Source organism: Pseudomonas sp. PICF6 (assembly GCF_009831705.1).
Taxonomy (GTDB): domain Bacteria; phylum Pseudomonadota; class Gammaproteobacteria; order Pseudomonadales; family Pseudomonadaceae; genus Aquipseudomonas; species Aquipseudomonas rhizophila.
The window spans coordinates 1-52,962 of sequence record NZ_WUUD01000010.1 but is presented as its reverse complement, the minus strand read 5'-3'; the positions used below and the strand labels follow the sequence as shown (position 1 = coordinate 52,962).

Below are 52,962 nucleotides of genomic sequence, written 5' to 3'. Positions count from 1 at the left end.
CGCGAATCGCTTCGTCATCCATGTCGAACGGATGCAATTCGCAGTACACGCCGATTTCACGCACGCGGCGGGCGATCAGCTGGGTGTACTGGGAACCGAAGTCGAGGATCAGGATGCGGTGAGCGTGAATGTCGAGGGCCATGACTCATTCTCATGTAGTGAATCAGAAACAACTCGGGGCTGAATGAACAGCCCCGGTGATTAACGTTTTGCTGAAGGCCTTAACCTACGCGGTAGTTCGGCGCTTCCTTGGTGATCTGTACGTCGTGGACATGGGACTCGGCCATGCCGGCGCCGGTGATGCGCACGAACTCCGGCTTAGTGCGCATCTCTTCGATGTTGGCGCTGCCGGTGTAGCCCATGGAAGAACGCAGGCCGCCCATCAGTTGATGGATGATGGCGCTCAGGGTGCCTTTGTACGGCACACGACCTTCGATGCCTTCGGGCACCAGCTTCTCGGCGCCCGCGGAGGAGTCCTGGAAGTAACGGTCGGAGGAGCCCTGGGCCTGGGACATGGCACCCAGCGAGCCCATGCCGCGGTAAGCCTTGTAGCTGCGGCCCTGGAACAGTTCGATCTCGCCTGGCGCTTCTTCAGTACCGGCAAACATCGAACCCATCATCACGCAGGAGGCCCCGGCGACGATGGCCTTGGACAGGTCACCTGAGAAGCGGATGCCGCCGTCGGCGATCAACGGTACGCCAGTGCCTTCAAGGGCTGCGGCGACGTTGGCGATGGCGCTGATTTGCGGCACGCCGACACCGGCAACGATGCGGGTGGTGCAGATCGAGCCTGGGCCGATACCGACCTTGACCGCATCGGCGCCAGCTTCGGCCAGGGCCTTGGCGGCAGCGCCGGTGGCGATGTTGCCGCCGATCACCTGCACTTCAGGGAAGTTCTGCTTGACCCAGCGAACGCGGTCGATCACGCCTTTGGAGTGACCGTGGGCGGTGTCGACCACCACCACGTCGACGCCGGCATTGACCAGGGCCGCGACGCGGTCGCCAGTGTCCTTGCCGGTGCCGACTGCAGCGCCTACGCGCAGACGACCCTGGTCGTCCTTGCTGGCCAGCGGATAAGCCTTGGCTTTTTCGATGTCATTGACGGTCATCATGCCCTTGAGGGCGAACTTGTCGTCGACGATCAGCACGCGCTCGATGCGGTGCTTGTGCAGCAACTCGCGAACTTCGTCCTTGCCGATGCCTTCCTTGACCGTGACCAGACGCTCTTTAGGCGTCATCACCTGACGGACGGTGGCGTCCAGGCGGTTCTCGAAACGCACGTCGCGGGAGGTGACGATGCCGACCAGGTCGCCATCGTGCAGCACCGGAACGCCGGAGATGTTGTGCATGCGGGTCAGTTCGAACAGATCACGAACCGTGGCGTCAGCCTCGATGGTGATCGGGTCCTTGACCACGCCAGCCTCGAACCGCTTGACCTTGCGCACTTCGGCGGCCTGCTGTTCGATGGTCATGTTCTTGTGGATGATACCGATACCGCCTTCCTGGGCCATGGCAATGGCCAGACGGGCTTCGGTCACGGTGTCCATGGCGGCGGAAACCAACGGGATATTCAGTTCGATGCCACGGGTAAGACGGGTTTTGAGACTGACTTCGTTAGGCAGTACCTCGGAATAACCGGGCACTAGGAGAATGTCGTCGAAGGTCAGAGCTTCTTGGCTGATACGCAGCATCGCGGGGGCTCCCGAGCGGGAAAATGGAAGCGCGCCATTATATACATGCACCCCCTCTGGCTCAATGTAAAACTCTGTCTATTATTGCCGGGGTGATTGAAGGGGCTAAACACTGCCCGATTGCTACACATTCCCTTGTGGGAGCGAGCCTGCTCGCGATAGCGGTGTATCGGTCAACACCGTGCCAACTGACCCGACGCCAATCGCGAGCAGGCTCGCTCCCACAGGAGGGGGGAATCGCTCTCTTACAACTCCACCTTCACCCAACTCACCGGCTGATCCAGCCAGTCGGCGAACTCGTCGATAAAGTCCTGCTTGAACCCCGCCTCGAGCCAGTTGTTGAAGATAAACCCCAAATTGGAAAAGCCACACGGTTGCAGGAACAGAAACCCGTTGATGTCATCTTCATGCCCACACTCTGGGCAGGTGAAGTTGTCGGTGCGGGCCGGCATCCAGTCTTCCAGGCTTTCGAACAGCGCCTCGCCGATTTCCTTGCGGCATTCAGCGCAGCCCGCTTCCTCGAGAAAGCCTTTGGCCGGGGTATAGATGCAGCGCTTGGTGATGATTTCCAGGCCATTGACCGGTTCGCCAAACGGCAAGGCCTCAGGGTGCATGACCACCTCGCGGGCGCCGGGGGCGATGGCGTGGGCCATGCGATTGCCGGTACGCCCGCAGGTGGTCAGTTGTTCTTCGACGATATTCTTGCGCACCAGCCAGCGCACAACCGCCCGGGCCCGAGGCTCGTGGACCGGCAAGGAGGAAATTTTCGGGACGATGATGCTTTGCGAATTCATGGGACATCCTGCGGCGAATCTACGGGTGGCGACGAGCAAGCCCGCGCCCACCTTGAACCTATGGGCAATGGTGCATTGTACCGCGCCAATTCCCGGAAGGTTTTTCGGTGAACATGGAGATTGAGCAGCGAATGCCCTTATCATGCTGCCCATGATTAAAGATCCCTTTGCCCGACTGGGCCTGGACCGCGAGGTCCTGACTGTCAGCCAGCTCAACGGCCGTGCGCGGGTGCTGCTTGAAGACGTGTTCAGCAACATCTGGGTCGAGGGCGAAATTTCCAACCTTGCCCGCCCCGCCTCCGGCCATGTGTATTTCACCCTCAAGGACAGCGGCGCCCAGGTGCGTTGCGCACTGTTCCGGCAAAATGCCGCGCGGGTGCGTCAAGCCCTCAAAGACGGACTGGCGGTGAAAGTACGCGGCAAGGTCTCACTGTTCGAGGGCCGCGGCGACTATCAGCTGATTCTCGACACCGTGGAACCGGCCGGCGATGGCGCCCTGCGCCTGGCCTTCGATGCGCTCAAGGAAAAGCTCAGCGCCGAAGGCCTGTTCAGCGCCGAGCGCAAGGTGCCGCTGCCGGCCCATCCGCAACGCATCGGCATCATCAGTTCGCCCACCGGCGCGGTGATCCGCGACATCATCAGCGTGTTCCGCCGCCGTGCGCCGCAGATTTCCCTGACGCTGATCCCCACCGCCGTACAGGGCCGCGAAGCCACCGCGCAAATCGTCCGTGCGCTGAAACTGGCGGATGCCCGGGGGTTCGATGCGCTGATCCTGGCCCGAGGCGGCGGCTCGCTGGAAGACTTGTGGTGCTTCAACGAAGAAGCCGTGGCCCGGGCGGTGGACGCCTGCGTCACGCCGATCGTCAGCGCCGTCGGCCATGAAACCGACGTATCCATCAGCGATTTCGTCGCTGACGTGCGCGCCCCGACCCCGTCCGCCGCTGCCGAACTGCTGGCCCCCGATGCCGGCGACCTGGTGCGCCGGGTCGAAAGCCTGCACCGGCGGCTGGTGATGCGCATGCGCGACCGCCTGATGCGCGATCAACTGCGCCTCGAAGGGCTGACCCGACGCCTGCGCCACCCCGGTGAGCGCCTACGCCAGCAAGCCCAGCGCCTCGACGACCTGGACATGCGCATGCGCCGGGCCTTCGAGCGCAGCCTCAATACCCGCCGCGAACGCCTGATCCGCCTGGAAACCCGCCTGGCCGCGCAACATCCGGGGCGGCACCTGGCACTGCTGCGCCAACGCCTGGACAGCCTCGCCGCGCGCCTGCCCCGGGCCATGCGCGAGGGCCTGAAGGCGCGACGCCTGCAACTGCAAAACCAGATGCAGACGCTGCACATCGTCAGCCCCCTGGCGACCCTCGGCCGCGGCTACAGTATTTTGCTCGACGAACGCGGCCAGGCGATCCGCAACGCCGCGCAGACCCAAACCGGCCAGCGCCTGACCGCGCGGCTCGGTGAAGGCGAACTGCTGGTGCGGGTCGAAGACAATCACCTGACGCCGGTCACCCTTTCTCTATTGGATTGATTCATGCCGCGATATCTCGCCCCATTGCTCTTGCTGTGCCTGACCTTCAACGCCAACGCCGACAGTTACATCACCCGCCTGCTGAACAAACCGGTGCCCGGCGGCGTGGCCGTGGTGGACCTGGGCAGCGCGGCCCAGGCGCCAAAAGCCAGTTACCAGGGCAAACCGGTGCTGGTGGTCAAGGAAAAGGACAACTGGCTGGCGATTGTCGGCATCCCGCTGACGGTCAAGCCCGGCACCCAGCAGATCAGCAGCGGCGGCAGCACCCAGCCGTTCGTGGTCGGCTATAAAAAGTACCCCGAGCAACACATCACCCTGAAGAACAAGCGCCAGGTCAATCCGAACCCGGCGGACCTCAAACGCATCAACGCCGAACTGGCCGTGCAACTGAAGGCCTATCGCAGCTTCAGCCCGAACATCCCCAGCAACCTGCTGCTGGACAAGCCGGTCAATGGTCCGATGTCGAGCAAGTTCGGCGTGCGGCGCTTCTTCAACGGCGAAGAACGCAACCCCCACGCCGGCCTGGACTTCGCCGTGCCCGCCGGCACACCCATCAAGACTCCGGCCGCTGGCAAGGTGATCCTCACCGGCAATTACTTCTTCAATGGCAACACCGTGTTTGTCGATCACGGCCAGGGTTTCATCAGCATGTTCTGCCACATGTCGAAGATCGACGTGAAGGTCGGCCAGCAGCTCAAGCGCGGCACGGTCGTCGGCAAAGTCGGCTCCACGGGCCGGGCAACTGGCCCGCACATGCACTGGAATATCAGCCTGAACGATGCGCGGGTGGATCCGGCGATTTTTATGGGGGCATTCCAGCCCTGAGTTTTTGCGGTGAAGCTGCCGGCCTGACCGCGAGCAGGCTCGTTCCCACATTTGGATCTCTTGTGAACACAACATTTGTGACCAACAGAAAATCCCTGTGGGAGCGAGCCTGCTCGCGATGACGGCAGCCACATCACCACCATCCAGCGAATTGCCAAGCTCAAAACATCGACGCAATTTCCAAGATGAACACTTCGAACCTGCGCGATTAAATCTCGCAAACCTGCCTAAAAACAGAACTTATCTCAATTTTTCCCGACTGCTTGCGATCCGCCCTCCGCGCGGTTAGGGTTGAAGGCATGAAAACCTCTCACACCCTCATTCAGCTTCGCCAGCACCGCAGCCTGTGCCTCGTCAGCGCACGACTGCCGGGCTGAATCGCGGCACCTCGTTCCGGCTGTAAAGCCACCCCGTTCGAACCACCGGCAGGCCGCCTTTTCCCGGCCACGACAATAAAAGGATTCTGCGATGAGCATGCTCAAAGACCCGTCTTCCAAGTACCGCGCCTTCCCGACCATCAACCTGCCGGATCGCACCTGGCCGTCGAAGACCATCACCGCCGCGCCGATCTGGTGCAGCTCCGACCTGCGTGACGGCAATCAGTCGCTGATCGAGCCGATGGACGCCGCCAAGAAGCTGCGTTTCTGGAAAACCCTGGTCGCTGTGGGCGTGAAGGAAATCGAAGCGTCGTTCCCGGCGGCTTCGCAGACCGACTTCGACTTCGTGCGTACCCTCATCGAAGAAGGCCACATCCCGGACGACACCACCATCCAGGTGCTGACCCAGGCCCGTGAAGACCTGATCGCCCGCACGTTCGAATCCCTGCGCGGCGCGAAAAAAGCCATCGTCCACCTGTACAACGCCACCAGCCCTTCGTTCCGCCGCATCGTGTTCAACCAGGACAAGGAAGGCGTGAAGGAAATCGCGGTGAACGCGGCCAAGCTGTTCGTCAAATACGCCGCCCAGCAGCCAGAAACCCAGTGGCAGTTCGAATACTCGCCAGAAACCTTCAGCGCCACCGAGCTGGAATTCGCCAAGGAAGTCTGCGACGCAGTGATCGAGGTCTGGAACCCGACGCCTGAGCGCAAGGTCATCCTCAACCTGCCGGCCACCGTGGAAGTCGCGACTCCGAACGTCTACGCCGACCAGATCGAGTGGTTCGGTCGCAACATCACCCGTCGCGACAGCGTGCTCATCAGCCTGCACACCCATAACGACCGTGGCACCGGCGTAGCCGCCACCGAACTGGGCCTGATGGCCGGCGCCGACCGTGTCGAAGGCTGCCTGTTCGGCAACGGCGAACGCACCGGTAACGTCGACCTGGTGACCGTCGCGCTGAACCTCTACACCCAGGGCATCAACCCTGAGCTGGATTTCTCCGACATCGACGGCGTGCGCAAAGTGGTCGAAGAGTGCAACCAGATCCCGGTGCACCCGCGTCATCCGTACGTGGGCGACCTGGTTCACACCGCGTTCTCCGGCTCGCACCAGGATGCCATTCGCAAAGGTTTTGCCCAGCAGAAACCGGACACCCTGTGGGAAGTGCCGTACCTGCCGATCGACCCGGCCGACATCGGCCGCAGCTACGAGGCGGTGATTCGCGTCAACAGCCAGTCGGGCAAAGGCGGCATCGCCTACCTGCTGGAGCAGGAGTACGGCATCAGCCTGCCGCGTCGCATGCAGATCGAGTTCAGCCAGGTGGTACAGCGCGAAACCGATCGCCTGGGCCTGGAAATGACCGCCCAGCAGATCCATGCCCTGCTCCACAGCGAATACCTGCAAGCCAACACCCCGTACGCGCTGGTCAGCCATCGTCTGCAGGAAGAAAACGGCAACAGCGCCGTGGAAGTCGAAGTGGCCAGCAAGGGCCAGGGCGAAACCAACCTGCACTGGCGCGGCAAGGGCAACGGCGCGCTGGAAGCGCTGGTGGCCGGACTGCCGATTCCGGTGGAGATCATGGACTACAACGAACACGCCATCGGCGCCGGCACCAACGCCAAGGCTGCGGCGTACATCGAGCTGCGGGTCAACGGTGAGCGCGCGGTCCACGGCGTGGGTATCGACGAAAACATCACCACCGCCAGCTTCAAGGCCCTGTTCAGCGCGCTGAACCGCTCCCTGAGCCAGCCGGAAGCCAAAGCGGCCTGATGGTTTAGCTGAAATGCAAAAAGGCCCTGGGGTGTGAACCCTGGGGCCTTTTTGTTTGGCTGATGACTTGGGTGACTGTTCCGGCCTCATCGCGAGCAGGCTCGCTCCCACAGGGAATCTGAGGTGGGCACAGGATTTTGAACCCGCTGAAGATCAGTGTGGGAGCGAGCTTGCTCGCGATGGCGGCCTGTCAGGCAATACAAGTCTCAGGCATGGGTATCAATCGAAATAGTCATCGCCTGCAGCAAAGCGGCCTGCAAGGTCTGCAATGTGGCCTGGGTCGCCATGATCTGAGTCTGGATCGCCATGGCTTCCTGGGCTTTCTGCGCCTGGTTGGCCTGGCTTTTCTGCACGCGAGCCAACTGGGCTTGCTGCTCGGCCAGCAGCTTTTCAGTTTGCTCTATCTGTTTTTTCAGCTGCTCGATGACATCGCCGCTGCCGCTGGCTGGAGCACCGCCGATGTTCGCGCCACTGGTGTCAACTTTCAACTGGCGGTCTTTGTCTTCGCTGGCGTCAGTCGATACCGCAGGGCTGACTGCTGCTTCGTCTTCCGCACCCTTGATGGAAACCTTGGGTGCAGAGAGAGGGTATGGATTTACCGTGATTGCGCTGATGCTGGTCATAAGGGACTTCTCCTTGGCTGCCCCGGTTATCGGCAAACACCAGCGCTTCTGAAGGGCTGAAACGTTTCAATCAGATGAATTCAAAACGATCGGCATCCAGGTTCGCCGGAAAGCGAGTGCGATATGCCGCCAGCTCCGCCGCACTCAGACACACAGTGAATACCCCGTCGGCCTCACCGGTGCTGAGCAGGGTTTCGCCCTGAAAGTCCAGCACCTGACTGTCACCGGTGTAGGCGAAGCCCTTGCCGTCGTGGCCGATGCGGTTTACCGCGGCCACGTAGCACAGGTTCTCGATTGCTCGGGCCGGCAGCAAGCGGTTCCAGTGCTGGCGCCGCGCGCCGGGCCAGTTGGCGGTGTACAGCAACAGGTCGGTGTCCTCGGCGTCGCGGCTCCACACCGGGAAACGCAGGTCATAGCAAATCAGCGGGCGGATCCGCCAGCCGTTGAGTTCGAACAGCACCTGGCGCTCGCCCGGCGTGTAGTGATTGTGCTCACCGGCCATGCGGAACAGATGACGCTTGTCGTAATGCAGCACTTCGCCGTCCGGTCGTGCCCAGAGCAGACGATTGCGATGGCTGCCGTCGGCGGCCTGGATAATCACACTGCCGGTGATCACCGCTCCGAGCTTCGCAGCCTGAGCCTGGAGCCACTTGTGCGAAGGACCGTTTTCCGGCTCAGCCAGGGTCTCGGACTCCATGGAAAAACCCGTGGTGAACATTTCCGGCAGGATAATCAGGTCCGCCCCGCGCGCCTGCGCAAGCAAGCCCTCGAAATGTTCCAGATTGGCCTGGCGATCATGCCAGGCCAGGGTGGTCTGGATCAGCGCAACATTGAGATTGGGCAAGGTACTCAGATCACGCATAGTTTTTCCGCCGCTTCGCGCAGCGTCTCCTCGCGTTTGGCAAAGCACAGGCGCACCAGGCGCTGGCCTTCGGGTGGGTTCTGGTAGAACACCGAGACAGGGATCGTCGCCACGCCGTGCTCACGGGTCATCCAGACTGCCATGTCGACGTCATGGAGGTCCGGGCGGATCTGCGAGTAATCCACCAGTTGGAAATAGGTGCCGGGTACTCGCTTGAAACTGAAGCGCGAGGGGGCCAGTAAATCGCAGAACAGGTCACGCTTGGCCTGGTAGAAGTCCGGCAGTTCTTCGACGTGCTCCGGGTGATTGGCCATGTAGTCAGCCAGGGCGTACTGCAACGGCGTCACGCCGCAGAAGCTGACGTATTGATGCACCTTGCGCAGTTCCGCCGTCAGGGCCGGTGGCGCCACCACATAGCCGGTTTTCCAGCCGGTGACGTGGTAGGTCTTACCGAAGGAACTGACCACAAAGGCCCGTTGGTACAGTTCTTCATGGGCCAGGACACTGGCGTGGGCGACGCCGTCGAACACCAGGTGTTCGTAGACCTCGTCACTGATCAGGTAAATGTCGCGGTCGCGAATCAGCGTCGCCAACTGGTCGAGTTCGGCGCGGCTGATCAGCGCTCCACTGGGATTGTGCGGCGTGTTGAGAATGATCATGCGCGTACGCGGGCTCAAAGCTTCACCGAGCTTCTGGAAATCGATGGCGAAATCTTCCAGGCCCAATTGCACATGCACGCAACGGCCACCGGCCAACTCGACGGCGGGTTCATAGCTGTCGTAGCAAGGGTCGAACACGATCACTTCGTCGCCGCTGTGAACCACTGCCGCGATGGCGCAGAAAATCGCCTGGGTCGCACCGGGGGTCACGGTCACTTCCTGGTCGGCATCGACGGTGACGCCATAGCTGCGGGCGATCTTCGCCGCGATCTGCTGGCGCAGCGCCGGCAAACCGGTCATGGGCGAGTATTGGTTATGCCCTTGGGCGACATGCCGGCCGACTGCATCGCGCAGGGCCTGCGGACCATCGAAATCGGGAAACCCCTGGGACAGATTGAGCGCGCCGGTCTGCGCGGCGAGCTGGGACATCTGGGTGAAGATAGTGATGCCGACATTCGGCAACTTGCTGGTGATCATTGGGGGTTCCCTGCGTCTACACCCGGCTCTGGTGCGGCGCGGGAGAGGTCGAGGATAGCCCAATCGCCGGGCATGAAAAAGGGTGCCACCAAGGGCACCCTTCTTACGCTGACACAACTCGCTCCCACAGTGGAACTGCGGTGACTATCGATCAGCGTTTATCACGACGCTTCTTGTCAGCCTTCTTATGGTGCGACATCAAGCGGCGCTTCTTGTTGACCTGACGGTCGGTGAGCGTGTTCTTGTTGCCTTCGTACGGGTTCTCGCCGCCCTTGAACTCGATGCGGATCGGCGTGCCGACCAGCTTCAGGACGCGGCGATAAGTGTTTTCCAGATACCGGACGTACGACTTGGGCACCTTCTCGATCTGGTTACCGTGAATCACGATGATCGGCGGGTTGGCGCCACCCAGGTGAGCGTAACGCAGCTTGATCCGGCGGTTGTTGACCATCGGTGGCGCGTGCTCGCCGACGGCGTCTTCCAGGATCTGGGTCAGACGGTTGGTCGGCCAGCGGGTGACCGCCGACTTGAACGAGTTCTGCACCGACGCGTAGAGGTTGCCCACGCCCGTACCGTGCAAGGCCGAAATGAAGTGGATGTCGGCGAAGTCAACGAAGAACAGGCGACGCTGCAGTTCGATCTTGACGAAATCCCGTTCGCTAGGCGTCATGCCGTCCCACTTGTTGATCGCGATGACCAACGCACGGCCGGCTTCCAGGGCGAAGCCCAGCAGGTTCAGGTCGTGATCGACCACGCCTTCGCGGGCGTCCATCACGAAGATCACCACGTTGGCGTCTTTGATCGCCTGCAGGGTTTTGACCACGGAGAATTTTTCGACTTCTTCGTGGATCTTGCCGCGCTTGCGCACACCGGCAGTGTCGATCAGCGTGTACTTCTCTTCGTTACGCTCAAACGGGATGTAGATACTGTCGCGGGTGGTGCCGGGCTGGTCGTACACGATGACCCGGTCTTCGCCGAGCATGCGGTTGACCAATGTCGACTTGCCGACGTTCGGGCGGCCGATGATGGCGATCTTGATCCCGTCTTTTTCGCTAGGGCCAGGAATGCGCTTGGCTTCCTCGCCTTCGGCAACGATTTCTTCTTCACCGTCTTCCGGTTCGTCTTCGTCGTCTTTGGGGAAATCAGCCAGGGCGATTTCCAGCATCTGGGTGATGCCACGACCGTGGGCGCCGGCGATCGGGATCGCCTGGCCCATGCCCAACGGCGCGAATTCGGCGCGGGCCATGTCCGGGTCGATGTTGTCGACCTTGTTGGCCACCACGTAGGAACGCTTGTTACGTTTGCGCAGATGCTCGGCGATCATCTGGTCGGCGGCGGTAAAACCGGCCTTGGCGTCTACCAGGAACAGCACCACATCCGCTTCTTCGATGGCGAGCAGCGACTGCTCGGCCATTTTTTCGTCCATGCCGTGTTCATCACCGGAGATGCCACCGGTGTCGACCAGAATATAGGTACGCCCTTGCCACTTGGCCTCACCGTATTGGCGATCACGGGTCAGACCGGACAAGTCGCCGACAATGGCGTCGCGAGTCCTGGTCAGGCGGTTGAACAAGGTGGACTTGCCGACGTTCGGTCGGCCCACCAGGGCGATTACGGGAACCATGCGGCTCTCCACTTCGTTATTTCAGAAAATACAAAAGCCGCTGCGAGGCAGCGGCTGGTGCTCGGGGGCCATCCTGTGGGAGCGAGCCTGCTCGCGAAAGCGTTGGATCAGTCGACATCCATGCCACTGGACCACCGCATTCGCGAGCAGGCTCGCGCCCACAAAAATGAAGCCGCTTGGGATTAACCCAAGCATAGTCTTACTTGATGGTCAGGGCTTCCAGTTTGCCGCTGTTGCCATACACATAAATCATGTTGCCCACCACCAGCGGACGGGCACGCAGGCCGTCGCTGTCGATGCGCTCACGGCCGACGAAGCGACCGTCCACCTGGCTGAGCAGGTGCAGGTAACCTTCCAGGTCACCGACTGCAACGTAGCTGGAGAACACTTCCGGGGCCGACAGTTGACGACGGGCCAGGGAGTCGTTGCTCCACAATGCGGTGGTGGAACGCTCGTCGACGCCTTCAACCGTGCCCGAGGACAGGCTCACGTAGACGCTGCCCAAACCCTCGGCGACGCCGGCGTAGCTGGACGCATCGCGCTGCCACAGCGGGCGACCGCTTTCCAGGTCCAGCGCCGCAACGCGTCCCTGGTAGCTGGCAACGTACAGCGTACTGCCAGACAACAGCAGGCCGCCGTCGATGTCGACCACGCGCTCCAGTTCCGAACGGCCCTGTGGGATGGCCACGCGCTGTTCCCAGACCGGCACGCCGTTGGAAATATCCAGGGCCACCACTTTACCGGTCGACAACCCGGCCACCGCGAGGCGGTTGGTGACGATCGGCGCACTGGTGCCGCGCAGGGTCAGTACCGCCGGGGTGCTGTCGTACAACCAGCGCTGCTCGCCAGTGGCGGCATCCAGACCGATCAGGCTGTCATCCTGGGTCTGTACCACGACCACGTCACCGATGGAGCGACTCCATTGCTTCTGCAGCACGACTTCTTCTTTGAAGTCGGTCAGTTCGGCCGGTGGCAGTTCTTTCTTGCTGTTGCTGCTGCAACCCGCGGCCAGAATGGCCAGAGCCAGCAATGCTGCATGTTTCCAACGGATCACGTCACGCATCCCCTTTGGCCAGGTCGTCCAGCTTGATTTGCAGGCCACCGACCGCGGCTTCATCCGACAGCGCAGCCTTGGCTTTTTGGTAGGCCGCATGGGCCTCATCAGCACGACCAAGCTGTACCAGCAGGTCGCCCTTGAGTTCTTCGCGGGTCGCCAGGAACGCCTTGTCGGCATCACCGTCGAGCAGCTTCAACGCATCTTCGGCCTTGTTCTGCGCCGCCAGCACCTGCGCCAGGCGCTGACGCGCCACTTCGCCCAGGGTCGGGTTGACCGGCTTGTCGACAATGGCCTTCAGCTCGGTGGCGGCGTCGTCCAGCTTGCCGGTGTCTACCGCGACCTTGGCCACGAACAGACGGCCATATTGCGCGTAGGCCGTGCCGCCGAATTCGTTGTCGAGCTTGCCGGCCAACTCCGCCACGCGGGCAGCGTCAGGCTTGCCGTCCGGGGTCAGGGTGGTTTCCAGCAACTGCTGATAGAGCATCGAAGCGCCTTGCGCCTGGTTGCTCTGGTATTTCTGCCAGGCCTGCCAGCCGAACACGATGACCAGCGCCAACAGGCCGCCAGTGACCAGCGGCTTGCCGTTGCGCGTCCACCAGTCCTTCAAATCCGCCAGCTGTTCATCTTCGGTACTCGACACCCCAATACTCCTTAATCGCTAAATCGGCTGTTTGACAGCTTCAACCCTGCACGACGCAGGTGGCCAGGTGTGCGGCAAGCGCATCCCAGGCAATGCTTTGTTGTTCGCCCTGGCCACGCAGGGGTTTGAAACCTACCACTTGCTGGGCCAATTCGTCGTCACCAAGAATCAGTGCATACAACGCACCGCTCTTGTCGGCCTTCTTGAACTGGCTCTTGAAGCTGCCGCCGCCGGCGTTGATCTGCAGGCGCAGGTTGGGCAACTGGTCGCGGACCCGCTCGCTCAGCGCCAGGGCCGCCAGTTCGGCTGCTTCGCCGAAGGCGCACAGGTAAACGTCGACCTGACGGGCGATTTCCTGCGGGATCTTGTCCAGCGTCTCAAGCATCAACACCAGACGTTCGATGCCCATGGCAAAACCCACGCCCGAGGTCGGCTTTCCGCCCATCTGTTCCACCAGCCCGTCGTAACGGCCGCCGGCACACACAGTTCCCTGGGCGCCCAACTTGTCGGTGACCCATTCAAAGACGGTCTTGCTGTAGTAATCCAGCCCGCGGACCAGCTTCGGGTTGATGACATAGGGAATACCGACGGCATCCAGACGCGCCTTCAGCCCCTCGAAGTGCGCACGGGATTCATCGTCGAGGTAGTCAGCCATTTTCGGCGCATCGACCAGGATCGCCTGCGTGTCGGCGTTCTTGGTATCCAACACCCGCAGCGGATTGGTCTTGAGGCGGCGCTGACTGTCTTCGTCCAGCTTGTCCAGGTGAGCGGACAGGAACTCCACCAGCGCTTCGCGGTAGCGCCCACGGGACTCGCTGGTGCCCAGGCTGTTGAGTTCGAGCTTGACCGCATCACGAATGCCCAGCTCGCCCCACAGGCGCCAGGTCAATACGATCAGCTCGGCGTCGATGTCCGGACCGTCGAGGTTGAATACCTCCAGGCCTATCTGGTGGAACTGGCGATAACGACCTTTCTGTGGACGCTCGTGGCGAAACATCGGGCCGATGTACCAGAGTTTCTGCACCTGGCCACCACCGGTAATGCCGTGCTCGAGCACTGCACGCACGCACGCCGCCGTACCTTCGGGGCGCAGGGTCAGCGAATCGCCGTTGCGGTCTTCAAAGGTGTACATCTCTTTTTCGACGATGTCGGTCACTTCGCCGATGGAACGCTTGAACAGTTCGGTGAACTCGACGATCGGCATGCGGATCTGCCGGTAACCGTAGTTATCCAGCAAACGCGCCACGGTGCCCTCGAAATAGCGCCACAGGGGCGTCTGCTCGGGCAGGATGTCGTTCATGCCACGAATGGCTTGCAGGGACTTGCTCACAGGTAATCCTTAAATTCGTTCGACTCAACCACGCGCGATTACAGCAGCGTCGGCTTCGACCTTTTCGGCCGCTTTCTGGCGGATCAGCCGTTCCAGTTCATCCACCAGATTGTCATTCGTCAGTTTCTGCGACGGCTTGCCGTCGATGTAAATCAGGTTCGGTGTACCGCCGGTGAGGCCGATATGGGCCTCCTTGGCTTCACCCGGCCCGTTGACCACGCAACCAATCACCGCGACATCCAGCGGCACCAGCAGGTCTTCCAGGCGCCCTTCCAGCTCGTTCATGGTCTTGACCACATCGAAGTTCTGCCGCGAGCAGCTTGGGCAGGCGATGAAGTTGATGCCACGCGAACGCAGGTGCAGGGACTTGAGAATGTCGTAGCCGACTTTCACTTCCTCCACCGGATCGGCCGCCAACGAGATGCGGATGGTATCGCCAATTCCTTCGGCGAGCAGCATACCGAGGCCGACGGCGGATTTCACCGTGCCCGAACGCAACCCACCGGCCTCGGTGATGCCCAGGTGCAGCGGCTGGACGATTTCCTTGGCCAGCAAGCGATAGGCTTCGACGGCCATGAACACGTCGGAAGCCTTCACGCTGACCTTGAAGTCCTGGAAGTTCAGGCGCTCCAGGTGCTCGACATGGCGCAGGGCCGACTCCACCAGTGCAGCCGGGGTCGGTTCGCCGTATTTCTTTTGCAGGTCTTTTTCCAGGGAACCGGCGTTGACGCCGATGCGGATCGGAATACCACGGTCGCGGGCGGCATCCACCACCGCACGCACGCGGTCTTCGCGACCGATGTTGCCCGGGTTGATGCGCAGGCAGTCCACACCCAGCTCGGCCACGCGCAGGGCGATGCGGTAGTCGAAGTGAATGTCGGCCACCAGCGGCACTTTGACCAACTGCTTGATTTTGCCGAACGCCTCGGCGGCGTCCATGTCCGGCACGGAAACCCGCACGATGTCGACACCGGCGGCTTCCAGTCGGTTGATCTGCGCAACGGTGGCGGCCACGTCGTTGGTGTCGCTGTTGGTCATGCTTTGCACAGCGATGGGCGCATCGCCGCCAACAGGAACGTTGCCGACCCAGATCTTTCGCGATTCGCGACGTTTGATTGGAGATTCGCCGTGCATGACTTATTGACCCAACTTCAGGCGAGCGGTCTCGCCACTGGTGAACGGAGCCACGTCGACCGGTTGGCCGTTGTAGCTGACCTGCGCGCCACGGGCATAACCCAGGCGCACGGCAAACGGCGGCGTGCCGTTGACGGAAGTGCTGTCGCCCTTGCGCTTGAGGCCACTGAACAGCACCTTGCCGGTGCCATCGGTGATCTGCGTCCAGCAGTCGGCGGTAAATTGAATCTGTACCTGGCCTTGACCGGCTGCGGGAGCGACGGGCGCTACCGCAGTGGTGGAGGCTGTCGGAGTTGCTGGCGCTGCGGCTGGCGCAGCCGGAGTCTCGACGACAGGGGCTGGTGTGCTCGGTACAGCTGGCGCTTGAGTAGCCGGCGCATTGGCGGTCGGGGCTGGCGTGGCGGGTGCAGCAGGCGCGTCTGCCGGAGCGGCCGGCACACTCGGTTCAGCACCGACGGCCGGATCTGCGCCATCCTGCCCCTGAGGCAACACCAGGTTGGTCTCCCCTGCGCTCTGGCCTTCCACCACAGCCTGATCTTCCGGCTCATCCAGCGGATGTATGCGGGTGGTGCCGTCGGCGCCTTCGACCTCGACATGCTCAGGGTTCATGGCGATGGGATCCTTGGCGCGCAAGGCGGCCTGGTCCTGCCACCAGAGGAAACCGCCACCAATCACCGCGATCAACAGCAACAAACTGACGATTCGCAAAATGGTGTGGGAAACGCGAACCGGCTCTTCGATGCGGCCCAGGCTGTGCACGCTGCTGCCCTGGGCGTCGGAACCGGTGTATTGATCGAATTGCTGGACCAGTTCGGTCTGGTCCATGCCGAGCAATTTGGCGTAGGCACGGATGTAGCCCCGAGCGAAAGTATGCCCAGGCAATTTATCGAACGCGCCGGCTTCCAGGTTGCCCAGGGAAGCCACGGTGAGATTGAGCTTGAGGGCCACCTCTGCCAGCGACCAACCATTGCTTTCGCGAGCTTGGCGCAGGGTCTCACCGGGATTTACGCGAGTCGCTGCTACAACTTCAGGATGCGCCGCTTTCATCATTGCTCCGACAGGTATTGCTGATATTCCGGCGTACCGGGATAGAGTCTTTTTAGTTGCAGGCCAAAACTGGCGGCCTTGTCACGATCTTCGAACACATGGGCCAGCCGAACACCGAGCAATAGACTACGTGCATTTTGCTCGCTCAGCAGGCTAAAACGTTCGTAATAATCGCGCGCGGGCACATAATGCCTGTCTTCGTAAGACAACTCAGCCATTTCCAGCAATGCCCGTGGCTGCTGGCGGTTGAGCCGCAGCGCTTTTTCAAGCTGCTGGCGAGCCAGATCACGCTGGCCGAGTTTCGAGGCCGTCATGCCCAGGTTTTCAAACACCCGCGAACGCTCGGGGTAAAGGGTATCGGCGGTCGCCTGCTCGAAGCGCTCGTAGGCCTCTTTGTAACGCTTCTGCTCGAAAAGGAAGCTGCCGTAGTTGTTCAGGATCCGCGCATCCTGCGGCACGGCGGAGAGCGCCTTGCGAAAATGCGCGTCGGCCAGTTCAGGTTCCATCTCGGCCTGGAATACCAACGCCAGGGCCGCGTTGGCATCAGCATCTGAATCGTCCAGCTCCAGGGCTTTCTTGAGCGGCACCTTGGCCCGCTCGGTCATGCCCTGTTGCAGATAGCCTATGCCCAATTGCACATAGGCTTCACGCGCCTCGTCGCGCCCCTTGCTGGTTTTCATGGGGTTGTAGTCACCCGACAGAACACAGCCGGTGCAAAGACCGGCCAACAGCAACAGCAGCGCGAAGCGCAGGGACATAGAGTTCCTCTCTTAGTGACTGTTCGCAGCGTTTTGCGCAACATCGTCGGCGGCGTTCAACTCACGCACGGCAATGTAGCGTTCACTGCGACGGGTGCGATCCAGCACCTGTCCTACCAATTGGCCACACGCGGCATCGATGTCTTCGCCGCGGGTGGTACGCACGGTGACGTTGAAGCCCGCGTGATGAAGCTGGTCCTGGAAGCGACGAATCGCGTTGTTGCTCGGACGCTCGTAACCGGAATGCGGGAACGGGTTGAACGGGATCAGGTTGATCTTGCAAGGGATGTTCTTGAGCAGCTCGATCATCTCGACCGCGTGTTCAACCTTGTCGTTCACGTCCTTGAGCAGCGTGTACTCGATGGTCAGCACGCGTTTTTCGCCCAGGGACGACATGTAGCGCTGACACGATTCCAGCAGCATCTTAAGCGGATATTTCTTGTTGATCGGCACCAATTGGTTACGCAATGCGTCATTGGGTGCGTGCAGCGACAACGCCAGGGAGACGTCGATGTGCTTGGCCAGCTCATCGATCATCGGCACCACGCCGGAGGTGGACAGGGTCACTCGGCGCTTGGAGATGCCATAACCCAGATCATCCATCATCAGGTGCATGGCAGCGATGACGTTGTCGAAGTTCAGCAGCGGCTCACCCATGCCCATCATCACCACGTTGGTGATGGCACGGTCGACGGTCGCCGGGACGCTGCCAAAGGATTTGTTGGCAATCCACACCTGGCCGATCACTTCGGCGGCGGTGAGGTTGCTATTGAAGCCTTGCTTGCCGGTGGAGCAGAAACTGCAATCCAGGGCACAGCCTGCCTGGGACGAAACGCACAAGGTGCCGCGTTTGCCCTGGGGAATGTAGACGGTCTCGACGCAGCTGCCGGACGCCACGCGCACCACCCACTTACGGGTGCCGTCGCTGGAGATGTCCTCGCTGACCACTTCCGGACCGCGAATTTCAGCAACGGCCTTGAGCTTTTCGCGCAGGGCCTTGCTGACATTCGTCATGGCGTCGAAGTCGTCGACGCCAAAGTGGTGAATCCATTTCATCACCTGGCCGGCACGGAAACGCTTCTCCCCGATCGAGTCGAAGAATTTCTCCATTTCCGGCTGGGTCAGGCCCAACAGGTTGGTTTTGCCGTTCGATGTAGTCATGGATTCACCTTCACTCAAAAGCCTGGGCTTAGCGAGTGGTTACTTCAGTAGCGGAGAAAAAGTAAGCGATTTCGCGAGCAGCAGCGGCTTCGGAGTCCGAACCGTGAACGGCGTTGGCGTCGATCGACTCAGCGAAGTCAGCACGGATGGTGCCGGCAGCAGCTTCTTTAGGGTTGGTGGCGCCCATCAGCTCACGGTTGCGAGCAATGGCGTTTTCGCCTTCCAGCACCTGAACGACAACCGGACCGGAAGTCATGAAGGCAACCAGCTCACCGAAGAAGCCGCGCTCGCTGTGCTCAGCGTAGAAGCCTTCAGCTTCGGCTTTGGACAGTTGCTTCATTTTCGAAGCTACAACGCGCAGGCCAGCGTCTTCGAAGCGGGTAACGATCTTGCCGATCACGTTTTTAGCAACGGCGTCAGGCTTGATGATGGAGAAAGTACGTTGAACAGCCATGGTGTAACTCCAGAAACGGTAATTTGCGAAAAATTAAACCCGCGAATTATACGCGGGTTCAGGGGTATTGCCTAACCTGCCAGGTGGATCAGTCGATTTCTTCGATCCAGAGCTGTTGGACGGCCTCCAACACCTTCTCGCCACAACGGCCAGAGGTATTGTCGAAATCGGGAAGCTCCATGATCCAGCGCTGCAGATCGACAAAATTCACAGTCAGCGGATTCACGTCCGGCTTGGCTTCGGCCAGTTCTTCTGCGATGCGTTGTACATCATTCCAACCATAGCTCATGACAGTGTCACCATCAGTGCGGCGCTTCGGCCGCATGGTTAAGCGAATATTTCGGAATTTCGACGGTCAGGTCTTCGGTGCCGACAATGGCTTGGCAGCCCAGACGCGATTGGGCTTCCAGGCCCCAGGCCTTATCGAGGAAATCTTCCTCCAACTCATCCGCTTCTTCCAGCGAATCGAAACCCTCACGAATAATGCAATGGCAAGTCGTGCACGCACAGACGCCGCCACAGGCACTTTCCATCTCGATATGGTGCTCATGCGCCAGCTCGAGAATGGAAATTCCGGGCTCACACTCCACGACCATGCCCTCGGGACAGAACTTCTCGTGGGGCAGAAAAATCACCTGCGGCATCAGTTATTCCTCAATTTCATTCAGGTTGCGCCCCGCCAGGGCGGCTTTGACCGTCGAGTCCAGGCGGCGGGCAGCAAAGGCATCGGTGACTTGCGACAGACGCTTGGTCTGCTGCTCGATGGCATAACCATCGGTGCCTTTGATCAATTCAGACAATTCCTGCATTTGCAGCTCGATCACCATGCGTTCCTCGGCGTCCAGCAGACGGTCACCATCGGCCTCAAGAGCGGCCTGCACGGCTTCGACCAGACGCTGGCCGTCGACCTGCTGCTCGCGCAATACCCGGGCGACCTTGTCGTCGCTGGCATGCTGGAACGAATCCTTGAGCATTTTGGCGATTTCGCCGTCGGTCAGACCGTAGGACGGCTTGACCTGGATGCTCGCCTCGACGCCCGAACCCAACTCGCGGGCGGAAACATTGAGCAAACCGTCGGCGTCGACCTGGAAGGTCACGCGGATCTTCGCCGCACCGGCCACCATCGCCGGGATGCCGCGCAATTCGAAGCGGGCCAGGGAACGGCAGTCGCTGATCAGTTCACGCTCGCCTTGCAGCACATGAATCATCATGGCCGACTGGCCGTCTTTGTAAGTGGTGAAGTCCTGGGCGCGAGCAACGGGGATGGTGGTGTTGCGCGGAATCACCTTCTCCATCAGGCCGCCCATGGTTTCCAGCCCCAGGGACAATGGAATCACGTCGAGCAACAGCAGCTCGCCGCCGTCGCGCTTGTTGCCAGCCAAGGTATCGGCCTGGATCGCGGCGCCGATGGCAACCACCTGGTCCGGGTCGATTTCAGTCAGCGGCTGGCGGCCAAAGGCCTCGGCAACGGCTTCGCGAACCCGAGGCACACGGGTCGAACCACCGACCATGACCACGGCCTTGACGTCTTCGAGCTCCACGCCGGAATCACGCACGGCGCGGCGGCAAGCCTTGAGGCTGCGAGCAACCATGGGCTCGATCAGCGCATCAAAGGCCTCACGGCTCAGTGCAGCCTTCCAGTCGCCGTACGCCACTTCGACACTTGCAGCGTCGGTCAGGGCTTCCTTGGCGGCGCAGGCCGTTTGCAGCAGGTGACGTTGCGCGCCCGGATCAAGGTCGGCGGACAGGCCCGCTTGCTCGATGATCCAGCCGGCGATGGCGTGATCGAAGTCATCGCCGCCCAGGGCGCTGTCGCCGCCGGTGGCCAGGACTTCGAATACACCGCCGGTCAGGCGCAGAATGGAGATATCAAAGGTGCCGCCGCCCAAGTCATAGATCGCGACCAGGCCTTCGGCGTGCTGGTCCAGACCGTAGGCCACCGCAGCGGCGGTCGGCTCGTTGAGCAGGCGCAGCACGTTCAGACCGGCCAGCTTGGCCGCGTCCTTGGTGGCTTGACGCTGGGCGTCGTCGAAATAGGCCGGGACAGTGATGACCGCACCGACCAATTCGCCGCCCAATGCCGCTTCGGCGCGCTGGCGCAGCACCTTGAGAATGTCAGCGGAAACTTCCACCGGGCTTTTCGGGCCCTGCACCGTTTCAATGAACGGCATGTGGGATTCGCCGTCGACGAAACGGTACGGCAGCTGATCACCCAATTGCTTGACGTCGGACAGACCACGCCCCATCAGGCGCTTGACCGACACAATGGTATTGAACGGATCGGTCGCGGCGGCCAGCTTGGCTGACTCGCCCACTTCCACATGATCGGCGTGATAGCGCACGGCGGACGGCAGGATCACTTGCCCCTGCTCATCGGCCAGCGGTTCGGAAAGACCGCTGCGCAACGCAGCGACCAGGGAATTGGTAGTACCCAAGTCAATTCCCACAGCCAGGCGACGCTGGTGCGGTTGTGGACTTTGGCCGGGTTCGGCGATCTGCAGTAGGGCCATCGTAATCAGGACTTATCTGTAATCAGGCGTGCGACCGGAGCGGCACTGGGTTAATCGTCGAGGCGCTCTTCGAGCTGGCGCACTTCGTAGGTGAGCTTGTCGAGGAACTGCATGCGCCGCATCAGGCGTTCGGCCTGTTCGCGTTGCGCGGCATCGTCCCAACAGGCTGCGAAGCTTTCATTCAAGGTGTGCTGGGCGTCCTTCAAGCGGCGCTTGAACACCGCGACACCGGCCAGATCGGCGCTGTCCTGCAGATCTTCGAGTTCTTCGCGCCACTGCATCTGCTGCAACAGAAACTCGGGATCATGCACGGTGACTTCCAGAGGCAACTCATGACCACTGATGGCCAGCAGATAACGCGCGCGCTTGGCCGGGTTCTTGAGCGTCTGGTAAGCGTCGTTGAGGTTCGCCGACTGTTCCAGCGCGCGCCGCTGCTCTGCCTCCGAGGCATCAGCGAAGCGGTCGGGATGGACACCGCGGGCCAGTTCCAGATAACGAGCGGACAACTGCTCGAGATCCAGGGAAAAGCCCGGCTGCAACTGGAACAAAGCAAAATGACAAGGAGTACCCACAAGCCGCCTCAGATGTTGAAGCTTTCGCCGCAGCCACATTCACCGCGCACGTTGGGGTTGTTGAACTTGAAGCCTTCGTTCAACCCTTCCTTGACGAAATCCAGCTCAGTGCCGTCCAGGTACGTCAGGCTTTTCGGGTCGATGATCACTTTCTGACCATGACTCTCGAACACCTGATCGTCTTCGCCCACTTCGTCGACGAATTCGAGCACGTAGGCAAGACCAGAGCAGCCCGTGGTGCGAACACCCAGGCGGATACCCTCGCCCTTGCCGCGCCCCTCAAGAGAGCGCTGCACATGCTTAGCTGCCGCTTCTGTCATCTGGATAGCCATGAAAACTCCTTACCTGTGCGCGGATCAGATCAAGCCTTTCTTCTGCTTGTAATCGCGAACGGCAGCCTTGATGGCGTCCTCGGCGAGTACCGAGCAGTGGATCTTCACTGGCGGCAGGGCCAGTTCTTCGGCCAGCTGAGTGTTCTTGATGGTTTCAGCCTCATCAAGGGTCTTGCCCTTCATCCACTCGGTGGCCAGGGAGCTGGACGCAATGGCCGAACCGCAGCCGTAGGTCTTGAACTTGGCGTCTTCGATGATGCCTTGCTCGTTGACCTTGATCTGCAGACGCATGACGTCGCCGCACGCTGGGGCGCCGACCATGCCGGTGCCAACATCAGGATCCTGCGCGTCCATCTTGCCGACGTTGCGCGGGTTTTCGTAGTGGTCGATGACCTTTTCGCTATATGCCATTTGCTTCAATCCTCATCAGTGAGCCGCTCTGGTGGCGACTTCTTCAGTGCGCCGCCCACTCGATTTTCGAGATGTCGACGCCGTCTTTGTACATGTCCCACAGCGGCGAAAGAGCACGCAGCTTGGTAACGGCCTCGCAGACTTTCTGCGCGGCGTAATCGATTTCTTCTTCGGTGGTGAAGCGGCCGAAGGTGAAGCGGATCGAGCTGTGGGCCAGTTCGTCGTTGCGGCCCAGGGCGCGCAATACGTACGAAGGCTCGAGGGACGCCGAGGTGCATGCCGAACCGGACGACACGGCCAGATCCTTGAGCGCCATGATCAGCGACTCGCCTTCAACGTAGTTGAAGCTCAGGTTCAGGTTGTGCGGTACGCGGGCGATCATGCTGCCGTTGACGTAAAGCTCCTCGAGGTGCTCGACCTGCTTGAAGAAGCGGTCGCTCAGGGCCTTGATGCGTACGTTCTCGGCCGCCATGTCTTCCTTGGCCACACGGAAGGCTTCGCCCATGCCGACGATCTGGTGGGTCGCCAGGGTGCCGGAACGCATGCCACGCTCGTGACCGCCGCCGTGCATGGTCGCTTCGAGGCGAACACGCGGCTTGCGGCTCACGTACAGCGCGCCGATGCCTTTAGGGCCGTAGGTCTTGTGGGCAGAGAACGACATCAGGTCGACTTTGAGCTTCGACAGGTCGATGTTGACCTTGCCGGTGGACTGCGCGCCGTCGACGTGGAACAGGACGCCCTTGGAGCGGGTCAGCTCGCCGATGGCCTCGATGTCGTTGACGGTGCCGATTTCGTTGTTCACATGCATGATCGAAACCAGGATGGTGTCGTCGCGCAGTGCGGCTTCCACCATGGCCGGGGTGATGATGCCGTCTTCACCTGGCTCGATGTAGGTGACTTCGAAGCCTTCACGCTCCAGTTGGCGCATGGTGTCCAGGACAGCCTTGTGCTCGATCTTGGAGGTGATCAGGTGCTTGCCCTTGGTGTGATAGAAGTGCGCGACACCCTTGATTGCCAGGTTGTCGGACTCAGTAGCACCAGAGGTCCAGACGATTTCACGCGGGTCGGCATTGACCAGGTCAGCGACCTGGCGGCGGGCGTTTTCGACCGACTCTTCGGCTTTCCAGCCGAACACGTGGGAGCGGGACGCCGGGTTACCGAAGTTTCCGTCGACCAGCAGGCATTCACTCATCTTTTGCGCGACACGCGGATCAACCGGGGTGGTCGCAGAGTAATCAAGGTAAATCGGCAATTTCATGGACTTTCTCCTAAATCAGGCTGGCTGGCGTTCCGCTTGCTCTGCGGCGGTCATTCGACGGCGGACGCTTCAATCTTGTCCAGGTGCGGCGTCTTGCCATTGCAACGACGCTGGTCCTGACGCTGGGCTACTTCCTGCACCTCACGACGAGTTACAAGGTCAGCCAAGCTGATACCGCTAAGAAATTCGTGGATCTGCAGGCTCAGGTCGCACCACAAGTGGTGGGTCAGGCAAGTATCGCCGCCATGGCAGTCGCCAAGGCCCTGGCATTTGGTCGCATCGACCGATTCGTTCACCGCGTCGATCACCTGGGCAACCTGGATGCCCTGCATGTCGCGTGACAGCTGATAACCACCGCCGGGGCCGCGCACACTGGAAACCAGGTTACTGCGGCGCAGCTTGGCGAACAGCTGTTCAAGGTAAGACAGGGAAATGCCCTGGCGCTCGGAGATATCGGCCAGGGACACCGGCCCGTGCTGCGCATGCAATGCCAAATCCAGCATCGCGGTCACGGCGTATCGGCCTTTTGTAGTCAGTCGCATGGACAATTACCACGGAGTTCGGAATGGGGCGAGTATGCAATTCCCGAGTATTTAAGTCAAGTATAAGACCTAGTGCTTTACTCAGGTTTACCCGCAAAAGAGCGCGCGCATCATAGCAAAGGCTGGCCAGTGGCGACCAGTGATACCGCGTTAACGTTCATCGCGAGCAGGCTCGCTCCCACAGGAGGTCTTGGGTGGCTGCACGATTTGTGTACACCACAGATCCAATGTGGGAGCGAGCCTGCTCGCGAAGGGGCCTACAGGATTTCAGCCCGCCTGACTCTGATCCTTATCCTTCACACACGCAAAATCTTCCTCGCGCAGTTCAGGCAGGTCCTTGGCGCAGTAATTACTGCCCAGGTCCTTCAGGGCGCCGCACATGCCCTCCAGGCGCCCATCGACGGCCTGCAGGTGATCGAGCAGTTGATTGATGGCACGGGCGACCGGGTCGGGCATGTCTTCGCCAACACCGTAGGCATCGAAGCCGATCTTCTCGGCCATGGCCTTGCGGCGGGCGTCCTGTTCGTCATCGGTCTTGACGATGATCCGCCCCGGAATGCCCACCACGGTTGCTCCGGCCGGCACAGCCTTGGTCACCACCGCATTGGAGCCGACTTTCGCCCCCGCACCCACTGTGAACGGCCCGAGCACCTTGGCACCGGCACCGACCACCACGCCGTCTTCCAGCGTCGGGTGGCGCTTGCCTTTGTTCCAGCTGGTGCCGCCGAGGGTCACGCCCTGGTAGAGCGTCACGTCATCGCCGATCTCGGCGGTTTCACCAATGACAATGCCCATGCCGTGGTCGATGAAGAACCGGCGACCGACCTTGGCGCCCGGGTGGATCTCGATTCCGGTCAGCCAGCGTCCGAAGTTGGAGACAACTCGAGCCAACCACTTCCAGCCCATGCCCCACAAGGCACTCGACAGGCGATGGATCCAGATGGCGTGCATGCCCGGGTAGCAGGTCAGCACTTCAAAGGCATTGCGCGCCGCCGGGTCACGATGGAAAACGCTTTGGATATCTTCACGCAAACGATCGAACATCTTTATTCCTTCCGCTTAATCAGCTCGCCACGGGCCGCTTTCTGGGTTTCCGTGAGGATGCCGCGCAATATATTCATCTCCGCCCGGCTGACCGAGCTTCGTCCGTACAACCGACGCAGGCGCGCCATCAAGTGCCGGGGCTTGTCCGGGTCAAGAAACTCGATGTCCACCAGGGTCTGTTCCAGGTGCTCATAGAGCCGCTCCAGCTCGTCCATGGTCGCCAGTGTCTCACTGCGCGGCGACGTGGCCTCGAATTTTTCCACCTTGCTGGGCTTGCCTTCGGCTGCCAGCCAGGCCATGCGCACTTCATAACTCAACACCTGCACCGCCGCCCCGAGGTTCAGGGAACTGAACTGTGGGTCGGAAGGGATATGCACGTGAAAGTGACATCGCTGCAGCTCTTCGTTGGTCAGGCCGGAATCTTCACGGCCAAACACGAGGGCGATCTCAGCGCCCTGCCCGGCTTCCTCGACCACTTTGGTTCCGCATTCGCGGGGGTCGAGCAGCGGCCAGGGGATACGGCGGTCACGGGCGCTGGTGCCGAGCACCAGGTTGCAGCCCACCAAGGCGTCTTCCAGGGTGGCGACCACTTGGGCGGCTGCCAGGATGTCACCGGCACCGGAAGCCCGGGCATCGGCTTCGTGATGGGGAAACGAGCGTGGCTCGACCAGCACCAGCCGCGACAGGCCCATGTTCTTCATGGCCCGCGCAGCCCCGCCGATATTTCCCGGATGGCTGGTATTGACCAGGACGACACGAATGTTCTGCAACAAGGGAGGCGCTCTCGAACACGATAAAGGGAGCAAATCTTACCTAAGCACCTACCGTTAAGCTATGAAAGCGAACACCAACCTTCTCCTGGGAAAACTTTCTGATAGAATGCGCGGCTTTCTTTAACAACCTTAGGTGACACATCCATGCAGCCCATGCTGAATATCGCGCTGCGCGCCGCCCGCAGCGCCAGTGAACTGATCTTCCGCTCCATCGAGCGCCTGGATACCATCAAGGTCGATGAAAAAGACGCCAAGGACTACGTGTCCGAGGTTGATCGCGCCGCCGAACAGAAAATCGTCGACGCACTGCGCAAGGCTTACCCGAACCACTCGATCCTGGGTGAAGAGACCGGCATGCACGCCGGCACTGGCATCGAAGGTGAAGAGTACCTGTGGATCATCGATCCGCTGGACGGCACCACCAACTTCCTGCGCGGCATCCCTCATTTCGCTGTCAGCATCGCCTGCAAATACCGTGGTCGCCTGGAACACGCCGTCGTGCTGGACCCGGTTCGCCAGGAAGAATTCACCGCCAGCCGTGGCCGTGGCGCCCAGTTGAACGGTCGTCGCCTGCGCGTCAGCGGTCGCACCAGCCTGGACGGCGCCCTGCTGGGTACCGGCTTCCCGTTCCGCGACGACCAGATGGACAACCTGGACAACTACCTGGGCATGTTCCGCGCCCTGGTCGGCCAGACCGCCGGCATCCGCCGCGCTGGCGCCGCGAGCCTGGACCTGGCATATGTCGCCGCCGGCCGTTTCGATGCATTCTGGGAGTCGGGCCTGTCCGAATGGGACATGGCAGCAGGCGCCCTGCTGATCCAGGAAGCCGGTGGTTTGGTGAGCGACTTCACCGGCGGCCACGACTTCCTTGAAAAAGGCCACATCGTTGCCGGCAACACCAAATGCTTCAAGGCCGTACTCACCGCCATCCAGCCGCACCTGCCGGCTTCGTTGAAGCGCTAAGCAGCTCGGCTACAGAAAAAGCACCCTTCGGGGTGCTTTTTTTATGCCTGCCTCACACCACTCACTGATCGTTCCCACGCTCTGCGTGGGAATGCATCCGGTGACGCTCTGCGTCACCTCTAGAAGCGGAACGCGGAGCGTCCCTGGCGGCATTCCCACGCAGAGCGTGGGAACGATCAACATTCAACATGGATGCAAGCTGAACCACCGCTATCGCGAGCAGGCTCGCTCCCACAGGGAATTTGGGGTGGGCCATAGAATGCGGGCGTAAAAAAAGCACCCCGAAGGGTGCTTCTTCATAACCGCTGGATCACTGAGCCGGTTCGTTCTGCCCCAGGATCAGTTGGCCTTCCTTGTTCACCGGGATCTGGTTGCCCGGGTCGCGGTCCATGCGGACTTTGCCTTCCTTGCCATCGAGCATGTAGCGAACGTCATAACCTACAACCTTATCGCTGATGTCGTTGACCGTGTTGCAGCGAGTTTGGGTGGTGGTGTAGGTGTCGCGCTCCTGCATGCCTTCCTGAATCTTGTTACCGGCATAACCGCCGCCGGCCGCACCCGCCACGGTGGCGATTTTCTTGCCGGTGCCGCCGCCGATCTGGTTACCCAACAGGCCACCGGCCACGGCGCCCAATACGGTACCGGCGATCTGGTGTTGATCCTGGACCGGCTTCTGCCGGGTCACGGTGACGTCCTTGCACACCTCACGGGGGGTCTTGATTTGTGTTTTAACCGGGTCCACGGCCAATACTTGCGCATACTCAGGGCCGCTTTTGACCAAGCTGTAGGTGGCTACCGCACCACCGGCAGTCACACCGACAGCACCCAATACCGCACCAACCAGCATCGATTTGTTCACTTGAACCTCCTGACCATCACATGCGGATTTATCCGCGCTTCTCCCAGCCTTGGAGCACAAAAAAAGGCGCGAGTTCAACTCGCGCCTTTCAGGCCGTGACGGGCGGAGACCAAACCTTACGGTCGGTCGTCCACTTCCGTATCTGTGGCCACCGGAGGAATCAGATCCTCGGTGCTCAGGTTCAGCCAGATCAGCACCACGTTGGCGATGTAGATCGACGAGTAAGTACCCGCCAATACACCAATGAACAGCGCAATGGAGAAGCCGAACAGGTTGTCGCCACCGAAAATCAGCAGTGCACCGATCGCCAGCAACGTGGAGATCGACGTCGCCATGGTCCGCAGCAGGGTCTGGGTGGTCGAGATGTTGATGTTCTCGATCAGCGTCGCCTTGCGCAGCACACGGAAGTTTTCACGCACCCGGTCGAACACGACGATGGTGTCGTTGAGCGAGTAACCGATGATCGCCAGCACCGCCGCCAACACCGTCAAATCGAAGGTGACCTGGAAGAACGACAGGATGCCCACGGTCACGATCACGTCGTGGATCAGCGAGACAATCGCGCCCACCGCGAACTTCCACTGAAAGCGGAAAGCCAGGTACAGCAGGATCCCGCCCAGCGCCATCAGCATGCCGAGGCCGCCCTGGTCGCGCAGCTCTTCACCCACTTGCGGGCCGACATACTCGACACGCTTGACCTGCGCCGGGTTGTCGCCGCCGGCCTTCTGCAAGGCCTCGGCCACTTGCTGGCCCAGTTGCGGGTCTTCACCCGGCATCCGCACCAGCAGGTCGGTGGTCGCGCCAAAGCTCTGCACCACAGCGTCGGTGTAGCCCGAGGTCATCAGTTGCTCGCGCACCTTGGTGACATCGGCCGGACGCTCGTAGGTCAGCTCGATCAGCGTACCGCCGGTGAAATCCAGGCCGTAGTTCAGGCCCTTGCTGAACCAGCTGAACAACGCCAGCAAGGTCAGCAATACAGTGACGCCGAACGCAACGTTGCGAACGCCCATGAAGTTGATTGTACGTAACATGGCAGCCCCTTAAATCCACAACTTCTTGAAGTCACGGCCACCATAAATCAGGTTGACCATTGCACGGGTCACCAGAATGGCTGTGAACATCGAGGTAAAGATCCCGAGGGACATGGTCACTGCGAAGCCCTTCACCGGGCCGGTGCCCATGGCGAAGAGAATCCCGCCCACCAGCAAGGTGGTCAGGTTGGCATCGATAATCGCAGTAAATGCCCGGCCGAAGCCTTCGTTGATTGCCCGCTGGACCGACATGCCCGCGGCGATCTCTTCACGAATACGCGAGAAGATCAGCACGTTGGCGTCCACCGCCATACCCATGGTCAACACGATACCGGCAATACCCGGCAGGGTCAGCGTAGCCCCCAGCAGCGACATCAGCGCCAGCAGCAGCACCATGTTCACCGCCAGCGCAACCGTGGCGATCAGGCCGAAGAAGCGGTAGATGGCGATGATGAACAGCGAGACAAACAGCATGCCCCACAGCGACGCATCGACACCCTTGGCAATGTTGTCGGCACCCAGGCTCGGGCCAATGGTGCGCTCTTCAGCGAAGTACATCGGCGCAGCCAGACCACCGGCACGCAGCAGCAGGGCCAGTTCCGAGGATTCACCCTGGCCATTGAGACCGGTGATGCGGAACTGGCTGCCCAGCGGCGACTGGATGGTCGCCAGGCTGATGATCTTTTTCTCTTCCTTGAACGTCTGGACCGGTACGTCTTTCTCGACGCCGTTGACCACTTGCTTGGTGTAAGTGGTGGTCGGCTTCTGCTCGATGAAGATCACCGCCATGCTGCGACCGACGTTGCTGCGCGTGGCGCGGCTCATCAGTTCGCCGCCGTGGCCGTCCAGGCGAATGTTCACCTGTGGGCGACCCTGCTCGTCGAAGCCCGCCTGGGCGTCGGTCACCTGGTCACCAGTGATGATCAGGCCGCGCTCGATCTGCGCCGCCGGACGACCGCCTTCACGGAACTCGAAGCTCTCGGTGGTAGCGCGGGAAGCACCCGGTTCGGCCGCGAGACGGAATTCCAGGTTGGCGGTCTTGCCGAGGATACGCTTGGCTTCGGCAGTGTCCTGCACGCCCGGCAGCTCAACCACGATGCGGTTGGCGCCCTGGCGCTGCACGATCGGCTCGGCCACACCCAGCTCGTTGACCCGGTTACGCACCGTGGTCAAGTTCTGCTTGATGGAGTATTCGCGGATTTCCGCCAGCTTGGCCGGGGTCATCGCCAGACGCAGCACCGGCTGACCATTGAGGTCGGCTGGCACAATGTCGAAATCGTTGAAGTTCTTGCGGATCAGCGCACGGGCCTTCTCGCGTACATCTTCGTCAGTGAAACCCAGCTGAATGGCACCGTCGAGCTGCGGCAGGCTGCGATAGCGCAGACGCTCTTTACGCAACAGGCTCTTGACGTCACCTTCGTAGACTTTCAAGCGTGCATCCAGCGCCTTGTCCATGTCCACTTCCAGCAGGAAGTGCACACCACCGGACAAGTCCAGACCCAGCTTCATCGGATGCGCGCCGAGGTTGCGCAGCCATTGCGGGGTGGTCTGGGCCAGGTTCAGGGCCACGACATAGTCGTCACCGAGGGCCTTGCGCACCACGTCCTTGGCCGGCAGCTGGTCTTCAGCCTTGAGCAGACGCAACAAACCGCCCTTGCCGCCTTCGGCAATGGTCGCGGCCTTCACGTCGATACCGGACGCCTTGAGCGCTGTGCTCGCACGGTCCAGATCGGCCTGAGTGACCTGCAAGGCAGTGCTTGCGCCACTGACCTGAATAGCCGGGTCATCAGGATAAAGATTGGGAGCGGAATAAATCAGACCGACCGCCAGCACCGCCAGGATCAGTAAATATTTCCACAGAGGGTATTTGTTCAGCATCACGCCGCCCGCTTATGACGCGGGGCGCCTTGCGCGCCCCGTCGATTGAATAGAAGTTGTTACTTAGATCGCTTTCAGCGTGCCTTTTGGCAGCGTGGCCGCGATGGCGCCCTTCTGGAATTTCATTTCAACGGTGTCGGACACTTCCAGTACCACGAAGTCATCGGCCACTTTGGTGATCTTGCCAGCGATACCGCCGGTGGTGACCACTTCATCGCCCTTTTGCAGGCTGCTGAGCAGGTTCTTCTGCTCTTTGGCACGCTTGGCCTGTGGACGCCAGATCATCAGGTAGAAGATGACCAGAAAGCCAACCAGGAAAATCCACTCGAAACCGCCACCCATTGGCGCTGCTGCAGGGGCAGCGGCATCAGCCATGGCATTAGAGATAAAAAAGCTCATTTAGCACTCCAGTTGCAAGTATTGAATCTTAGGATCGGAAAACTCAGTCCAAGGGCGGAACAGGCAACCCGCGCTTGGCATAGAAGGCATCGACAAAGGCGGCCAATGTACCCTGTTGAATAGCCTCGCGCAAACCAGCCATAAGCACCTGGTAATGGCGCAAATTGTGGATGGTATTCAACATGCTACCCAGCATTTCGCCGCACTTGTCCAAATGGTGCAGATAAGCACGGGAGAAGTTCTGGCAGGTGTAGCAATCGCAGGTCGGATCCAGCGGCGATTCATCATGGCGATGGAACGCGTTACGGATCTTCAGCACGCCTGTATCAATGAACAGATGCCCATTGCGGGCATTACGGGTTGGCATCACGCAATCGAACATGTCCACACCGCGGCGCACACCCTCAACCAGATCTTCCGGTTTGCCAACGCCCATAAGGTAACGAGGTTTGTCAGCCGGCATCTGGCCCGGCAGGTAATCGAGCACCTTGATCATTTCGTGCTTGGGTTCGCCCACCGACAGACCGCCAATGGCCAGGCCGTCGAAGCCGATCTTGTCGAGGCCTTCGAGCGAGCGCATGCGCAAATCCTGGTGCATGCCGCCCTGGACGATGCCGAACAGCGCCGCCGTGTTCTCGCCATGGGCGTTCTTGGAGCGCTGGGCCCAGCGCAACGACAGTTCCATGGACACCCGCGCCACGTCTTCATCGGCCGGGTACGGCGTGCATTCGTCGAAGATCATCACGATGTCCGAGCCCAGGTCACGCTGGACCTGCATCGACTCTTCCGGCCCCATGAACACCTTGGCGCCATCCACCGGAGAAGCGAAGGTCACGCCCTCCTCCTTGATCTTGCGCATCGCGCCCAGGCTGAACACTTGGAAACCGCCGGAGTCGGTCAGAATCGGACCTTTCCACTGCATGAAATCGTGCAAGTCACCGTGGGCCTTGATCACCTCCATGCCCGGGCGCAGCCACAGGTGGAAAGTGTTGCCGAGGATGATCTCCGCACCCGTGGCCACGATGTCCCGTGGCAGCATGCCCTTGACCGTGCCGTACGTGCCCACCGGCATGAACGCGGGGGTTTCCACCGTACCGCGGGGGAAGGTCAGACGACCGCGACGAGCCTTGCCATCGGTAGCAAGCAACTCGAAGGACATGCGACAGGTGCGACTCATACTGTTTCCTCGGGTCCGCGTGGCGCGGGGTTACGGGTGATGAACATCGCATCACCGTAGCTGAAAAAGCGGTATCCATGCTCGACGGCGGCTTTGTAGGCGGCCATGGCTTCGGGATAACCGGCGAACGCCGAAACCAGCATCAACAGCGTGGATTCGGGCAAATGAAAATTGGTGACCAGGGCATCAACCACATGAAACGGCCGGCCCGGGTAGATAAAGATGTCAGTGTCGCCACTGAACGGCTTGAGCACGCCATCACGCGCAGCGCTTTCCAGCGACCGCACACTGGTGGTCCCCACCGCCACCACCCTCCCACCGCGCGCGCGACAGGCCGCCACGGCATCGACCACTTCCTGGCTCACTTCGAGCCATTCGTTATGCATGTGGTGGTCTTCGATACGCTCGACCCGCACCGGCTGGAACGTGCCGGCGCCGACGTGCAACGTCACAAACGCCGTCTCCACGCCTTTGGCGGCAATCGCCTCCAGCAACGGCTGATCAAAATGTAGCCCCGCCGTCGGCGCCGCCACCGCCCCCAAGCGCTCGGCGTACACAGTCTGATAACGCTCGCGGTCCGAACCTTCGTCCGGGCGATCTATATAAGGAGGCAACGGCATGTGGCCGACACGGTCGAGCAGCGGCAACACCTCTTCGGCAAACGCCAGCTCGAACAACGCGTCATGCCGCGCCACCATCACCGCCTCGCCGCCGCCGTCGATCAAAATCGACGAACCCGGCTTGGGCGACTTGCTCGACCGCACATGGGCCAGCACCCGATGACTGTCCAGCACCCGCTCCACCAGAATCTCCAGCTTGCCGCCGGAGGCCTTCTGGCCAAACAAACGCGCCGGAATCACCCGGGTATTGTTGAACACCATCAAATCGCCCGGGCGCAAATGCTCAAGCAAATCAGTGAATTGACGGTGAGCCATGGCACCGCTGACCCCGTCCAGGGTCAACAGTCGACTGGCGCGACGCTCGGCCAGAGGGTGGCGAGCGATCAGCGAATCAGGGAGTTCGAAGGTAAAGTCAGCAACACGCATGATGGGGTTCGTCTAGCAGGGCCGGAAAGTCTAGCGGAATTATCAAAAATTCACCATGAAACGTGATTGACCAACGGTAGGCACCTCTCTATACTTCGCCGCCATTGAGCCCTGATGGCGGAATTGGTAGACGCGGCGGATTCAAAATCCGTTTTCGAAAGGAGTGGGAGTTCGAGTCTCCCTCGGGGCACCATCTTAAAGAAAGACCTTGAAATTCAAGGTCTTTTTTTTCGTCTGTAGGAAAGTGGTTTTTCGCGGCTAACGCAGATCCCAACCAATCCCCACCCGTTTTTGTGGTGGGGGGATAAATCACCGCTCCCCTTTGTGGCGAGGGGATTTATCCCCGCTGGGCCGCAAAGCGGCCCCAGAATACCCAACCTCATGGTGAGGAAGAGCCAGTGGTAAGGAAGAACCGGGGGGCAAGGAAAAACCCGTGGCGAGGGAGCTTGCTCCCGCTTGAGCGCAAAGCGCTCACAAAAATATCACCGCCCCCACCGATGCTCCGATCTGCCACTGCAAAGGCATAACCCATCAACCCAGCTCCACCCCACCCTCCCCACCCAGTCACTAAGGATTTCACCACATGGAATTGCTGCTGGAAACGGTCGCTCTATACTCGCTCAAGCTGGCTTATGAGACGGAGGGCCACAGCCCGATTTTGCGGGATGATCCGTTGATGGGCGGGTGTGATCGGGAGATTTTTGGGCTGTTGGTGCGTAAGGGGGATGTTCGAGGAATTCAGGTGAAGGTGGAGCGGTGCCTGGATTTGGCGCTGGAGTCGGTTGGGGGCGCTAATACAGTTCTTGGCCGTGAGCTGCATCGGTTGGCGTCAGAGTTCAGCACAGTGGAGACGATGGAACAGCTTGATACCCCACTCATCGCGCTGACGGGTTATCTGAAAGATATTCAGTGAATAGCGTTTGACGGACGGGCTTCGTCAGGAACTGACACCCCTGCTTCATCCAAGACAGGGGAATTCTCAACTGTTCAGCGGCTAGATACTCTGCGGCGATCACTCAGCTTTTACGGTAATACAGAACAGCAAGTGAACACCGGCCATTGAGGCCTGGGATTCGTGTTCCTTTTGCGAAAGACAAATGGTATTTCTGGCCATCCGGTATGCCTCTGACGGATCGAGCCCCGAAGTGTCGGCGCCTTGATGCAAGAGCGAATGTCCTAACCTGCCGTCCGGGTAGCGTAGCCAACCTTCCCATCCCAGCAACGATACCCCTGCGGCCTCAAGAAGCTCCAAAGCGTTCATCGCATGCGGGTAGGGAAGAACCAGTTCGCTCTGAGACGCCGACAACCGTTGTAAACCATCTATCGTCATGTACACCCCCTTTTTCCGTACTCAGTATTCCGTCCTGAAGAAAAATAAACTCGTCTCTCTTCCCGAAAATCTCCTCCAAGCTTAAGAAAGCACAACGGGAGCAACGCGGCGAAATCGAAAAAGCTCAAACCGCTGAACAACGTGCTGCCGACGCATACGCAGCAGCTTTGGCCGACGGTGACGACGCAGCCGAAGAGCGTGCCGAAAAGGCTCTCAAGCAAGCATCGGAAGCAATGACACAAGCCGCTCAAGGTAAACGTGGACTCAATACGCTTCTGGCTACGTTAACGACCGAGATCGAGAAATTGGATGTTGCGATCTCTGACGCGAAGCAGCGGCTAGCGGATTATCGTCAGGATCAGCTGAACGCTGCACGCCTACTCTGGGCAGAACGCTTGGACAAGGCGGCGCAAGACTTTGCCAAAGTCGCCGCGCAGTTCACCGCGACAGAGAAAGCGCTCGGGCGTCGCTATAGCATCCTGGAGGATCTCAACGTCCCTTTGCAGGCCCCCATGGGTCCCAAACACATCACCCATCGCAAAATCCTTGAAATGGCACAGGCAATTTCTATCGAGGAATTGCTAGTAGCGTGACCTGTGCATATCACCGCTGAAGCAGTGACATTCCAAAACCGGAGCCCCTAGGCGGAACACCAAACGTGTACCACTTAGCTTGTGTTCCAGTTTTTCATTTTCGGTGTTCCACCAGCGAAACCCTTGTAAACCGGTGCTTCCAGCGTAGGTGGAACACATGGAACACGCGGAACACCATATTTGTAGCTATCTGAAAGCCCCCGTGCCCCATGCCAAGCGATGGCCTTCAGCGGAGGAGTACGCGCCACCACCACGGAGTTGCGCGTCTTTTTTCGCTCGCTCGTGATCCATGATCATCCGCTCTGACCTTGTAAGCGACTTCAGGCCAGCTTGCGAAGCCTGGAATCATGGGTCCTCCCTAGGGGCCGCCCCCTACACGGGTTATCAGACTCGCAGATTTCCTCTAGCTGAAAAAACTACAGGGATGTCCGTCTTTTCTCTATTTCTGCGTCAGATTTTGAATAATCGCCTCAACAACCGCAGAAATCTCAACACACTGTAGGCATAACCAGCAAAAAGACTCTTCAGAAAGGAAATGCTCAATGATGCCCAGGAATTAGTTGTTTCCATGCGTTTCTCGCGCATTCGACAACCGTTTTCGCACCATCCTTAGGTGGATTTTTGAATGTCAGCAACGTCAGCTTTGAGTCGATTCCCCCCATCGTGACAGGCAGAAATCGGCCAATAGCAGTCGTTCATCGATGTAACTGCTTTAGTCTGTGCTCGGTTGTGCCTTTGTCTAAACGGCGTACAAAAGGTGCGAAATATTCGAGAACGACGGACCTGTCGACTAAGCACTAAATACCTGTCGTCAGATGGACCCGTACCAGCGCATACAACTCATATCACGGGCACTGGGAATCTGATGAACCGGTCTGGCGAGGATATAGTCAGAGAATGGGTTGCACGGGAAATAGCAACGTAGAAGAGCTTCGCCTGAGCACTCCTCTCACGAAGAAAATGAGAGGCATCAGGAACAACCACATGATCAAACTCTAAGCCCTTGAGCAGCAGAGGGGTTGAAACCGTCCTTGTTGGCATACGTCGCCCAACAAGACTAGCGCGCTGCCTAGTGTTATCAGCAGCCTCAGCCATTGATTCGACACGTAATGACGCTAGTTCTCCAAAGGCTCGCTCCGCGTCCCTCCAAAGCTCTGAACGGTAAAGCTTCCATCGGAGGTGCCGCCTGCAAAGATTCAATATTTGCAGGGCTTGCTCAGCGCCATTCCCCTCTCCAAGGGAAAGGGTCAGCTCTCGAATTGCGGTCATTGTGGCAAGAGTCTCAGGCCCATCCACCTCGCCATCCGCAAGGCGACGCTTATGAAAGCAGTCATTCAACAAGCTTTGAAGGGACTGCTTTCGCTGCTCGCCATCGGCTGCGCGATCCCACTCTCCAGCAAGTTGACCAAGTCGGTTTGCTGCAACCTCTTCGATTGCCTGGTAGCCCCCATTGGCTGCACTGGCTAACCGATAGCAAATCGTTTTATTGCAGTGAATTGCTGCAAAGCTACCCTCCCGACCATCAATTCCATCGAAAAGAGTTCCCATGTCAAAAGCATCACCTGACTCGCGATAGCTTATGCGGGGGTCCGCAAGATCAATTTGGTCGCCGCGCATTAGTTGCTCACGCACCTCAGCAATCCACTCACCTAGAGCCGGATTCCTTCCCGCCCAGCGGTAAGGAATGTCTAGTGTCCCTGCAAGGGGGAAGTCCTGATGAATCTCCCCTGCCCATTGCAGATTTGCGCCTGCGAACTCGAAAATCCCCTGCATCGGGTCGCCAAAAATGGTTGTGGGAACGCAGCTAGATAAGGCCACGGAAAGTTGATGCTGGAGTTGCCCGCAATCCTGGTATTCATCAATAAGAATGCGGTCATAGGATGCGAATATAACGTCGCGAATTGCCGTCACATGCAGTGCTTGGATCACACCTCGATACAGTTGATCCCACTCTGCTCCATTCCTTGGCATACCCCCAGGTGGACGGGCTATGCCCGGGAATGAGTGCGCATAGCGCATACACCATCCAGCTATGGTATCGACAGCTACCGAGCGAAGAGACACCCCATGGCGCTTCAGTCGAGCGCGTATGGCATGAACCCCAGCATGGGTATGAGTCAAAATAAGAGCGCGCCGCCCAAGCGCGGCAATGCTGGTAATGATCTCGGTTTTGCCATGACCAGCAGGTGCAACAACTGCTGCGTTACCAAGCGCCACCAGTCCTTGAGGCTCAGGCATACAACCAGTCCTCTACCCGGGCAAGTGCAATCGCAAGCGGTGAAGCTCGGTTGCCTTCAGCAATAGACCAAACAATTGGAGCGATATCTCTGCTGATACGAGCGTCTTTAAACCACTTTTTACGACCAGCCACTTCTGCTAGGCGCTCTCGAAGCTGCTGGCCATCGAGAGCTGTATGCACCAATTCCCAGGCTGCAAAATCCTGCGCGACTGATGCTCGATTCATATCACCGATTGCAGGAAAAATGCTGTCATTGATCGGGTCGACGCCCCGTTCTTCTCGAGCATGATCAAGCAGCCGCTGAACCTGCGGCTCTGAGGCTGCATAGAAAATGGCTTGTTCTGTATTTAGCAAGTTCCCGTACTCAAATACCGATACACCAGCAACATCAACGTCAGCCATTTCGTCAGCTGTGAGAGGCACATCTGAGTCACGGAACAACGCGACACGATAGCCTAGCCCTACCAGCGCAACAGTTAACGAAACGGCTTCTGCGCCATTGCCATTCGCGATGGCAGAGCCAAGTTGTTCAATTGGCTTTAGATCATGCCTATCAGGCCAGAACTCGCGAATCCCGAGCAGCAGCCCGACCTCTGTCATCCCTTCAGTAACAAGAATCTTCCTAGCAAATAATGCGCGAGGTGTGTGCCTCATGAGGGCCTGAATAGGATCAGGAGAAACAGGAGGAACTACCGTTAGTACGCGGGCCCGACCACTGAGCTGGCATACATATAGGCTAGTGGCAGAAGCCTCTCCTAGCGCGACATCCGAGTGAGTTGTCATCAATATCTGGCCAAGGGGACGACCCGCCTCAGCGGCAGCTCGCTGGTCAGCTTTCAGCTGTGCAATCGCACCAATAATGCGGTGAGGTTCAAGGCCGTGCTCGATTTCATCGATAAGAATGATGGCCCCTTCTGGAACAGCTGATTTTTGAATAGCCAGCGTTGCAAGCCTACGCGTCCCTAAGCCTGCGAGCCGCAAAGGAATTCCATTGTCGTGGAGCGCAATTGAGCCAGCCGACATGCCAGATCGTCCAAGCTCTAGACCTGGCTCATAGGTATCATTGACGTAGGCACCTAGGCCTCTAGCAAATGCTTCCGCCTGGCTGGCAGCGTTCGTCAGAGCTTCAATCTGATCAAGATTAGCGCTGTCTCTCGCAGCCCTATACGCCTGAGCTAAGCGAGCTGCCGCTCCGGCTGTGTCACCTGTAAGCCGAGACAGGACCGACCCTTGGCCCCACGCAAGATGACGTGAGTCCTCACCAGACAGGCGAATCAACCCGAATAGCATTCGATCTCTATTGGACAGCGTCCTAGGCTGCTCTAATCGCTCGCATACCAGCTCCCAAACCGGTTCCAACGTTGCATCTACGGTCAACCGAACCGTTAGTACAGCCTCGTCATCATCCTCAGGTTCGTCGTGCAGTTGACCGGCGGCACTCCATCCCCTCGCATAAAGGCCAAATCGCTCGTCTGACTTCAATTGGCGTGAAAGCTCCCCGACTGTTACCTCAATAACAATGCTAGTAGCCGTATCACAGCAATGAAAATCTGGCTCGCTGAAAGTGAACCATCTTGAAGACAACGTCGCCTCAATAGCATCGAGAATGGTTGACTTGCCAGAGTCACCGGGGCCAATCAGGCAACAAAAGGACTTTTTCGGCGACCAATCGAGTGCAGCCACACCCCGAAAGTGACGAATTCTGAGTTGGCGAATCTGCATCGGAAAATCCCTTTCTTTAAGTGAGGCTACGTACCGGAGGCCTTCATATCACCCTGATACTACCGAGGACAGCGTTCACTAGATACTCCCCTGCCTTTAGCAGCCCTTCGCAGACGTCTGCTCGTGACCGAGAGCGGTCGTTGCTGAGAGGCCGCTTACGGTCAAAAGCAGACGTTGTCGAAATCCCCATTTTAGTGTTCAATCGATAGATTCCTATTCTTGATAAAATGACAATCGCTTCAGCTTTCGGCATCCATTGGAGCAATGGTAAATGCGGCTACTCGTGTATATACGAATAATGCCAGCGGTCGACGTGTACCTGCCCCCGTACTCAGGTGTCAATTTCTTTTTGATACAAATGGAATATTAAATGGAATTAGACAAATTTTCAAAAATTGCAGAGTCCTTGCGCCAATACCGACGTGCAGAACTGCGGGATTTCGAAAACGAAACAGGAGCAAAACCGGTAGATCAACTCTATGTCGACCCCCTCCCAGGGGATGCGGTATTACAGTCAGTGTTATCCAGCAATACAACTTTCCTTTTGGGACGAAAGGGCACCGGCAAAAGTACAGTATTTGCTCGTGCGCAGTCTGCAATGCGCGAAAGAAAAGATATAATTTCAATTTATATTGACGTGAAATCCCTGTATGACGTACTAGATACTGTCGACATGTCACCTGATGATCTAGCGTCGAACGGTATATCCCCTGTAGCCTATCGCTCTCATATGCTGAGAAAGGTGATGCTTGGCAAAGTGATCGCGGAGATGCTGAAAGAAATCGGGGCTGTGTGCGAAAAGCTCTCTTTATGGGATCGGTGGACGGGTGTTCGCCGTAACTACGAGGAGTTACTGTCTAGTTTAGCTTCTATAAGGGATCGGATAAAAAGTGCAAAACTGGAGCTTCATGAGATTCCGGTTCTGCAAAAAATCACGCATCAATTGCGACTAAAAAAGCAGCAAGAAACGTCTCTAAAACGAGATAAAGCTGCAAAAGTTTCCGGCAAAGCTACGCTCGCAACGGTCGAAGCTTCAGGTGATCTAACAGAATCACTAAGTGACTTTGACAAAACACTCGATGATAGCGATGTATACAATGAATATTCGGATGTTGTACTCAAGTCTTTTCCGTTTTCTGAAATAATAGAAGATATTCAGAGTTGATCTTGCGAGTTATTTCGAATTTTCTTCAGAAACAACCCGTGAAGATATCATGCGACTGATGTTTCAGGCATCTTTCAACGTACCTAGGATAATGGGTCATCTGCTACATCTACTTTACTTAGATAGAATTTCTAAAGGTCAAAAGATTACTGGGGCGTCGATCCGTCTAGCCTCTAGAAAATATTACGAAAATACGATTTCCAAGTATTTCGATCGTTTAAATCGATACGCCCTTGAGCCTTTTGAAAATAAGCTTGACAGACATAATCAAAGCCAACTACTCGCGTGCCTAATCAACGAAGCAAAAGATGTTAAGCGAAGAATAATATCCAAAGAAGTTGGTGGGGACTACTTTAAGGATCTAGGTCAAAACCCTCCAACTAGTCACTTTACTGTAAGTCCTGGCCTGGAGGATATGCTATCATCTTTAGAATCAAACTTTTTTGTTTCGCGCTACAAGAAAATGCGCGCCAAAGATAATCGCGAAGTTATCGCATATTCGCTTTTCTTGGGGCTTTGCGAAAGTGAGCGGATGAGTTGGGGGTATCCGGAAGGTCGTCCATTCAGGCATTATTTTCAACAACGCTGCTTTGAATATACGCGTGCAGTTCACCAATTTTTGTCCAGCAACCAAACAATCAGATGTAATACTTGCGGCATGTGCCACTCAATGGACAACAGAGAAAAATTTGAATTTTTCAAATGGCGCTGCCCTGATTGTCAAGAAGGTCTTTGCTCCATCGCAAACTTGTCCGATGACTTTAGAGAAGAGGTCGCACTCTTAGACAAAGACATCATGTTGGAACCTATAGAGCTCGACATAATTAGCGCACTAAATGAGGAACAAAGAGATATGCGGGCGGGCGAAATTTCCGCACTCATTGATACCACTCATCAAATGGTCGGGCGTAGAACAAGCAAATTAAAAGAAATGGGACTGGTCGATAAAGAGGCAGATGGTGAGGGCCGCATAAGAAGCAGTCTCACATCTAGATGTGAGTCTACTTATTTCGGCCGAATAAAAGATTAATAAATGAAACGGAATAGCTCAATAGCTGCTTGCCGAGGGCAGCGTTGAGTTCCCCAGGTTGGTGGAGAAAGGATTCTGCTTCTGGCGGAGAGCAGTCGGATGTCGACGTCCGTTATTGGCCTGGTAGCGGCCTGTCACTCCAGCGGGTTTATCGCTGATAGCTTGCTGACACCTAGCAAAGTGCTCGTACCTAACTGCCAATCGTTGCTGATGGGCAGGCGAGAGTTCGACGAGAGCTTCTTTCCTGTTTTATAGGTCTACTTCAGTCCTCTGAAGCGTCACACCAGTTGGCTTAGTAACACTCCTAAAAACTCACGTTCAAACACAGTGTTACGCTGATAATATCCAATAAATACAGGCAGTTATCGCCAACCGTTACACCAGTAACGTTCGTAACACTGCTTTTCAGAAAGATGCGTATTCCCCCGCTCCCCGGAAGCATCAATGCCACCAGCGAACGTCAGGAACAGTTCCAAATTTTACCGGGGCCCCTGAGGTTTCTTTAAGACACGGGGTCGGAAACCCGCGTGATCGTGTTAGCGAAAAAGTGCGCAGCTTAGTGAACAGGTGAACCTGGTGAACTGGTGTTCACCTGTGCATTTGCCCTATCGCTTGGTAGCTCGCCGGGGAACCTGGGCATTTCGAACGGGTACGGGGCAAAGAACCCGCAGCATCTTGTTAGCGACTGAGTTTTCTACGTCGGTTGACAGGTTGACGTGGTTGACAGCATCCCCAAGGTTGACCGGGTTCAACCGTTCGCTATCAACAACACAATGGCTCACCTTTACCGTTGCGGTAACGATCCCCTTTTTTCGTCAGGATCCTTTCAATTTCAACGTTGAAATTTCAGTAAGCTGCAATCTCTGTCGCTACCAAGATCCCGCGGGTTTCCGACCCCGTACAGATTAAAAAACCTCAGGGACCCCGGCGTGTTTTTTGATACGCATAGGCCCTCTCTTCTGTATTACTTACTTAGACATGGGAGAAACATATGAGCGGGTTATCCAACCTTCAAGCCTAACACCACCATGTTTATATCTAACATGAAGCCACGTCCTATCTGTGGAATCCAAAACCTCTACTGGCGTGTATTTAAGTAAATCAATTATCACCTTTGATTGCATACTAGGACCGTCGCGAAGATTGACCCTATCACCGGTGACTAATCGGAAATTATTTGCCAACTCCTGAGGACTTTCACAGAGCAACGAGCGAACAGTTTTCCGAGCCTGAGATAATGATGCGACTCCATGGAGACGCTCCTGAATATCGCAAACACTTTCTCTAAAGTCATGCCACTGAGCAACCATGACATACATCGAATGTATGGAGTGCAACAATAGCAAAAGCAATCCAAGGGCCGGAAGTGAGAGTTTTGTATCCTCTTTAGCGGTTTGAAGTGCGCGTAACAACTCTACATCCGCAATAGTAGCGGACTTGACTTCCTGAGATGCTTTACCCTCATTTAATACATTTAAATCAGAGCCGCTCGACACATCCACTAAAGAGGCAATTACTTTAGGATCAGCCGAAGATAAAAAATCAAACACTGGAAATTGCTGGAGTGATTCAACACTTCTCAACACAGACTTTCTAAAGCTTCGGGGTTCAAGCAAGTTTTCGATGCTCGCCAGCATTGCTTTGGTGCTTTCTGACGTTCTTGCGAACTGTTCAATACTTGCCAGCATCACCCTGGTGCTTTCCGAAGGCCGAGCGTATTGCTCGATGTTAGCCAACATGGACTTGACGCTTTCTGACGGGCGTGCGTACTGCTCGATACTGGCCAGCAGTGCCATAGTGCTTTCTGACGGCCGCGCAATCTGCTCGATATTGGCCAGCATTGCTCTAGTGCTTTCTGAAGGAAGCGCGTACTGCTCGATATTAGCCAACAGCGCCATAGTGCTTTCTGACGGCCGCAGTAGTCGATCTAGCTGCGTAAATCTTGCCAATGTCGCGGCTAATGGGGTCGTCAGCTTGTCTATGGTGGGCAGCATTGACTTCACCGAATTTGCAGATCCCGTAATTTTGTCAATGTTGGTCAGCATTGCGTTAGTACCGCGTGATGTATTCCTCCCCTGGTTGGCTGCAGGAGACTCCGCATTCACGATGTCGAAAAGGCGCCTAGCTTTTTGCTCGTCTTCAAGCGAGCGTTCATCGCTAGCATCATCATTTTTCATTGTAGGCTCCAAGCTAGGTGTATGACCTGGCTCACGGGAGCCAACACTCAAAGAAATTTCTCGTTGTAGTATATTCGAGGGCTAGATGATGAAGGAGACAGGTTAGCAACCGGCAGCCTGTATCCCTCCTTGTATCCCTTGATGTAAAATCGAGCTGCAGGCCACGACTTATATGGAATACTCCAGTCTCCCTCGGGCAAAAAAAAGGTCTTGCTAGGCAAGACCTTTTTTTCATCCGGGCCGCACGCAGCACTGTTGCCCTACCTCACCTCAACAGTATCCAAAGCCCGATTCGCCAACAATTCACTCACCTCAATCACCTGCAAAATCCCCAACGCAACCCGCCGCCGTGACCCATCCAGATCAAACGCCAAATCACTGATCATGGCATTCGCCGAAGCCAAGTTCTCACTCAGATTCGCCAGCAAACACTCAGAATCCACACCCGGATCAATCCGTAAAATGGAGTCAGACTTGTCAGACGTTTCTTTCTCAGGCTTGGGCTTCAGATAAAAATCCAACGCTCGCGTGGCAGCGTCGTCGATTTTCTTGTTGCGGGCGGACTGGGCGCGGGACGTAGGTTCGTCTGCCGCTGGGGGATTCGGAGTCACTTTTGCCATCGTCTTGCTTCCTGTAGTTGGAGCCATCACCCTCTCGCTGCTAAACGATGGGAGGCAGCTGTACGCAGGTTAGCAGACCGGGGAAACAAGAAACCGGCGCGTCCGGGGACGCCCTGCGCACAGCCACCATCAAGTGCAGGATGGAGATTCCTGACTGGATGACGCCTTACACAACCTGTTTCACCGCGAGCTGCTAAACCCGATCACTGATGAGCAGTGACAGGACTCAAACTACCGACGCAACCCAAGGCTAACAAGCCGGCGGATTCTGGCGTAGTTGTAGGCAAAGGCGCAAGGCGAGGTCGGCTGGCGAGTTGCGGGCGCCCAATGTCTGACAGCCTGATCTGACGCTTCAGATTGGTCCGAACCTCAAATGGTCAGCCCTACCTGTATTGAGGAAACCAGAACAACGACTTCAAGAAACCTCCTACATCACTTCCCTCTCTTCCCGCGTTAGCGTCTGTCCTGCATTTTTTCCGGACGAGACTCACTACGTGGCGGCACGCAAAAACGACATCCCCCAGGTCCGAAACCCGCCCAGCGGCGATGGGCATCACGTCACTTATCGGGACATGACCGCCAGCGAACTGACCGAGCGCGAAACCCGGCAGCAGGCTTACGAAGCCATGCTTGCCCGGCAAGCCGCCTATGAACAAGCGCGCTGGGCCGCGGTGGATAACAAGCCTTTGTCCACCGCTACAGGATGCGTGTTTGCCAAGGGCTGCAAGCTCCCCAACGGCATCATCGATTACAGCGACCCCAACGGCTACGTGCCGGCAGATCTGGTCAAGCAATACGGCGATCTCATATGGCTCGGCGGCCGGAGCGCCGACCCATCCGGCACGATCCCCCTCAAGCGGATTGGCGCAGGCACGGTTCCCGTTACCTTGGGCAGGCTCGCGCTGGGCGGTTCGGCAACTTCCACGGCTGCAGCTGCCGGCGGCACCGTCGGCGCAGCGCTGCTGACCGGCATCATCGCCCTGCTGTGGCCGTCCAATCTGGGTGACAGCGCGCTCTACAGCGAAGATCAGTTACGCAACCTCAAACAGGCTCGCAGCCGCATGCGCTTGAGCGTCGAGCAGCAGGCCGATGGCAGCCTCAAGGGTTACGGCTTCTACACCGGTCAGAACCGCGATTGGGAAATGGTCGACGTTGTCCAGTTCACCCCACGAGCCGACCAGTTCATTGCCGACTTGGGTGATGGCATCGAATTGATCTGGACGCCGGCTACCAACCCGTCCGACACCCTTGGCATTCCCGCTCTGGAAGCGGCGCCCCAGGCACCTCCCATCTGGATCTACCCACCGACGCCGATGGCCGACAGCATCATTGTCGACCCGATTTATCCGCCGGAGTACAGGGATTTCATTCTGGTATTTCCGGCGGATTCGGGGGTTCGGCCGGTTTATGTAGTCGCCTCTGTCAGGCGAAGCGGCAATGCCGACTATGACTACCATCCAGCACCAGAAACCAGAGAAATCACCGGTTTTCCAGATCTAAAATCGGCAAAAAAGAAAACACCAAAACAAGCAGGGGCTGGACTTAGAGAGCGATGGGTTGATCCTAAAGGAAGGACCATTTACGAATGGGACTCCAGACATGGTGAGCTAGAGGCATATCGTGCAAGCGATGGCAGTCATTTAGGCGCGTTCGATCACGAGACGGGCGCGCAAGTAGGTCAGGCTAGAAAAAACCGCAACATTAAAAAGTATTTGTGAGGACTCGATGGGCTTAAAACTAAGGCTGGATTGGTACGACAAGAAAACCGAGCTGGGTGGAGGCGAAGAATATTCGAACGACCTGGGGGATGACTTGTCGGTAATCACCGCGTTGGCTCTGGAAAGCGAACCAGAAATATATGACGGCGGCTTTGATGTGCGCGCCGGATGGATACCGATCATCCAGCCCTTCTTTGACCATCCGATCGAACCAGAAAAATTCGACTATCAAATCGCATTTCGATACCGAACCAATTGGTAAAAAACAACTAATCCCTTACCCATCCAAAACGTTTGTACGTGACGGCGGCGTAGAGCGTCCTGCCGATCCGACAAGGAAAGTAGAAAAATGAAGCCCATGGTTGAAATTTTCGACATGACCACTGAAGAGTTAATTCAGACCGTAGAAGTCCCAAGCGCATATATGGACCAGTTGGCCGCGCTTATGGACTGGACCAAACCTGAAGATTTTTGCTTCGTCTACGACCTGTCGCCACAGCAGATAAAGACGATAGAAGAGTGGACGCATACAACAATTCATGGCGACAACCGCATCATTCAAATCGTCTGTCTTGAATAAAGCCAAGGAGTACTCTGGCGGCTTCGCCCAACACTTCTAACTCACTCCACATCTGCCTGCCGCGTACAGACCCATCCGTGCATCAATCCCGCCTGAAAGAACTGTACAGGGGTGTCAAACCCGGCGGCCTTGATAAGGCTCGCGACCTGTTGCGCAGGCAGGATCGCAACATCTCTGGCGTAAGCAATACGCGCTCGCTCCAGCACTTCTGGCTGAAGACCATCGGAGGACATCAATGTCATCCAACTGCGTAACAGCACCTCATAGGCAGGCGATTCGGTATCAGAGGCAAGGTCGGCGTTCGCCAATATTCCGTGGGGTTTAAGGTGCTGGGCTATTTCGCGAAAGAACCTGGTGCGGGCATCTTCTTCCAACAAGAATTGGGAGACCAGCAAGCAGGTCGCCGCGTCGTAGCTGGCCTCGGCGACGAGCGTATCCAGGTAGCCTTCGTGAAAATGGCAGCGCGCGAGAAAGCCGTGCTGAACGGCCCTCTGACGACAGACATCAAGCATAGCGCCCGAAGGGTCGACCGCAGTGAAATGCCAGCCGGGGAAGCGCTCCGCCAGATGGGCAAGTTCCGCCCCCGTGCCAACGCCGACGCAGAGTATCCGGGCATTTTCCGGCAGGCCGGCGAACTGAGATTCGAGCAGCAAATAGAGGGCGGCGCGAATCGGCGCCATCCTTTCCCATTGCTTGTCGTAGCTGACAGCTTGCTGGTCGAACAATATCTTGAGGTCTTCACTGCGCATAGGGCACCTTGTGTCGTGATAGACGCATCGCGTAACCGCGGTACTGCTTTCAGTATCCCAGACCTGTCAAGCCCCACACCTTTGCGGCCGCCATGCTGTGGATCAGCACTTCCCAGGACCCCAGTCGAGCATTGATATTAGGATTATCTCAGCAGGTTGCGAGGGGAGACTCAACCCGATCACTGACCTCGGCCTATTCTGACGCTGTCCCCTCTCCCACAGGCAGGCCCCATGATCCACTGCAAACGAGCCTACGAAGCAGCCAGCACCGAGGACGGCGTACGGGTTCTGGTGGACCGTCTATGGCCGCGTAATTGTCGCAAGGACGAACTCCCCATCGCGCAGTGGTTGCCGGAGGTGGCGCCTTCTCATGAGCTGCGCAAGGCGTTCAAAGCGGGGGCGGTTTCGTTCGAGCAGTTCAAGTTGGCCTATCGCAAGGAGTTGGCTGCGCGGCCGGAGGGTTGGTGGCGGTTGGTGGATGTTGCGCGGGGCGGCAATCTCACTCTGGTATATGCCGCCAAGTCCACGGTCGAGAACAATGCCGTGGTGTTGGCTGAATGGTTGGAGGATGAGGTGGAGAAGCGGGCGGAGGGGAGTTCGCCGGTTTGTTATTTGGGTGGGGAGTTCTGATGGGCGGCAGGATGGTTTTGGGGCCGCTGCGCAGCCCAGCGGGAGCAAGCTCCCTCGCCACGGTGGTAGTTATTCTTTTCAGGCGGTGTACGGCTAAGATGGCGCGCAGGCGAGTTCACAAGGAAGGCTGGCGTGATGCAATCCCGTTTTGATCCCTTGGTTCATATCGATTGGAAAACACCCGGCGCTGAGTTGCTTGGGCTGCTGCAGCATTACTATCCCGACATCGGTGTGTTTTCCGGGCCGGAATTCGAGACGCTGTTGGATGAGCTTTCCAACGAAATGGCCGAGGTCTGTTTCGAGGCGTTGGCACCTGTGCTGGCGCGTCACGGCTTTGACCTGTGGAACCTGGACGCCGGCGGTGATGATTACCGACCGGTGATTGTCCCGGCCGATCAACGCGGGGCCTTTGCACAACACTGGCAAGGCCAAAGCGCAGAACCGAGGTTCACGCCAAGGCTGATCGAACCGCAAAAGCCTGCCGCCCCCGACCGTAAATCCAGCAAGCCCAAGCGCAGCAAGCTGAACTGGCTACAGGACGTCCACGACTATCCCGGCCCCACTTACGTGCATGACTACAACTACCGCAACGGCTGGGCCGCCATCACCGAGCAGGACGAAGACCAGTGGCTGTGTTTTCTGATCGATTACAACCCATGGCCGCCCGCTGAGCAGGACATGCTCGAACACCGCACCGATGGGGTGGACGGCGCAGACTTGCAGCTCATCGATGCCAACACCCAGCGCAGCCTGTGGAAGCGCCGGGTGAAAAGCGGCGCTTACAGCTCGGATGACCGCTACCAATATGAGATTCGCGAGGGCGATGACATCCAGGGTTTCGGACCTGTCGGGATGCAATGGTCGGAGTTTGAAGATCCCTGTGTCGTGGTCGATTCAGAGATATTCGAACGTCAGCGTATTTACGAACCCGAGCATTTGACGCGGATCTGGCGGATCACGGCGGACTCCAGCGAGGTCATTTTCGAGTACGCGGATGAACTGACGATCCTGCCCATCGGCCCGCGCCGCTTGCTGTTCATGCAGCACAACGGCCCGCGCTGCTGGGTCTGGAATCAAGACCCGCCGCACCAGGCCATTGCCGCCAAGCCGATGCCCGCTGACGCCTATAAACTGCGGGCGGCGACCGCGTACCTGGGCGGTGACGAGGTCCTGCTGTTCAGCGAAGGCGAGCGGCAGAATCTTGAGCACTCGGGCTATCAGGAGACGGTGCTGCTGGCGTGGCGCTTCAACTTCGTGACCGGCGCTACGACGAAAGCGCTGTTGGATGGCTTTGGCAGTGAGGTGCGCCAGGACACCCGCCTGCTTGTTACACAGCCCAAGCAGGTCATCACGTTGCGCAGGTTTCATGGGCAGCTGCATGTTGCCCGGGGGCATGGGGATTGGTGGGTGTGGAATTACCGGACGAATACGTTTGGCACGCAGACCTTGGCCTGGTTTTGGAATCAGCGCAGCCATGAGGTGGTGAAGCTGTCGTCCAAGGATATTGCGCGGGTCAAGCCGGAGATTCGGTACTTGGCGGCGCAGGATCGGTATCTGGCGTTTGAGGCGGAGTTTGTGGCGCGGTTGCCGGGGTTTGCGCAGATGGTTGAGGCTAAGGGGTGTGAGGTTTTGGTCTTTGAGTGAGGCGGCTTTGCTGCGTGCGGGGAACAAGAAAGGGCTCCTGAGAGCCCTTTCCAGTTGAGGTTATTCTATAACTGGATACCACGTTGCATAGTTATCGCTAAAGTCCTCCAGCAGGGGAAACTCCTCATTGCGGGGGCCTTTCACCACAGCCTTTTTTCGCTCAAACGCTTCTTTCATGTGCTCTTTGCAGAGCTCAGCGGAGATGTAACACAGCCCGTGCCAGCGATGGCGCCATGCGATTAACTGACGGTCCGTTTCTACGATAAAGACGGTTTTATCAAGCGACTTGCGCAGACGGGGAGCCGACTCGCCATGCAACGACCTGGGCACCCTGACTTCCTGCCCAAATTTGTCCCAGCCGGCCCATTGGCTATAGAACCTTAGCCGGGTGTCGTTGTTGACCGAGAGGAACTCATAGTAAGCGACGTTTGGCTTGGGCTGAGCCACCTCGCAATACCGGCGCATCAGCGTGGTGGAGATATTGCCGATCAGGTCTTCGGGGAGACGGTCAACGACCTTACGCAAGTGATGGAAATTATTGAAACCGAACTCTTTGCTGATGTGGGTCAATCGCTGGCAATACGTGTATTCACCAATGACAGACACGCGGGCCAACTCTTTGAGGTCGTCGATACACTCAGCAGCACTTGAACGGGACATAGCTCACTCCTTTAGCCAAATCGAAGACGTACTTCGACTAGCATGCTGCTTGCAGTGGCTAAATAAGTGGGTAAGTTCACTTAGATTTTTCGTATTTCCCATCGCAGCAGGGAGGCTACTTGTGCCTGCCCGTATAAAAACACAGCGACGCCTATGGCGTAAACCATCTGGTGAAAACCTGTGGCGAGGGAGCAAGCTCCCTCGCCACAGGTTTGCTTAAATGCACAGCACGCCGCGAAACCCTCGCGCCGCGTAATACGACTGCACACCATTGTGATAAACGAACACCCGTTCATAACGATAGTCACCGAACAGCGCCCCGCCGAGGGCGCGAAGTTCAGGGGGGGTTGCCAGCCAACTGGACGTTTTGGCATCAAACTCGCCAAGCTGCTGCAAGGCTCGGTACTGGTCTTCAGTCAGCAAGGCGATGCCCATTTCTTCGGCCACTTCTACCGCACTGCCTTTGGGTTTGTTTTCCTTGCGTGCGTCCAGGGCGGCGCGGTCGTAGCAGAGGCTTCGGCGGCCGGTTGGGCTTTCTTTGGCGCAATCGCAGAAGGTGATGAGACCGGTCTCTTTGTTCTGGTCGATGACGTCGGGTTCGCCGCCGGTGGTTTCCATTGCCTGAAGGGATTTCAGGGCGTTGGGGTTGGCTTCGAGCCGGATTTGGACGTCGGCCCAGGGGATGTTTGAGTGGCGGTGGGGGTGTTGGTCGAAGCGGGTTTTGAGTGTGTGGACCAGCGTTTCTTGCTCTTGTTTTCTCATGGTCATTACCTCTAGTGCTGGCGTGCCGACTTTCCAGCATAGCCGGCCTGATACCACTGCGAATTAATCCGGTCGCGGCTACTTGTCCGAAGGAAGACCAAAAAGATAGCATTGAGCCATCAACCCCAAGGAAGCCCGAAGATGCCTGGAACGCCCGCCCCTCTGAGCGTCACAACGAAGATCAGCTCATGACCCTCCTCACCGCCGACGCCATCGGGCAACGTGCTACGTTTTTCATCATCGTTTTATCCTGCTTGCTTGTCCTGGGCATCACGAAGACCTTGAGTAAAGCCCATCAAAAATCGAATCAAGACTCTCAGTTGTTCATGTATGGCACCATTGCCACGTCCTTCATCATAATCATGTCTGCGGTACTGATTTGGGGCAGCAAGGATCTTCCCGCGTGGCTTCAAGGCATCGGCAGCATCTACGCAATCATCGTGGCAATACTCGTATCCCGGCATGAAGGCCGAAATGCCCAGGAAAGAAGCAGACGGGAACGAGCAGAAGATCACAGACGTGAAGCCCAAAGAGTCAACGAAGAGAAGATAGAAACCACCAGGGCGATCTACCAGATCGTGCTTCGCGCGTTCATGAGCTTCAGCTACGTGCGTGAGAATGCCTATGACAAGAGTCTGTCAGCCAAGGATATCGGCCCGCGCAAGGGCGAGCCCGACCTGAAAATAACAGGCGGCAAACAATGGCGGTCACTGGGTTTCAAGGCTGCCGACATTCGCGTACAGCTTCGGCAACTGGAAGCATTTGTAGAGCAACTGGAAAAAATTTCCCCCTTTGAGCATAGGGATGCAGTTCTCGCCCTGCTGACATCCGAATTCTGCGCCTCGATCAAAGTGTTATTGGCTGATTTGAAGACAGGCTGGAATATCGAAAGTCAACGAACGGCGCCCGGCTCCGGCGCAAAATCGACGATCAAGTACCCTCCTTGCGTAAAAAACGCCACCTACACAGAAACTGAAAAACTCATTGGCGTCACCGAGTATCTGGCCCATGGGATTTTTCATATGTATCTGGATGAGCCGGAGTGCAATCGTATCGAGGAGGTTTTCCTGAGTTGGTCCCAAAGGGCAAACAAAATTTTTTTAAGTCATGGGACCCAGGCATCATCCGGTGCGCAAGAGGATGTTAATCAGGCACAGCAGAGCTGACTTTTACGACGACATTCCTGCATGGGTAGCTAAGGTGAAGTAACCCGTTAGCGGCTAGCACTGAACAGGAGGCCCGCATGAGGAACTTCACGATCCAACACATCGACCACATCGTCCTGCGCGTAAAAGACATCGAGCGCAGCCTCGCTTTCTATACGTCCGTGCTCGGTTGCGAGCTCAAGAAGCGCCGGGACGATCTTGGAATGCTCCACCTCAGCACCGGTGTTTCGATGATTGATCTGGTGGCTGTCGACGGGCCGCTGGGGCGCGAGGGTGGGCCGGCGGCTGGCAAGCAAGGGCACAACGTCGACCACCTCTGCCTGCGCATCGAACCGTTTGATGAACAAGCCCTCATCGCTCATTTGGCCTCAGCCGGCCTGAGTGTTGAGAAAGCGCAGATGCGCTATGGCGCGGAGGGGAAAGGCTGGTCGATCTACTGCTTCGATCCGGATGGCAATCAGATTGAGCTGAAGGGGCCCGCGCTGGAGACCTGAGCTTCTTGGTCTGTCTGGGCCAGTGATGTTGAATGTGCCGCCGTCATCGCGAGCAGGCTCGCTCCCACAGGGG

54 protein-coding genes and 1 tRNA gene are annotated in these 52,962 nt (G+C 58.1%); 16 read left to right on the top strand and 39 right to left on the bottom strand.

The features are described from left to right. From GSM73_RS26825 to GSM73_RS03610, 3 genes are all read right to left on the bottom strand, one after another. On the bottom strand, positions 1 to 142 hold a 142-nt coding region (locus GSM73_RS26825), incomplete at its 3' end, for a hypothetical protein (protein WP_372241357.1). Between the two features lie 79 nt (positions 143 to 221). Further along, positions 222 to 1,691 (bottom strand): IMP dehydrogenase, encoded by a 1,470-nt coding sequence (gene guaB / locus GSM73_RS03615; RefSeq protein WP_047227487.1) that lies wholly within the window; start codon positions 1,689 to 1,691, stop codon positions 222 to 224. Positions 1,692 to 1,936: 245 nt separating this feature from the next. Beyond that, entirely contained in the window at positions 1,937 to 2,485 is a 549-nt protein-coding gene (locus tag GSM73_RS03610; protein WP_047227486.1) for a hypothetical protein, read from the bottom strand. A gap of 151 nt (positions 2,486 to 2,636) precedes the next feature. Between GSM73_RS03610 and xseA the strand changes: the two genes are divergently transcribed. The 3 genes from xseA (at position 2,637) to leuA (ending at position 6,989) form a co-directional block, all read left to right on the top strand. Continuing rightward, entirely contained in the window at positions 2,637 to 4,016 is a 1,380-nt protein-coding gene (gene xseA / locus GSM73_RS03605; RefSeq protein ID WP_107323227.1) for an exodeoxyribonuclease VII large subunit, read from the top strand. A 3-nt stretch (positions 4,017 to 4,019) separates the two neighbouring features. Beyond that, the gene (locus tag GSM73_RS03600) at positions 4,020 to 4,841 is read left to right on the top strand and encodes a peptidoglycan DD-metalloendopeptidase family protein (protein ID WP_160891604.1); all 822 of its coding nucleotides are present in this window, start codon (positions 4,020 to 4,022) and stop codon (positions 4,839 to 4,841) included. Between the two features lie 468 nt (positions 4,842 to 5,309). Beyond that, the gene (gene leuA / locus GSM73_RS03595) at positions 5,310 to 6,989 is read left to right on the top strand and encodes a 2-isopropylmalate synthase (protein WP_047227484.1); all 1,680 of its coding nucleotides are present in this window, start codon (positions 5,310 to 5,312) and stop codon (positions 6,987 to 6,989) included. Positions 6,990 to 7,195: 206 nt separating this feature from the next. Here the strand turns inward: leuA and GSM73_RS03590 are convergent, their stop codons facing one another. The 22 genes from GSM73_RS03590 to trmJ all read right to left on the bottom strand — a co-directional run bounded on the left by GSM73_RS03590 (position 7,196) and on the right by trmJ (position 26,257). Next, on the bottom strand, positions 7,196 to 7,612 hold the full coding sequence (locus tag GSM73_RS03590) for a hypothetical protein (protein ID WP_160891602.1): 417 nt from the start codon (positions 7,610 to 7,612) through the stop codon (positions 7,196 to 7,198). A gap of 70 nt (positions 7,613 to 7,682) precedes the next feature. Continuing rightward, entirely contained in the window at positions 7,683 to 8,474 is a 792-nt protein-coding gene (locus GSM73_RS03585; protein ID WP_107323226.1) for an amidohydrolase, read from the bottom strand. Next, positions 8,462 to 9,610, bottom strand: a complete 1,149-nt coding sequence (locus GSM73_RS03580) for a pyridoxal phosphate-dependent aminotransferase (protein ID WP_160891600.1) — start codon at positions 9,608 to 9,610, stop codon at positions 8,462 to 8,464. The genes GSM73_RS03585 and GSM73_RS03580 overlap by 13 nt, the downstream gene beginning before the upstream one ends. Positions 9,611 to 9,761: 151 nt before the next feature. Continuing rightward, on the bottom strand, positions 9,762 to 11,234 hold the full coding sequence (gene der / locus GSM73_RS03575) for a ribosome biogenesis GTPase Der (protein WP_047227481.1): 1,473 nt from the start codon (positions 11,232 to 11,234) through the stop codon (positions 9,762 to 9,764). Positions 11,235 to 11,433: 199 nt separating this feature from the next. Continuing rightward, positions 11,434 to 12,288 carry a PQQ-binding-like beta-propeller repeat protein gene (locus GSM73_RS03570; protein WP_372241356.1) on the bottom strand — a complete coding sequence of 285 codons (855 nt, stop codon included), beginning with the start codon at positions 12,286 to 12,288 and terminating at the stop codon, positions 11,434 to 11,436. 1 nt (position 12,289) lies between these two features. After that, complete coding sequence (locus tag GSM73_RS03565; protein WP_047227479.1) at positions 12,290 to 12,931, bottom strand: tetratricopeptide repeat protein; 642 nt, start codon at positions 12,929 to 12,931, stop codon at positions 12,290 to 12,292. 40 nt (positions 12,932 to 12,971) lie between these two features. After that, positions 12,972 to 14,261, bottom strand: coding sequence for a histidine--tRNA ligase (gene hisS, locus GSM73_RS03560; protein WP_047227478.1), 1,290 nt, complete (start codon positions 14,259 to 14,261; stop codon positions 12,972 to 12,974). A gap of 24 nt (positions 14,262 to 14,285) precedes the next feature. After that, positions 14,286 to 15,395: a flavodoxin-dependent (E)-4-hydroxy-3-methylbut-2-enyl-diphosphate synthase gene (ispG, locus tag GSM73_RS03555; RefSeq protein WP_003185136.1), complete on the bottom strand. Its 1,110-nt coding sequence runs from the start codon at positions 15,393 to 15,395 to the stop codon at positions 14,286 to 14,288. A 3-nt stretch (positions 15,396 to 15,398) separates the two neighbouring features. Beyond that, on the bottom strand, positions 15,399 to 16,442 hold the full coding sequence (locus GSM73_RS03550) for a RodZ family helix-turn-helix domain-containing protein (protein ID WP_047227477.1): 1,044 nt from the start codon (positions 16,440 to 16,442) through the stop codon (positions 15,399 to 15,401). Then, a complete protein-coding gene (gene pilW / locus GSM73_RS03545; protein ID WP_047227476.1) occupies positions 16,442 to 17,200 on the bottom strand; it encodes a type IV pilus biogenesis/stability protein PilW in 759 nt (252 codons plus the stop codon). The genes GSM73_RS03550 and pilW overlap by 1 nt, the downstream gene beginning before the upstream one ends. A gap of 12 nt (positions 17,201 to 17,212) precedes the next feature. Further along, positions 17,213 to 18,361, bottom strand: a complete 1,149-nt coding sequence (gene rlmN / locus GSM73_RS03540) for a 23S rRNA (adenine(2503)-C(2))-methyltransferase RlmN (protein WP_047227475.1) — start codon at positions 18,359 to 18,361, stop codon at positions 17,213 to 17,215. Positions 18,362 to 18,389: 28 nt separating this feature from the next. Next, on the bottom strand, positions 18,390 to 18,815 hold the full coding sequence (gene ndk / locus GSM73_RS03535; protein ID WP_042727994.1) for a nucleoside-diphosphate kinase: 426 nt from the start codon (positions 18,813 to 18,815) through the stop codon (positions 18,390 to 18,392). Positions 18,816 to 18,903: 88 nt separating this feature from the next. Then, positions 18,904 to 19,104 (bottom strand): Fe-S cluster assembly protein IscX, encoded by a 201-nt coding sequence (gene iscX, locus GSM73_RS03530; protein ID WP_047227474.1) that lies wholly within the window; start codon positions 19,102 to 19,104, stop codon positions 18,904 to 18,906. Positions 19,105 to 19,117: 13 nt separating this feature from the next. Continuing rightward, the gene (fdx, locus tag GSM73_RS03525) at positions 19,118 to 19,459 is read right to left on the bottom strand and encodes an ISC system 2Fe-2S type ferredoxin (protein ID WP_046063912.1); all 342 of its coding nucleotides are present in this window, start codon (positions 19,457 to 19,459) and stop codon (positions 19,118 to 19,120) included. Positions 19,460 to 19,462: 3 nt separating this feature from the next. After that, on the bottom strand, positions 19,463 to 21,325 hold the full coding sequence (hscA, locus tag GSM73_RS03520; RefSeq protein WP_047227473.1) for a Fe-S protein assembly chaperone HscA: 1,863 nt from the start codon (positions 21,323 to 21,325) through the stop codon (positions 19,463 to 19,465). A gap of 50 nt (positions 21,326 to 21,375) precedes the next feature. Continuing rightward, on the bottom strand, positions 21,376 to 21,897 hold the full coding sequence (hscB, locus tag GSM73_RS03515) for a co-chaperone HscB (RefSeq protein WP_047227472.1): 522 nt from the start codon (positions 21,895 to 21,897) through the stop codon (positions 21,376 to 21,378). Between the two features lie 8 nt (positions 21,898 to 21,905). Further along, on the bottom strand, positions 21,906 to 22,229 hold the full coding sequence (iscA, locus tag GSM73_RS03510) for an iron-sulfur cluster assembly protein IscA (RefSeq protein ID WP_047227471.1): 324 nt from the start codon (positions 22,227 to 22,229) through the stop codon (positions 21,906 to 21,908). 24 nt (positions 22,230 to 22,253) lie between these two features. Continuing rightward, positions 22,254 to 22,640, bottom strand: a complete 387-nt coding sequence (gene iscU, locus GSM73_RS03505) for a Fe-S cluster assembly scaffold IscU (protein WP_003185157.1) — start codon at positions 22,638 to 22,640, stop codon at positions 22,254 to 22,256. A gap of 43 nt (positions 22,641 to 22,683) precedes the next feature. Continuing rightward, the gene (locus GSM73_RS03500; RefSeq protein ID WP_160891596.1) at positions 22,684 to 23,898 is read right to left on the bottom strand and encodes an IscS subfamily cysteine desulfurase; all 1,215 of its coding nucleotides are present in this window, start codon (positions 23,896 to 23,898) and stop codon (positions 22,684 to 22,686) included. Positions 23,899 to 23,948: 50 nt separating this feature from the next. Then, positions 23,949 to 24,440, bottom strand: a complete 492-nt coding sequence (gene iscR / locus GSM73_RS03495) for a Fe-S cluster assembly transcriptional regulator IscR (RefSeq protein ID WP_047227469.1) — start codon at positions 24,438 to 24,440, stop codon at positions 23,949 to 23,951. 267 nt (positions 24,441 to 24,707) lie between these two features. Next, on the bottom strand, positions 24,708 to 25,484 hold the full coding sequence (cysE, locus tag GSM73_RS03490) for a serine O-acetyltransferase (protein ID WP_047227468.1): 777 nt from the start codon (positions 25,482 to 25,484) through the stop codon (positions 24,708 to 24,710). 2 nt (positions 25,485 to 25,486) lie between these two features. After that, positions 25,487 to 26,257, bottom strand: coding sequence for a tRNA (cytosine(32)/uridine(32)-2'-O)-methyltransferase TrmJ (gene trmJ / locus GSM73_RS03485; protein ID WP_047227467.1), 771 nt, complete (start codon positions 26,255 to 26,257; stop codon positions 25,487 to 25,489). 144 nt (positions 26,258 to 26,401) lie between these two features. Between trmJ and suhB the strand changes: the two genes are divergently transcribed. Further along, positions 26,402 to 27,220 (top strand): inositol-phosphate phosphatase, encoded by an 819-nt coding sequence (gene suhB / locus GSM73_RS03480; RefSeq protein WP_003185165.1) that lies wholly within the window; start codon positions 26,402 to 26,404, stop codon positions 27,218 to 27,220. A gap of 310 nt (positions 27,221 to 27,530) precedes the next feature. Here the strand turns inward: suhB and GSM73_RS03475 are convergent, their stop codons facing one another. The 6 genes from GSM73_RS03475 to queA form a co-directional block, all read right to left on the bottom strand. Further along, the gene (locus tag GSM73_RS03475) at positions 27,531 to 28,079 is read right to left on the bottom strand and encodes a glycine zipper 2TM domain-containing protein (protein ID WP_047227466.1); all 549 of its coding nucleotides are present in this window, start codon (positions 28,077 to 28,079) and stop codon (positions 27,531 to 27,533) included. Positions 28,080 to 28,195: 116 nt separating this feature from the next. Further along, entirely contained in the window at positions 28,196 to 29,110 is a 915-nt protein-coding gene (secF, locus tag GSM73_RS03470) for a protein translocase subunit SecF (protein WP_139051099.1), read from the bottom strand. 9 nt (positions 29,111 to 29,119) lie between these two features. Continuing rightward, positions 29,120 to 30,988, bottom strand: coding sequence for a protein translocase subunit SecD (gene secD, locus GSM73_RS03465; RefSeq protein WP_107321535.1), 1,869 nt, complete (start codon positions 30,986 to 30,988; stop codon positions 29,120 to 29,122). Between the two features lie 63 nt (positions 30,989 to 31,051). Next, positions 31,052 to 31,387: a preprotein translocase subunit YajC gene (yajC, locus tag GSM73_RS03460; RefSeq protein WP_007956696.1), complete on the bottom strand. Its 336-nt coding sequence runs from the start codon at positions 31,385 to 31,387 to the stop codon at positions 31,052 to 31,054. Between the two features lie 43 nt (positions 31,388 to 31,430). Beyond that, positions 31,431 to 32,546: a tRNA guanosine(34) transglycosylase Tgt gene (tgt, locus tag GSM73_RS03455; RefSeq protein WP_160891620.1), complete on the bottom strand. Its 1,116-nt coding sequence runs from the start codon at positions 32,544 to 32,546 to the stop codon at positions 31,431 to 31,433. A gap of 14 nt (positions 32,547 to 32,560) precedes the next feature. Beyond that, positions 32,561 to 33,610 carry a tRNA preQ1(34) S-adenosylmethionine ribosyltransferase-isomerase QueA gene (gene queA / locus GSM73_RS03450; RefSeq protein ID WP_027913127.1) on the bottom strand — a complete coding sequence of 350 codons (1,050 nt, stop codon included), beginning with the start codon at positions 33,608 to 33,610 and terminating at the stop codon, positions 32,561 to 32,563. A 108-nt stretch (positions 33,611 to 33,718) separates the two neighbouring features. On the opposite strand from queA, the gene GSM73_RS03445 reads away from it, so the two are divergent. Both GSM73_RS03445 and GSM73_RS03440 read left to right on the top strand, forming a co-directional pair. Further along, positions 33,719 to 33,803, top strand: a tRNA-Leu gene (locus GSM73_RS03445). A gap of 390 nt (positions 33,804 to 34,193) precedes the next feature. After that, positions 34,194 to 34,523 (top strand): hypothetical protein, encoded by a 330-nt coding sequence (locus GSM73_RS03440; protein ID WP_160891594.1) that lies wholly within the window; start codon positions 34,194 to 34,196, stop codon positions 34,521 to 34,523. A gap of 99 nt (positions 34,524 to 34,622) precedes the next feature. Here the strand turns inward: GSM73_RS03440 and GSM73_RS03435 are convergent, their stop codons facing one another. Beyond that, positions 34,623 to 34,940: a hypothetical protein gene (locus GSM73_RS03435; RefSeq protein ID WP_160891592.1), complete on the bottom strand. Its 318-nt coding sequence runs from the start codon at positions 34,938 to 34,940 to the stop codon at positions 34,623 to 34,625. 167 nt (positions 34,941 to 35,107) lie between these two features. On the opposite strand from GSM73_RS03435, the gene GSM73_RS03430 reads away from it, so the two are divergent. Then, the gene (locus tag GSM73_RS03430; RefSeq protein ID WP_160891590.1) at positions 35,108 to 35,533 is read left to right on the top strand and encodes a hypothetical protein; all 426 of its coding nucleotides are present in this window, start codon (positions 35,108 to 35,110) and stop codon (positions 35,531 to 35,533) included. 840 nt (positions 35,534 to 36,373) lie between these two features. On the opposite strand, the gene GSM73_RS03425 is transcribed toward GSM73_RS03430, so the two are convergent. After that, on the bottom strand, positions 36,374 to 37,771 hold the full coding sequence (locus GSM73_RS03425; RefSeq protein WP_160891588.1) for a UvrD-helicase domain-containing protein: 1,398 nt from the start codon (positions 37,769 to 37,771) through the stop codon (positions 36,374 to 36,376). Then, on the bottom strand, positions 37,764 to 39,494 hold the full coding sequence (locus tag GSM73_RS03420; protein WP_160891586.1) for an ATP-dependent endonuclease: 1,731 nt from the start codon (positions 39,492 to 39,494) through the stop codon (positions 37,764 to 37,766). Before GSM73_RS03420 ends, GSM73_RS03425 begins: the two co-directional genes overlap by 8 nt. A gap of 370 nt (positions 39,495 to 39,864) precedes the next feature. Between GSM73_RS03420 and GSM73_RS26505 the strand changes: the two genes are divergently transcribed. Together GSM73_RS26505 and GSM73_RS26500 are read left to right on the top strand one after the other, a co-directional pair. Then, the gene (locus GSM73_RS26505) at positions 39,865 to 40,659 is read left to right on the top strand and encodes a hypothetical protein (protein WP_218575596.1); all 795 of its coding nucleotides are present in this window, start codon (positions 39,865 to 39,867) and stop codon (positions 40,657 to 40,659) included. Between the two features lie 49 nt (positions 40,660 to 40,708). Further along, positions 40,709 to 41,689 carry a helix-turn-helix domain-containing protein gene (locus GSM73_RS26500; protein WP_218575595.1) on the top strand — a complete coding sequence of 327 codons (981 nt, stop codon included), beginning with the start codon at positions 40,709 to 40,711 and terminating at the stop codon, positions 41,687 to 41,689. Positions 41,690 to 42,657: 968 nt separating this feature from the next. Here the strand turns inward: GSM73_RS26500 and GSM73_RS03410 are convergent. Continuing rightward, complete coding sequence (locus tag GSM73_RS03410) at positions 42,658 to 43,866, bottom strand: SH3 domain-containing protein (protein WP_160891584.1); 1,209 nt, start codon at positions 43,864 to 43,866, stop codon at positions 42,658 to 42,660. A 260-nt stretch (positions 43,867 to 44,126) separates the two neighbouring features. Next, positions 44,127 to 44,486 carry a DUF6124 family protein gene (locus GSM73_RS03405; protein ID WP_160891582.1) on the bottom strand — a complete coding sequence of 120 codons (360 nt, stop codon included), beginning with the start codon at positions 44,484 to 44,486 and terminating at the stop codon, positions 44,127 to 44,129. A 494-nt stretch (positions 44,487 to 44,980) separates the two neighbouring features. On the opposite strand from GSM73_RS03405, the gene GSM73_RS03400 reads away from it, so the two are divergent. The 3 genes from GSM73_RS03400 (at position 44,981) to GSM73_RS03390 (ending at position 46,784) form a co-directional block, all read left to right on the top strand. After that, complete coding sequence (locus GSM73_RS03400; RefSeq protein ID WP_160891580.1) at positions 44,981 to 46,204, top strand: colicin E3/pyocin S6 family cytotoxin; 1,224 nt, start codon at positions 44,981 to 44,983, stop codon at positions 46,202 to 46,204. A 7-nt stretch (positions 46,205 to 46,211) separates the two neighbouring features. After that, positions 46,212 to 46,466, top strand: coding sequence for a colicin E3-like toxin immunity protein (locus tag GSM73_RS03395; RefSeq protein ID WP_160891578.1), 255 nt, complete (start codon positions 46,212 to 46,214; stop codon positions 46,464 to 46,466). Between the two features lie 87 nt (positions 46,467 to 46,553). Then, entirely contained in the window at positions 46,554 to 46,784 is a 231-nt protein-coding gene (locus GSM73_RS03390) for a hypothetical protein (protein ID WP_160891576.1), read from the top strand. Between the two features lie 41 nt (positions 46,785 to 46,825). On the opposite strand, the gene GSM73_RS03385 is transcribed toward GSM73_RS03390, so the two are convergent. Beyond that, positions 46,826 to 47,533, bottom strand: a complete 708-nt coding sequence (locus tag GSM73_RS03385) for a class I SAM-dependent methyltransferase (protein WP_160891574.1) — start codon at positions 47,531 to 47,533, stop codon at positions 46,826 to 46,828. A 231-nt stretch (positions 47,534 to 47,764) separates the two neighbouring features. Here GSM73_RS03385 and GSM73_RS03380 point away from each other — a divergent pair, with 231 nt between their 5' ends. Both GSM73_RS03380 and GSM73_RS03375 read left to right on the top strand, forming a co-directional pair. Further along, positions 47,765 to 48,163, top strand: coding sequence for a DUF488 domain-containing protein (locus GSM73_RS03380; RefSeq protein ID WP_076386252.1), 399 nt, complete (start codon positions 47,765 to 47,767; stop codon positions 48,161 to 48,163). 135 nt (positions 48,164 to 48,298) lie between these two features. Further along, on the top strand, positions 48,299 to 49,807 hold the full coding sequence (locus GSM73_RS03375; protein ID WP_160891618.1) for a hypothetical protein: 1,509 nt from the start codon (positions 48,299 to 48,301) through the stop codon (positions 49,805 to 49,807). Positions 49,808 to 49,867: 60 nt separating this feature from the next. On the opposite strand, the gene GSM73_RS03370 is transcribed toward GSM73_RS03375, so the two are convergent. Together GSM73_RS03370 and GSM73_RS03365 are read right to left on the bottom strand one after the other, a co-directional pair. After that, a complete protein-coding gene (locus GSM73_RS03370; RefSeq protein WP_160891572.1) occupies positions 49,868 to 50,467 on the bottom strand; it encodes a hypothetical protein in 600 nt (199 codons plus the stop codon). Between the two features lie 216 nt (positions 50,468 to 50,683). Further along, the gene (locus GSM73_RS03365) at positions 50,684 to 51,229 is read right to left on the bottom strand and encodes a DUF4256 domain-containing protein (RefSeq protein WP_160891570.1); all 546 of its coding nucleotides are present in this window, start codon (positions 51,227 to 51,229) and stop codon (positions 50,684 to 50,686) included. 188 nt (positions 51,230 to 51,417) lie between these two features. On the opposite strand from GSM73_RS03365, the gene GSM73_RS03360 reads away from it, so the two are divergent. Together GSM73_RS03360 and GSM73_RS03355 are read left to right on the top strand one after the other, a co-directional pair. Continuing rightward, positions 51,418 to 52,395, top strand: a complete 978-nt coding sequence (locus GSM73_RS03360) for a hypothetical protein (protein ID WP_160891568.1) — start codon at positions 51,418 to 51,420, stop codon at positions 52,393 to 52,395. Between the two features lie 77 nt (positions 52,396 to 52,472). Further along, positions 52,473 to 52,889 (top strand): VOC family protein, encoded by a 417-nt coding sequence (locus GSM73_RS03355; protein WP_160891566.1) that lies wholly within the window; start codon positions 52,473 to 52,475, stop codon positions 52,887 to 52,889. Positions 52,890 to 52,962: the final 73 nt, after the last annotated feature.

What these genes read in the sequence shown, in the direction of transcription:
- ndk (WP_042727994.1), bottom strand. Translation starts at nt 18,815, where the DNA reads ATGGCTGTTCAACGTACTTTCTCCATCATCAAGCCTGACGCCGTTGCT.
- GSM73_RS26500 (WP_218575595.1), top strand. Translation starts at nt 40,709, where the DNA reads ATGCGACTGATGTTTCAGGCATCTTTCAACGTACCTAGGATAATGGGT.
- cysE (WP_047227468.1), bottom strand. Translation starts at nt 25,484, where the DNA reads ATGTTCGATCGTTTGCGTGAAGATATCCAAAGCGTTTTCCATCGTGAC.
- tgt (WP_160891620.1), bottom strand. Translation starts at nt 32,546, where the DNA reads ATGTCCTTCGAGTTGCTTGCTACCGATGGCAAGGCTCGTCGCGGTCGT.
- GSM73_RS03500 (WP_160891596.1), bottom strand. Translation starts at nt 23,898, where the DNA reads ATGAAATTGCCGATTTACCTTGATTACTCTGCGACCACCCCGGTTGAT.
- GSM73_RS03585 (WP_107323226.1), bottom strand. Translation starts at nt 8,474, where the DNA reads ATGCGTGATCTGAGTACCTTGCCCAATCTCAATGTTGCGCTGATCCAG.
- queA (WP_027913127.1), bottom strand. Translation starts at nt 33,610, where the DNA reads ATGCGTGTTGCTGACTTTACCTTCGAACTCCCTGATTCGCTGATCGCT.
- ispG (WP_003185136.1), bottom strand. Translation starts at nt 15,395, where the DNA reads ATGCACGGCGAATCTCCAATCAAACGTCGCGAATCGCGAAAGATCTGG.
- GSM73_RS26505 (WP_218575596.1), top strand. Translation starts at nt 39,865, where the DNA reads ATGGAATTAGACAAATTTTCAAAAATTGCAGAGTCCTTGCGCCAATAC.
- GSM73_RS03370 (WP_160891572.1), bottom strand. Translation starts at nt 50,467, where the DNA reads ATGTCCCGTTCAAGTGCTGCTGAGTGTATCGACGACCTCAAAGAGTTG.
- GSM73_RS03405 (WP_160891582.1), bottom strand. Translation starts at nt 44,486, where the DNA reads ATGGCAAAAGTGACTCCGAATCCCCCAGCGGCAGACGAACCTACGTCC.
- xseA (WP_107323227.1), top strand. Translation starts at nt 2,637, where the DNA reads ATGATTAAAGATCCCTTTGCCCGACTGGGCCTGGACCGCGAGGTCCTG.
- iscU (WP_003185157.1), bottom strand. Translation starts at nt 22,640, where the DNA reads ATGGCATATAGCGAAAAGGTCATCGACCACTACGAAAACCCGCGCAAC.
- pilW (WP_047227476.1), bottom strand. Translation starts at nt 17,200, where the DNA reads ATGTCCCTGCGCTTCGCGCTGCTGTTGCTGTTGGCCGGTCTTTGCACC.
- GSM73_RS03590 (WP_160891602.1), bottom strand. Translation starts at nt 7,612, where the DNA reads ATGACCAGCATCAGCGCAATCACGGTAAATCCATACCCTCTCTCTGCA.
- secD (WP_107321535.1), bottom strand. Translation starts at nt 30,988, where the DNA reads ATGCTGAACAAATACCCTCTGTGGAAATATTTACTGATCCTGGCGGTG.
- iscX (WP_047227474.1), bottom strand. Translation starts at nt 19,104, where the DNA reads ATGAGCTATGGTTGGAATGATGTACAACGCATCGCAGAAGAACTGGCC.
- yajC (WP_007956696.1), bottom strand. Translation starts at nt 31,387, where the DNA reads ATGAGCTTTTTTATCTCTAATGCCATGGCTGATGCCGCTGCCCCTGCA.
- GSM73_RS03355 (WP_160891566.1), top strand. Translation starts at nt 52,473, where the DNA reads ATGAGGAACTTCACGATCCAACACATCGACCACATCGTCCTGCGCGTA.
- GSM73_RS03390 (WP_160891576.1), top strand. Translation starts at nt 46,554, where the DNA reads ATGAAGCCCATGGTTGAAATTTTCGACATGACCACTGAAGAGTTAATT.
- guaB (WP_047227487.1), bottom strand. Translation starts at nt 1,691, where the DNA reads ATGCTGCGTATCAGCCAAGAAGCTCTGACCTTCGACGACATTCTCCTA.
- fdx (WP_046063912.1), bottom strand. Translation starts at nt 19,459, where the DNA reads ATGCCGCAGGTGATTTTTCTGCCCCACGAGAAGTTCTGTCCCGAGGGC.
- GSM73_RS03385 (WP_160891574.1), bottom strand. Translation starts at nt 47,533, where the DNA reads ATGCGCAGTGAAGACCTCAAGATATTGTTCGACCAGCAAGCTGTCAGC.
- iscR (WP_047227469.1), bottom strand. Translation starts at nt 24,440, where the DNA reads ATGCGACTGACTACAAAAGGCCGATACGCCGTGACCGCGATGCTGGAT.
- GSM73_RS03375 (WP_160891618.1), top strand. Translation starts at nt 48,299, where the DNA reads ATGCAATCCCGTTTTGATCCCTTGGTTCATATCGATTGGAAAACACCC.
- GSM73_RS03410 (WP_160891584.1), bottom strand. Translation starts at nt 43,866, where the DNA reads ATGAAAAATGATGATGCTAGCGATGAACGCTCGCTTGAAGACGAGCAA.
- GSM73_RS03420 (WP_160891586.1), bottom strand. Translation starts at nt 39,494, where the DNA reads ATGCAGATTCGCCAACTCAGAATTCGTCACTTTCGGGGTGTGGCTGCA.
- leuA (WP_047227484.1), top strand. Translation starts at nt 5,310, where the DNA reads ATGAGCATGCTCAAAGACCCGTCTTCCAAGTACCGCGCCTTCCCGACC.
- GSM73_RS03610 (WP_047227486.1), bottom strand. Translation starts at nt 2,485, where the DNA reads ATGAATTCGCAAAGCATCATCGTCCCGAAAATTTCCTCCTTGCCGGTC.
- GSM73_RS03440 (WP_160891594.1), top strand. Translation starts at nt 34,194, where the DNA reads ATGGAATTGCTGCTGGAAACGGTCGCTCTATACTCGCTCAAGCTGGCT.
- GSM73_RS03380 (WP_076386252.1), top strand. Translation starts at nt 47,765, where the DNA reads ATGATCCACTGCAAACGAGCCTACGAAGCAGCCAGCACCGAGGACGGC.
- GSM73_RS03600 (WP_160891604.1), top strand. Translation starts at nt 4,020, where the DNA reads ATGCCGCGATATCTCGCCCCATTGCTCTTGCTGTGCCTGACCTTCAAC.
- hscA (WP_047227473.1), bottom strand. Translation starts at nt 21,325, where the DNA reads ATGGCCCTACTGCAGATCGCCGAACCCGGCCAAAGTCCACAACCGCAC.
- rlmN (WP_047227475.1), bottom strand. Translation starts at nt 18,361, where the DNA reads ATGACTACATCGAACGGCAAAACCAACCTGTTGGGCCTGACCCAGCCG.
- suhB (WP_003185165.1), top strand. Translation starts at nt 26,402, where the DNA reads ATGCAGCCCATGCTGAATATCGCGCTGCGCGCCGCCCGCAGCGCCAGT.
- GSM73_RS03580 (WP_160891600.1), bottom strand. Translation starts at nt 9,610, where the DNA reads ATGATCACCAGCAAGTTGCCGAATGTCGGCATCACTATCTTCACCCAG.
- secF (WP_139051099.1), bottom strand. Translation starts at nt 29,110, where the DNA reads ATGTTACGTACAATCAACTTCATGGGCGTTCGCAACGTTGCGTTCGGC.
- GSM73_RS03365 (WP_160891570.1), bottom strand. Translation starts at nt 51,229, where the DNA reads ATGAGAAAACAAGAGCAAGAAACGCTGGTCCACACACTCAAAACCCGC.
- der (WP_047227481.1), bottom strand. Translation starts at nt 11,234, where the DNA reads ATGGTTCCCGTAATCGCCCTGGTGGGCCGACCGAACGTCGGCAAGTCC.
- GSM73_RS03425 (WP_160891588.1), bottom strand. Translation starts at nt 37,771, where the DNA reads ATGCCTGAGCCTCAAGGACTGGTGGCGCTTGGTAACGCAGCAGTTGTT.
- GSM73_RS03395 (WP_160891578.1), top strand. Translation starts at nt 46,212, where the DNA reads ATGGGCTTAAAACTAAGGCTGGATTGGTACGACAAGAAAACCGAGCTG.
- GSM73_RS03550 (WP_047227477.1), bottom strand. Translation starts at nt 16,442, where the DNA reads ATGAAAGCGGCGCATCCTGAAGTTGTAGCAGCGACTCGCGTAAATCCC.
- GSM73_RS03360 (WP_160891568.1), top strand. Translation starts at nt 51,418, where the DNA reads ATGACCCTCCTCACCGCCGACGCCATCGGGCAACGTGCTACGTTTTTC.
- GSM73_RS03435 (WP_160891592.1), bottom strand. Translation starts at nt 34,940, where the DNA reads ATGACGATAGATGGTTTACAACGGTTGTCGGCGTCTCAGAGCGAACTG.
- iscA (WP_047227471.1), bottom strand. Translation starts at nt 22,229, where the DNA reads ATGGCTATCCAGATGACAGAAGCGGCAGCTAAGCATGTGCAGCGCTCT.